Annotated in this window: 43 protein-coding genes and 2 tRNA genes; 14 read left to right on the forward strand and 31 right to left on the reverse strand. The window is 29.8% G+C overall.

The window, feature by feature from the left end; genetic code table 11:
• The first annotated feature begins 243 nt into the window (after window positions 1-243).
• Window positions 244-1,566: a DNA recombination protein RmuC gene (locus tag IEW75_RS09915; RefSeq protein ID WP_134246632.1), complete on the forward strand. Its 1,323-nt coding sequence runs from the start codon at window positions 244-246 to the stop codon at window positions 1,564-1,566.
• Window positions 1,567-1,687: 121 nt separating this feature from the next.
• Here IEW75_RS09915 and IEW75_RS09920 read toward each other — a convergent pair whose 3' ends face one another.
• Window positions 1,688-2,536 carry an FKBP-type peptidyl-prolyl cis-trans isomerase gene (locus tag IEW75_RS09920; RefSeq protein ID WP_134246631.1) on the reverse strand — a complete coding sequence of 283 codons (849 nt, stop codon included), beginning with the start codon at window positions 2,534-2,536 and terminating at the stop codon, window positions 1,688-1,690.
• Window positions 2,537-2,624: 88 nt separating this feature from the next.
• Here IEW75_RS09920 and IEW75_RS09925 point away from each other — a divergent pair, with 88 nt between their 5' ends.
• Genes IEW75_RS09925 through IEW75_RS09935 form a run of 3 tightly spaced genes read left to right on the forward strand, consistent with a single transcriptional unit; the run spans window position 2,625 to window position 4,076 of the window.
• Window positions 2,625-2,990, forward strand: a complete 366-nt coding sequence (locus tag IEW75_RS09925) for an RNA-binding S4 domain-containing protein (protein ID WP_134246630.1) — start codon at window positions 2,625-2,627, stop codon at window positions 2,988-2,990.
• Entirely contained in the window at window positions 2,971-3,573 is a 603-nt protein-coding gene (locus tag IEW75_RS09930) for a class I SAM-dependent methyltransferase (RefSeq protein ID WP_204744133.1), read from the forward strand. The genes IEW75_RS09925 and IEW75_RS09930 overlap by 20 nt, the downstream gene beginning before the upstream one ends.
• Window positions 3,574-3,578: 5 nt before the next feature.
• Entirely contained in the window at window positions 3,579-4,076 is a 498-nt protein-coding gene (locus IEW75_RS09935) for a phosphoribosyltransferase family protein (RefSeq protein WP_134246629.1), read from the forward strand.
• Here IEW75_RS09935 and IEW75_RS09940 read toward each other — a convergent pair.
• Window positions 4,068-4,577, reverse strand: coding sequence for a shikimate kinase (locus IEW75_RS09940; RefSeq protein ID WP_134246628.1), 510 nt, complete (start codon window positions 4,575-4,577; stop codon window positions 4,068-4,070). The genes IEW75_RS09935 and IEW75_RS09940 overlap by 9 nt on opposite strands.
• A 114-nt stretch (window positions 4,578-4,691) precedes the next feature.
• Between IEW75_RS09940 and IEW75_RS09945 the strand changes: the two genes are divergently transcribed.
• The 4 genes from IEW75_RS09945 to IEW75_RS09960 all read left to right on the forward strand — a co-directional run bounded on the left by IEW75_RS09945 (window position 4,692) and on the right by IEW75_RS09960 (window position 6,635).
• Window positions 4,692-4,764, forward strand: a tRNA-Lys gene (locus tag IEW75_RS09945).
• A gap of 48 nt (window positions 4,765-4,812) precedes the next feature.
• Window positions 4,813-4,897, forward strand: a tRNA-Leu gene (locus IEW75_RS09950).
• Between the two features lie 95 nt (window positions 4,898-4,992).
• Window positions 4,993-5,685: a fibronectin type III domain-containing protein gene (locus tag IEW75_RS09955; protein WP_134246627.1), complete on the forward strand. Its 693-nt coding sequence runs from the start codon at window positions 4,993-4,995 to the stop codon at window positions 5,683-5,685.
• Window positions 5,686-5,813: 128 nt separating this feature from the next.
• The gene (locus IEW75_RS09960; RefSeq protein ID WP_134246626.1) at window positions 5,814-6,635 is read left to right on the forward strand and encodes a carboxypeptidase-like regulatory domain-containing protein; all 822 of its coding nucleotides are present in this window, start codon (window positions 5,814-5,816) and stop codon (window positions 6,633-6,635) included.
• Window positions 6,636-6,792: 157 nt separating this feature from the next.
• Here IEW75_RS09960 and sucD read toward each other — a convergent pair whose 3' ends face one another.
• From sucD to IEW75_RS09995, 7 genes are all read right to left on the reverse strand, one after another.
• Window positions 6,793-7,665: a succinate--CoA ligase subunit alpha gene (sucD, locus tag IEW75_RS09965; protein WP_134246625.1), complete on the reverse strand. Its 873-nt coding sequence runs from the start codon at window positions 7,663-7,665 to the stop codon at window positions 6,793-6,795.
• A gap of 68 nt (window positions 7,666-7,733) precedes the next feature.
• Window positions 7,734-8,657 (reverse strand): UDP-3-O-(3-hydroxymyristoyl)glucosamine N-acyltransferase, encoded by a 924-nt coding sequence (locus IEW75_RS09970; protein WP_134246624.1) that lies wholly within the window; start codon window positions 8,655-8,657, stop codon window positions 7,734-7,736.
• A gap of 4 nt (window positions 8,658-8,661) precedes the next feature.
• Window positions 8,662-9,228 (reverse strand): elongation factor P, encoded by a 567-nt coding sequence (gene efp / locus IEW75_RS09975; protein WP_134246623.1) that lies wholly within the window; start codon window positions 9,226-9,228, stop codon window positions 8,662-8,664.
• Window positions 9,229-9,287: 59 nt separating this feature from the next.
• A complete protein-coding gene (gene lpxA, locus IEW75_RS09980) occupies window positions 9,288-10,070 on the reverse strand; it encodes an acyl-ACP--UDP-N-acetylglucosamine O-acyltransferase (protein ID WP_134246622.1) in 783 nt (260 codons plus the stop codon).
• Complete coding sequence (locus IEW75_RS09985) at window positions 10,070-11,467, reverse strand: bifunctional UDP-3-O-[3-hydroxymyristoyl] N-acetylglucosamine deacetylase/3-hydroxyacyl-ACP dehydratase (RefSeq protein WP_134246621.1); 1,398 nt, start codon at window positions 11,465-11,467, stop codon at window positions 10,070-10,072. The genes lpxA and IEW75_RS09985 overlap by 1 nt, the downstream gene beginning before the upstream one ends.
• Window positions 11,457-12,500: a UDP-3-O-(3-hydroxymyristoyl)glucosamine N-acyltransferase gene (gene lpxD, locus IEW75_RS09990; RefSeq protein WP_134246620.1), complete on the reverse strand. Its 1,044-nt coding sequence runs from the start codon at window positions 12,498-12,500 to the stop codon at window positions 11,457-11,459. Before lpxD ends, IEW75_RS09985 begins: the two co-directional genes overlap by 11 nt.
• A 34-nt stretch (window positions 12,501-12,534) precedes the next feature.
• Entirely contained in the window at window positions 12,535-13,764 is a 1,230-nt protein-coding gene (locus tag IEW75_RS09995) for an HD domain-containing protein (RefSeq protein WP_134246619.1), read from the reverse strand.
• A 42-nt stretch (window positions 13,765-13,806) separates the two neighbouring features.
• Between IEW75_RS09995 and porX the strand changes: the two genes are divergently transcribed.
• The 4 genes from porX to IEW75_RS10015 are packed head-to-tail and all read left to right on the forward strand — an operon-like array spanning window position 13,807 to window position 17,385.
• Window positions 13,807-15,357, forward strand: a complete 1,551-nt coding sequence (porX, locus tag IEW75_RS10000; protein ID WP_134246618.1) for a T9SS response regulator signal transducer PorX — start codon at window positions 13,807-13,809, stop codon at window positions 15,355-15,357.
• Between the two features lie 43 nt (window positions 15,358-15,400).
• Entirely contained in the window at window positions 15,401-15,817 is a 417-nt protein-coding gene (tsaE, locus tag IEW75_RS10005; RefSeq protein ID WP_134246617.1) for a tRNA (adenosine(37)-N6)-threonylcarbamoyltransferase complex ATPase subunit type 1 TsaE, read from the forward strand.
• The gene (locus IEW75_RS10010) at window positions 15,810-17,012 is read left to right on the forward strand and encodes an alanine dehydrogenase (protein ID WP_134246616.1); all 1,203 of its coding nucleotides are present in this window, start codon (window positions 15,810-15,812) and stop codon (window positions 17,010-17,012) included. Before tsaE ends, IEW75_RS10010 begins: the two co-directional genes overlap by 8 nt.
• Window position 17,013: 1 nt before the next feature.
• Window positions 17,014-17,385, forward strand: a complete 372-nt coding sequence (locus tag IEW75_RS10015) for a DUF4258 domain-containing protein (protein ID WP_134246615.1) — start codon at window positions 17,014-17,016, stop codon at window positions 17,383-17,385.
• Between the two features lie 286 nt (window positions 17,386-17,671).
• Here IEW75_RS10015 and IEW75_RS10020 read toward each other — a convergent pair whose 3' ends face one another.
• Complete coding sequence (locus IEW75_RS10020) at window positions 17,672-18,343, reverse strand: TrmH family RNA methyltransferase (protein ID WP_134246614.1); 672 nt, start codon at window positions 18,341-18,343, stop codon at window positions 17,672-17,674.
• A 54-nt stretch (window positions 18,344-18,397) separates the two neighbouring features.
• On the opposite strand from IEW75_RS10020, the gene IEW75_RS10025 reads away from it, so the two are divergent.
• Window positions 18,398-19,084: an SIR2 family NAD-dependent protein deacylase gene (locus IEW75_RS10025; RefSeq protein WP_134246613.1), complete on the forward strand. Its 687-nt coding sequence runs from the start codon at window positions 18,398-18,400 to the stop codon at window positions 19,082-19,084.
• Here the strand turns inward: IEW75_RS10025 and IEW75_RS10030 are convergent.
• From IEW75_RS10030 to priA, 5 genes are all read right to left on the reverse strand, one after another.
• On the reverse strand, window positions 19,062-19,532 hold the full coding sequence (locus IEW75_RS10030) for a DUF6495 family protein (RefSeq protein WP_134246612.1): 471 nt from the start codon (window positions 19,530-19,532) through the stop codon (window positions 19,062-19,064). The genes IEW75_RS10025 and IEW75_RS10030 overlap by 23 nt on opposite strands.
• Window positions 19,533-19,711: 179 nt before the next feature.
• Complete coding sequence (rplI, locus tag IEW75_RS10035; RefSeq protein ID WP_134246611.1) at window positions 19,712-20,164, reverse strand: 50S ribosomal protein L9; 453 nt, start codon at window positions 20,162-20,164, stop codon at window positions 19,712-19,714.
• A 14-nt stretch (window positions 20,165-20,178) separates the two neighbouring features.
• Complete coding sequence (rpsR, locus tag IEW75_RS10040; RefSeq protein ID WP_111708427.1) at window positions 20,179-20,472, reverse strand: 30S ribosomal protein S18; 294 nt, start codon at window positions 20,470-20,472, stop codon at window positions 20,179-20,181.
• 5 nt (window positions 20,473-20,477) lie between these two features.
• On the reverse strand, window positions 20,478-20,819 hold the full coding sequence (gene rpsF / locus IEW75_RS10045) for a 30S ribosomal protein S6 (protein ID WP_134246610.1): 342 nt from the start codon (window positions 20,817-20,819) through the stop codon (window positions 20,478-20,480).
• 243 nt (window positions 20,820-21,062) lie between these two features.
• Window positions 21,063-23,504, reverse strand: coding sequence for a replication restart helicase PriA (gene priA, locus IEW75_RS10050; protein ID WP_158283771.1), 2,442 nt, complete (start codon window positions 23,502-23,504; stop codon window positions 21,063-21,065).
• Between the two features lie 204 nt (window positions 23,505-23,708).
• Between priA and IEW75_RS10055 the strand changes: the two genes are divergently transcribed.
• Complete coding sequence (locus tag IEW75_RS10055) at window positions 23,709-24,890, forward strand: hypothetical protein (RefSeq protein WP_134246608.1); 1,182 nt, start codon at window positions 23,709-23,711, stop codon at window positions 24,888-24,890.
• Between the two features lie 272 nt (window positions 24,891-25,162).
• On the opposite strand, the gene IEW75_RS10060 is transcribed toward IEW75_RS10055, so the two are convergent.
• From IEW75_RS10060 to IEW75_RS10135, 16 genes are all read right to left on the reverse strand, one after another.
• Complete coding sequence (locus IEW75_RS10060; RefSeq protein WP_134246607.1) at window positions 25,163-26,551, reverse strand: exopolysaccharide biosynthesis polyprenyl glycosylphosphotransferase; 1,389 nt, start codon at window positions 26,549-26,551, stop codon at window positions 25,163-25,165.
• A 59-nt stretch (window positions 26,552-26,610) separates the two neighbouring features.
• Window positions 26,611-27,360 (reverse strand): glycosyltransferase family 2 protein, encoded by a 750-nt coding sequence (locus tag IEW75_RS10065; RefSeq protein WP_134246606.1) that lies wholly within the window; start codon window positions 27,358-27,360, stop codon window positions 26,611-26,613.
• Complete coding sequence (locus IEW75_RS10070; RefSeq protein ID WP_134246605.1) at window positions 27,361-28,644, reverse strand: phenylacetate--CoA ligase family protein; 1,284 nt, start codon at window positions 28,642-28,644, stop codon at window positions 27,361-27,363.
• Window positions 28,641-29,648 (reverse strand): glycosyltransferase family 4 protein, encoded by a 1,008-nt coding sequence (locus IEW75_RS10075; protein ID WP_229714432.1) that lies wholly within the window; start codon window positions 29,646-29,648, stop codon window positions 28,641-28,643. The genes IEW75_RS10070 and IEW75_RS10075 overlap by 4 nt, the downstream gene beginning before the upstream one ends.
• An 11-nt stretch (window positions 29,649-29,659) precedes the next feature.
• The gene (locus tag IEW75_RS10080) at window positions 29,660-31,015 is read right to left on the reverse strand and encodes an O-antigen ligase family protein (protein ID WP_134246604.1); all 1,356 of its coding nucleotides are present in this window, start codon (window positions 31,013-31,015) and stop codon (window positions 29,660-29,662) included.
• A gap of 79 nt (window positions 31,016-31,094) precedes the next feature.
• On the reverse strand, window positions 31,095-32,216 hold the full coding sequence (locus IEW75_RS10085; RefSeq protein ID WP_134246603.1) for a glycosyltransferase: 1,122 nt from the start codon (window positions 32,214-32,216) through the stop codon (window positions 31,095-31,097).
• The gene (locus tag IEW75_RS10090) at window positions 32,209-33,315 is read right to left on the reverse strand and encodes a glycosyltransferase family 4 protein (RefSeq protein ID WP_134246602.1); all 1,107 of its coding nucleotides are present in this window, start codon (window positions 33,313-33,315) and stop codon (window positions 32,209-32,211) included. The genes IEW75_RS10085 and IEW75_RS10090 overlap by 8 nt, the downstream gene beginning before the upstream one ends.
• Window positions 33,302-34,630 carry a glycosyltransferase family 2 protein gene (locus IEW75_RS10095; protein WP_134246601.1) on the reverse strand — a complete coding sequence of 443 codons (1,329 nt, stop codon included), beginning with the start codon at window positions 34,628-34,630 and terminating at the stop codon, window positions 33,302-33,304. The genes IEW75_RS10090 and IEW75_RS10095 overlap by 14 nt, the downstream gene beginning before the upstream one ends.
• Before the next feature lie 153 nt (window positions 34,631-34,783).
• On the reverse strand, window positions 34,784-35,074 hold the full coding sequence (locus tag IEW75_RS10100) for a GIY-YIG nuclease family protein (RefSeq protein WP_134246600.1): 291 nt from the start codon (window positions 35,072-35,074) through the stop codon (window positions 34,784-34,786).
• A gap of 234 nt (window positions 35,075-35,308) precedes the next feature.
• Window positions 35,309-36,373, reverse strand: coding sequence for a hypothetical protein (locus IEW75_RS10105; protein ID WP_134246599.1), 1,065 nt, complete (start codon window positions 36,371-36,373; stop codon window positions 35,309-35,311).
• Entirely contained in the window at window positions 36,374-37,303 is a 930-nt protein-coding gene (locus IEW75_RS10110; RefSeq protein ID WP_134246598.1) for a UDP-glucuronic acid decarboxylase family protein, read from the reverse strand. It lies immediately after the preceding gene.
• A 183-nt stretch (window positions 37,304-37,486) separates the two neighbouring features.
• Window positions 37,487-38,656, reverse strand: a complete 1,170-nt coding sequence (locus IEW75_RS10115) for a glycosyltransferase family 4 protein (protein ID WP_134246597.1) — start codon at window positions 38,654-38,656, stop codon at window positions 37,487-37,489.
• Window positions 38,656-39,549, reverse strand: a complete 894-nt coding sequence (locus IEW75_RS10120) for an FkbM family methyltransferase (protein ID WP_158283755.1) — start codon at window positions 39,547-39,549, stop codon at window positions 38,656-38,658. Before IEW75_RS10120 ends, IEW75_RS10115 begins: the two co-directional genes overlap by 1 nt.
• 49 nt (window positions 39,550-39,598) lie before the next feature.
• Window positions 39,599-40,606, reverse strand: a complete 1,008-nt coding sequence (locus IEW75_RS10125) for a glycosyltransferase family 2 protein (RefSeq protein WP_134246595.1) — start codon at window positions 40,604-40,606, stop codon at window positions 39,599-39,601.
• A gap of 48 nt (window positions 40,607-40,654) precedes the next feature.
• On the reverse strand, window positions 40,655-41,752 hold the full coding sequence (locus IEW75_RS10130; protein ID WP_158283754.1) for a glycosyltransferase: 1,098 nt from the start codon (window positions 41,750-41,752) through the stop codon (window positions 40,655-40,657).
• Window positions 41,752-44,070 (reverse strand): glycosyltransferase, encoded by a 2,319-nt coding sequence (locus IEW75_RS10135; protein WP_158283753.1) that lies wholly within the window; start codon window positions 44,068-44,070, stop codon window positions 41,752-41,754. Before IEW75_RS10135 ends, IEW75_RS10130 begins: the two co-directional genes overlap by 1 nt.
• Window positions 44,071-44,522: the final 452 nt, after the last annotated feature.

Genomic DNA, 44,522 nt, shown 5'->3' on the forward strand with positions numbered 1-44,522 from the left:
CGTAGCGTATTTTACACAAATACCTAAAGGAAAGTCAAGCCAATGTGTATGAGGAGCAGCAATAATTACATATTTTTTTAAATCTTTAGGAAAATTTCCAATAATTTTCCATCCTAATAACGTGTGTAAAATAAATTTTGCAATTGTTTTCATCTGATGTTAATAACTCAACTTTAATTTCTAATTAATGAGTTCTTGTCGCAAATATAAAAATCTTACTTTTATAAACTAATTTTTATTACTATGAATCCTTTTTTAATCTATAGTTTAATTGCTGCTTTATTTTTTATAATTGGCTATACAATTAGTTACTTAATTATTAAAAATAAATTACAAAAAATTACTTCAGAATTAGAAATTAAATATAAACTATTACTTGAAGAGAAGGAACGTAATATTATTTTAATCAACAAATTAAATGAAGATAAATCTGTTTTATCTAATGAGAAACATGAAATTGATTTACGTTATACTCAGAAGGTTTCTGAGTTAAAAAACTTAGACGAAAAATTAACGGAAAACAAACAAGAAATAGCTCAATTACAAGAAAAGTTTTCAAAAGATTTTGAATTGTTGGCTTCAAAAATATTGGAAGAAAAATCATCAAAATTTACAGAGCAGAACAAAGAAAATATTAAAAGCATTCTAAATCCATTACAAGAAAAAATTCACGATTTTGAAAAAAAAGTTGAAAATACACATAAAGAAAGTATAGATTACCATGCCGCTTTACGTCAGCAAATAGTTGGTTTAAAAGAGTTGAATTTACAAATGAGTAAAGAAACGTTGAACTTAACAAAAGCATTAAAAGGAGATAGTAAAACCCAAGGAAATTGGGGAGAATTAGTATTGGAACGTGTTTTAGAGAAATCTGGACTCGAAAAAAATAGAGAATATTTTGTACAGCAAAGTTTTACAAATGCTGATGGTAAACGAATTTTACCAGATATCGTAATTCATTTACCAGATAATAAAAAAATGATTATCGATTCTAAAGTGTCACTAACAGCTTATGAGCAATACGTAAACGCAGAATCAACTTTAGATAAAGAACAAGCAATTACAGCACATATAAACTCTTTAAAACGACATATTACACAATTAAGTGAAAAGAATTATCAAGATATTTACCAAATAGACTCTCCTAATTTTGTGTTACTATTTATACCTATTGAACCTGCTTTTGCTGTTGCTTTAAATAGCGATAATCAATTGTATAACAAAGCATTCGAAAAAAATATTGTAATTGTTACACCTACTACCTTGTTAGCAACTTTGCGCACCATTGATAGTATGTGGAATAACGAAAAACAACAACGTAACGCTATTGAAATTGCATTACAAGCCACACGGCTGTATGATCAATTTGTTAATTTAACAGACGATTTAATTAAAGTTGGCAACCAGCTTAAAACGGTCCAAGGAAGTTATGATACTTCTATGAAAAAATTAACTGGAAAAGGAAATCTTATTAGAAAAGTAGAAACCATTAAAAAATTAGGAGCAATCGGGTCTAAAAATTTTAACGATAAATTACTTGAAAGAGCTTTAGAAGATGAAGATTAATTTCAGTATTTAATGGTCAAACGTTAAAAAATGTATAAAAATAAAAAACTCAGAATTAAATTAATCCTGAGTTTTTTATTTAAATATTATCACAATTTATAAGTTCTATAACTTAAAACCGCTATTTCGTAGTATTGTCTAAATAATCTGGAATACCATTGCTATTAGAATCGTCATTTGTTGGATCTCCATCACCGTTTGCATCTTCATCTATCGTTAGCACACCATCTCCATCATCATCATCATCTAAATAGTTATAAATACCATCTTCGTCTGTATCATCATTGGTAAAATTATTATCACCATTTAAATCTTCAAATTTTGAATCTACACCATCTAAATCGTGATCAATTAAGTTTACATTTTTTAACTCAATTTCGAAAATTAACGGTGAATTTTTTTCAATCAAACCTTGACTAATATTACGATAGGCTAAACCAGAAGGTATAAATAAAATTCCTTTTCCATAATCTTCAAAATCAAAAGATTCATCCTCGTTTTGAACTACAGTTCCTCCTTTAAAATTTGAAAAACCATATTGCCACCCAGGAATTAATCCACTTAAAATAGCTGGACTAGAACCTATATTCCAAGAAAAAGTAGTCTTCGAATCAAAAACAGTACTATCTAATAACATTCCTGTATATGTTGCGTAAATTGAATCTACCGCTGAAGGAGCAATAGATGAACCCTCATTTTGTCTTAAATAATATAATTTATATGCAACATCATTATAGATTATATCTTGAGTATTTACTTGCCCTATTAGCGGAGTTTCACCATTAGTTATGGTCCAAATACCTCCGTCTTCTTCATTCAAATAATGTGTTTTCAAATAGTCAATTAACACACTATCGTCTATAATTGATTGTCCAGCAGCGTCATAGTTATCTGAATCATCATCATCCTTTTTACAAGAAAAAATAACCAACCCAATTACAAATAATACTAATATATTTTTAATTTTCATTTAATTTAATTTTAAGGTGCGCAAGATACTATTTTCATACCTTTGTTAAAAGAGAAAAGCTAAAATTTAACTTTATTATAGTATTTAAATGCGAATTGATAAATATTTATGGTGTATTAGGTTGTATAAAACTAGAAGTATAGCTACAGAAGCCTGTAAAAAAGGGCATATAAAAATAAATGATGCTAGTGTAAAAGCCTCTAAATTAATATTTAATGGAGAACATATTACAATTAGAAAAGATCAAATAAATTATAAAATTGAAGTTTTGGATATTCCTCCAAATAGAGTAAGTGCTAAATTGGTAGATTTATATAGAAAAGATATGACTCCCAAGGAAGAGTTTGAAAAATTTGAACTTTTAAAATATGCTAAAGACTACTACCGTAAAAAAGGAGCTGGAAGACCAACAAAAAAAGATCGACGAGATATAGATGAATTACAAGAAGAATAAAATAGATCTTGATAAAGAATATTGGGAACACAAATATGAAAACAATAAAACCGGTTGGGATATCGGATATGTCTCTACTCCTATTAAAGAATACATAGATCAACTTGAAAATAAGGAACTAAAAATTCTTATTCCGGGTGGAGGTAATAGTCACGAAGCTGAATACTTAATAGATAATGGTTTTAAAAATATAAGTGTTTTGGATATTGCACAACAACCATTAAAAAATATTGAAACCAGAATTCCGCATTTTCCAACTAAACATTTAATCAATCAAAACTTTTTTGAGCATACAACCACGTACGATTTAATAATTGAACAAACTTTTTTTTGCGCACTTTCTCCTTCTTTACGTACAAATTATGTTGATAAAATACACAGTTTATTAAACAAAAACGGAAAATTAGTAGGATTACTTTTTGATTTTGAATTAACCGAAGAAGGACCTCCATTTGGTGGAGATCTAATTGAATACATTCAATTATTTTACGCTAAATTTGAAATTAAGGTTTTTGAAAAATGTTATAATTCTATAAAACCAAGACAAGGAAAAGAATTCTTTTTTATCTTTGAAAAAAAATAACAACAATGGAAAGTTCAATTATTTTAACAAACGAGCAAATTAAAAACAAAACACGTCGTATTGCTTATCAGATTTATGAAACCAATTGTGATGAAAAAGAAATTATAATTGCTGGAATTAATGGTAATGGTTATGTATTTGCTCAAAATATTGCAGCTATTTTAAATGATATTACTGAACTTAATGTTGTTTTATGTGAAGTGAAAATTGACAAAAAAAATCCTAGGAAAGAAATTACAACTAGTATAAAATCAGAAGCATACAAGAATAAACCGTTGGTTTTAGTTGATGACGTTTTAAGTTCAGGTACAACTTTAATTTACGGAATTAAGCACTTTTTAGAAGTTCCTCTAAAAAGATTTAATACTGCTGTTTTAATCAATAGAAATCACAAAAAGTATCCTGTTAAAGCAGATTTTAAAGGAATTTCCTTATCAACTTCAATGCAAGAACATATAAATGTAATTTTCGATAAAAATAGTGCCCAAGCAGTTTTAGAGTAAAGCTGAAATTTCTTCAACAACAGTTGCTATAGATTTATCATTAACTGTAACTATTTCATCCGCTTCGGAATAAAAATGAGTACGTTCGAAAAGATGTTTACCTATATATTCCATTAAATTTTCTTCTCCAATTGTTGCTACTAGCGGTCTTTGCGAAGTTTCTCCCTTTATTCTATTAAATATTGTACTTATTGAGGCATTTAAGTAAAATGACTTAGATTTCTTTTTAATAAAATCGATATTAGTACCATAACAAGGGGTACCTCCACCCAATGAAATAATACAATCTTCAGGTAGATTTAAAAGTTGTTCTAAATATTTAGCTTCTATTTTTCTAAAATAAATTTCTCCTTTGGTTTTGAAAATTGATGTTATTGAAGCTTCCTCATAGGTTTCAATGTAAAAATCTAGATCTATAAACTTAATATTTAATTTTTCAGAAAGTTGTTTCCCAACCGCTGATTTCCCTGATGCCATATAGCCTAATAATACAATTTTCATATAATAAATTTGTCTAAAAAAATAAGATTACAAATATCGTTTAAAAAACTACAAAAAAAAACTTGTATTTTAAACATTAGATAGTATATTTGCACTCGCAATTGCAAAAGGAAAGACCTGGTAGCTCAGTTGGTAGAGCACCTCCCTTTTAAGGAGGTGGTCCTGGGTTCGAGCCCCAGCCAGGTCACAAAAAAAGTTAAGTTTTTACTTAACTTTTTTTGTATAAGATAGTTAAGCGCGTATGGCGGAATTGGTAGACGCGCCAGCTTGAGGGGCTGGTGTTCGCTTAGAACGTGCTGGTTCGAATCCAGTTATGCGCACACTTAAAAACACCTAACTTTTTTTATTATTTTTACATAGCTTTACTTTGTGGCTATTTTAAAAATGATTAATTTTATTGCTTAATCAAGAAAAAATGAAAAAATACATTTATACAATAGTTTTATCAACATTATTATGGTCGTGTGGTGGTTCAGGTGGAGATTCTCCAGACCCAGAACCAGAGAATAATGCTCCAAACATTCCAACGTTAGTATATCCGTCAGCCAACTTACTTTGTATTGATAATTCAATTGAGTTTAAATGGAACGCTGCAACAGATCCTGATGATGATCCTGTTACCTACCAAATTCAGATAGCTAAAGACAATCAATTTACTCAAATAGTACAATCTGTATCTAATACTTCTACAGTTAAATTATTTTCACTAGAAAAAGGTGTAGCCTATTATTGGAGAGTAAGTGCAAAGGATAACAAGAATTTAGCCAGTGCATATTCAACTGTAAATTCATTTTATACGGAAGGAGAAGGTGTTTCAAATTACTTGCCTTTTTCACCAGAGATTGTTGCCCCAACATTAAACGCAACAGTAACTGAAACAAGTACAATATTAGAATGGAATGCTTCTGACGTGGATAACGATCCGCTTTCTTTTGATGTTTATTTTGGAACAGCTAAAACACCAACAACAATTGTTGCCTCAAACCAAACTGCTAAAACATTTAATGTAAATGTTACAGGAGGAACTTCTTATTATTGGAAAATTGTTGTAAAAGATGATAAAGGTGGCGAAACAATTGGCCAGGTATGGAATTTTAAAACCGATTAATTAAACAACCAATTTTTAAAAATTAAAGCCTTTATTTAGTACTAAATAAAGGCTTTTTAATTTCTAAGATGATTAAAATTTCTCAAATCTTTAACTTAATTAATAACTAATAATTACTATTATTGCATATGCAAAAAAGAATTATTTATTTAGTACTGCTTTTAGTTTCTGTAAAAATATTTTCACAAGAACCAACTAAAATTGATTCTCTCAGAAACAGTATTACAAATGTTACTCTAAAAGGACAAATTGTAGATCAGCTGGATAAAACACCTTTAAAAGGTGCCCATATTTTTAACCTAAATGATGTTTTTGGAACTATTACAAATGAAAACGGTGATTTTGAAATCGCTATTGCCGTAAGTGATACTATTTATGTTTCTTACTTAGGATATCAATCTATTAAATTAAAAATAACGAACGATTTATTAAAAGGAAACGAATTGGTTATAGAACTCTATGAAAAAGCCGAAGAAATTAGTGAGGTTGTAGTAAAGTCTCATAAATTAATTGGTGTTTTAGAAATAGATGCTAAAAATGTTCCAAAAGATAAATATTCACGAATTCATATTAATGGTTTACCACAAACTTATGAAGTTGGCACAAGACAACGAAAAGAGTTTAATTCGCCCGTGGATGCCTTATTTAGACCCATTGACTTTGTATATAATATGTTTGGAAAAAAACCAAAACAATTAAAGAAGCTTAAAAAAATGCGTGATAATGATGAATTACGTCAACTTTTAGAAGCAAAATTTAATAGAGAGTTAATGATGGAATATCTTGAAATGGATGCAGCAGAATTAACCGAACTATTGAATGAGTGTAATTATTCTGATTACTTTATTAAACAAGCTAGCGATTTACAGTTAATTGAAGCGGTTTTATTATGCTATGAAAACTACAAAGCAATAAAAAAAGGAAGTACCATAAAAGTTATTGATAAATAATTGACTTACAATTTTGATTTTCAAATTGTAAATTAAGAATTATCAAAAAAAGTCTGATGATAAATTTTTTGTAAGAAGTTACATTTGAATTCACAATAAAAACAAAAAAACCTTTGAAAATCAAAGGTTTTTTATATTATTTTAATAACGATTAAATCTAACCTAATACTTCTGCTACTTTAGCTCCAATTTTTGCAGGAGAATCCACAACGTGAATACCATTTTCTCTTAAAATTTTCATTTTAGCCTGTGCTGTATCATCTTTACCACCTACAATTGCTCCAGCGTGCCCCATGGTTCTACCTTTTGGTGCTGTTTGTCCAGCAATAAAACCAACAACTGGCTTTTTGTTTCCAGTAGCTTTTATCCATTGCGCGGCTTCTGCTTCTAATTGACCTCCAATTTCACCAATCATTACAATACATTTTGTCTCGTCATCATTCATAAGCAATTCCACAGCGTCTTTAGTAGTAGTTCCTATAATTGGATCTCCACCAATACCAATAGCAGTTGTAATTCCATAGCCTTGTTTTACAACTTGATCAGCAGCCTCATATGTTAGTGTACCCGATTTTGAAACAATACCAACTGAACCTTTTCTAAAAATAAACCCTGGCATAATACCTACCTTAGCTTCTTCTGGAGTTATTACTCCTGGACAGTTAGGTCCAACCAATCTACAATCTTTAGTTGCTATATATGCTTTAACTTTAACCATATCGGCAACTGGAATTCCTTCTGTAATACAAATAATAACTTTTATTCCTGCGGCAGCAGCTTCCATAATTGCATCTGCTGCAAAAGCTGGTGGTACAAATATAATTGACGTATCGGCAGCAACTTTATCTACAGCATCTTGTACTGTATTAAAAACAGGTTTTTCAAGATGCAATTGACCTCCTTTTCCTGGAGTTACACCACCTACAACATTAGTTCCATACTCAATCATTTGGGTAGCGTGAAATGTTCCTTCACCTCCTGTAAAACCCTGTACAATTATATTTGAATTTTTATTTACTAAAACGCTCATTTGTATGTATTTTATTTTTAAACTATTACAAAAGTAATTTATTTTATAACTTTAACTTAAAATAAAGTTTACTTTTTTTGATTTTTTATAATTTGTTTAATCGCAACAATTTCTTTCAATTTTTTTCTTGACTCTTCAATGGGTGTGCCGAAATAAGTTAAATTCCCTTTAATAGATTTTGTAACACCTGTTTGTCCTAAAACAACTGCATTTTCTCCTATAGTAATTCCGCTATTTGTCCCAACTTGTCCCCATAAAGTTACGTTATCTTCAACAATAACGCAGCCTGCAATACCTGTTTGGGCAGCTATCAAACAATTCTCACCTATAATTGTATCATGACCTATTTGAACTTGATTGTCAATCTTGGTTCCTTTGCCAATTGTAGTATTTCCTGAAACACCTCTATCTATGGTGCACAATGCACCTATATCTACATTATCTTTAATAATAATACTTCCACCAGAAATTAATTTATCATAACCGGTTTTACGTTTTTTATAATAAAATGCATCGGCTCCTAATATTGAACCTGAATGAATTGTAACATTATTACCAATAGTACAATTATCATAAATTGTAACGTTTGGATAAATTATACAGTTTTTTCCAATAGTAACATTACTTCCAATAAAAACATTCGGCTGAACAATTGTTCCTTTTCCTATAACAGCTGAATCAGCTATTACTTTATTAGCTGGTTTAAAAGCATTAAAATACTTGGTAAGTTTATTAAAATCTGAAAAAGGATCTTTGGATATTAATAATGCTTTTCCTTCTGGACAAGCTACTTTTTTATTAATTAAAACAACAGAAGCTTTTGATTTCAAAGCTTTATCGTAATACTTCGGATGGTCAACAAAAACGATATCACCATCTTCTACAACATGAATTTCGTTGCACCCATAAATTGGAAAATCATCTGGACCAATGTATGGAACCTCTAATAATTTTGCAATTTCCAACAAACTATATTTTTGGGGAAATTTCATAGTTTTACTCTTTAACCCTTTCTAAATATGAGCTTTTTGAAGTGTCTATTTTAATTTTATCACCTTCATTTATAAATAAAGGTACATTAATTTGAGCACCTGTTTCTACAGTTGCTGGTTTTGTAGCGTTAGTAGCTGTATTTCCTTTAACACCAGGTTCTGTATGCGTTATTTCTAATATTACACTAGAAGGCATTTCTACTGATAAAGGCATACTATCTTCAGTATTAAAAATAACCGTAACTACCTCTCCTTCTTTTAAAAGTTCTGGAGTATCAAGTGTTTCTTTGCCTAAAGTAATTTGATTGTAGTCCTCTGTATTCATAAAGTGAAATATATCACCTTCTGGATATAAAAATTGATACTTTCTAGTTTCTACTCTAATATCTTCAATTTTTCTTCCTGCTGGGAATGTATTGTCTAATAATTTTCCTGTAGATAAACTTTTAAGTTTGGTTCTAACAAATGCAGGTCCTTTACCTGGCTTTACATGTAAAAATTCTACTACTTTAAAAATATCATTATTATATTTTATACATAAACCGTTTCTAATATCTGATGTTGTTGCCATTTGTTTTATTTAAGTTCTAAGTTTTAATTTTAAGTTTATTATAAATTTGTAGATTATAATTAACTCCCTGTATATCCTTTCATAATACCTCTTTGTGAGTTTTTTATAAAAAGTAATATTTGATCCCTTTCTTTTGTAGCTTCCATTTCGGCTTCAATTATTTCTACCGCTTGTGAAGTATTGTAATTTTTTTGATATAAAAGCCTAAATACATTCTGTATTTCTCTAATTTTTTCAGTGTCAAATCCCCTTCTTCTTAATCCAATTGAATTAATTCCTACGTATGAAAGTGGCTCTTTACCAGCTTTGGTATATGGAGGAACATCTTTTCTAACTAAAGACCCACCTGAAACCATTGCATGTTCTCCTATATGAATAAATTGATGTACCGCTACCAATCCGCTTAATATTGCAAAATCACCAATTGTAACATGTCCAGCAATTACAGAACCGTTGGCCAAAATACAATTATTTCCTATTACACAATCGTGTGCAATGTGTGACGTTGCCATGATTAAACAATTATCTCCAATTTGTGTTTTCCCTAAGGCTTTAGTTCCCCTATTAATGGTGCAACATTCTCTAATGGTTGTATTATCACCAATAATTGCTAAAGAATCTTCACCATCAAATTTTAAATCTTGTGGAATTGCAGAAATTACTGCTCCTGGAAAAATTCTACAATTTTTCCCAATTCTTGCACCTTCCATTATGGTAACATTAGACCCAATCCAAGTTCCGGAACCAATAATAACATTATTATGAATTGTTGTAAAAGGCTCTACTACTACGTTGGTAGCAATTTTGGCACCTGGGTGTATATATGCTAAAGGTTGATTCATTATTCTTTAGGTTTTTTTGCAATTTGTGCCATTAATTCGGCTTCCACAACTAATTTTCCATTTGCATAACCGTAAGATTGCATATGACAAATACCACGTCTAATAGGAGATATTAATTCGGCTTTAAATATTAAGGTATCACCTGGTAATACTTTTTGTTTAAATTTAACATTATCCATTTTCATAAAATATGTTAAATAGTTTTCTGGATCTGGTACCGTACTCAATACTAAAACCCCTCCACATTGTGCCATAGCTTCAACTTGTAATACACCGGGCATTACAGGTGCTCCAGGAAAATGTCCAACAAAAAAATCTTCATTCATTGTAACATTTTTCATACCAACAACATGAGTATCTGAAAGTTCAATAATTCTATCTATTAATAAAAATGGAGGCCTATGTGGTAAAATATTCATTATTTCATGAATATCCATAAGTGGTGGCTGATTTAAATCAAAAGTAGGAACTTTATTTCTTTTTTCTTGTTTAATAATTTTTTGAAGTTTTTTAGCAAATATAGTATTTATTAAATGTCCTGGTTTATTTGCTATAACTTTTCCTTTAATTCTGGTACCTGCCAAAGCTAAATCTCCAATTACATCTAACAATTTATGTCTTGCTGCCTCATTGGCCCAACGTAACGTTAAATTATCTAATATTCCATTAGGTTTTACAGTTAGCGTATCTTTGTTAAAGGCTTTCTTTAATTTGGTCATAGTTGCTTCTGAGATTTCTTTATCTACATAAACTATGGCATTGTTTAAATCTCCACCTTTAATTAAATCGTTGTCTAGCAGCATTTCAAGTTCATGTAAAAAACTAAAAGTACGTGCATCTGAAATTTCCTTTTTAAAATCTTTTAACGAATTTAAAGTGGCATTTTGTGTGCCAAGAACTTTTGTTCCAAAATCTACCATTGCTGTAATTTGGTACTCATCAGAAGGCATTAAAATAATTTCGCTGCCAGTTTCTTCATCTTTGTAAGAAATTATTTCTTTAACTACATATTCTTCTCTTTCTGCTTTTTGTTCTTGAATTCCAGCTTTTTCAAGTGCTTCAATAAACTGCCTAGAAGAACCGTCCATTATTGGAGGTTCCGCACTATTTATTTCAATACAAATATTATCAATATCCAAGGCAACAACTGCCGCCAAAACATGCTCAGATGTATTTACAAAAACACCTCTCTTTTCTAAATTTGTACCACGTTGTGTATTAACAACATATTCTGCACTTGCTTCAATTACAGGTTCTCCTTCCAAATCAATTCTAACAAAAGCATACCCATAATTAACTGGTGCAGGTTTAAATGTCATAGTAACTTTATTACCTGTATGCAAACCAACTCCAGAGAGCGTTACCTCATTTTTAATTGTTTTTTGTTTAGTACTCATATTTTTCTTTTAAAGCTTTTACTTTTTTCTCTAAACTATTAATTGTTGCTACAATACTTGGTAATTTTCTAAAATAAACATACGATTTATTAAAATCTGAATATCCAAAGGCAGGTGTGCCCTGAATAATTTCATCATCTTTTATGTTTTTACCAATTCCTGATTGTGCTTGTATCCTAACATTATTCCCAATTGTTAAATGTCCCGCAATACCTACTTGTCCACCAATCATACAGTTTTCTCCTATTTTTGAGGAACCTGCAATACCTGTTTGTGCAGCGATTACAGTGTTTTTACCAATTTCAACATTATGCGCTACTTGAATTTGGTTGTCTAACTTTACGCCTTCCCTTATAATTGTTGAACCTAAGGTTGCCCTATCAATTGTTGTTACCGCACCAATATCTACATAATCTTCAATTATTACATTTCCAATTTGAGGAATTTTATCATAAACACCATCCTTACTCGGTGCAAAGCCAAATCCATCTGCGCCAATAATTGCTCCTGAATTTATAACACAGTTATTGCCAATTTCAGTTTCAGAATATATTTTAGCTCCAGAAAATAAAACAACATTATCTCCAATTTTTACATTATCTCCAATATAGACATTCGGATAAATTTTTGCATTCTTCCCAATACTAACATTATTGCCAATATATGCGAATGCTCCAATATAAATATCTTCTAAAACTTTGGCACTTTTTGCTATAAAGGAAGGTTCTTCTATACCTGATTTTTGAGATTTAGCTTGATTATAATATTCTAATAATAAGGCAAAAGATTGATAGGCATCATCAACTTTTATAAGTGTTGTGTTATACTCCTTTTCTGGAATAAAATGTTTCCCAACTATTGCAATAGATGCTTTTGTTGAATAAATATACGGTGTATATTTTGGATTGGACAAAAAAGTTAACGAACCTTTTTCTCCTTCTTCAATTTTAGAAAGTTTATAAACTTCCACGTCTGCGTCCCCCTCAATATCTCCTCCTAAAATTTCTGCTATTTGGCTTGCTGTAAATTTCATTTGATGCAAAAGTAAAAAAAAAGTATCACTATACCTATTTCTTTGGATAACACAAGTAATACTTATTTACTGGTTTAGATAGTGCTTGAATATTTAAATGATCTGATGCTTCAATAACATCTTTAACGTCTCCATTTTTAAAAACTAATTTTATAGTGCTCTTTGTTGAATCATAAGCTTGGTTGCTAATTTTACCACTATAAACTAAATAATTTACTTCGTCATCATTTAAATTAAATGTCTTTTTTAAGTGTTTTTTTACGCTCTCAATTTCTTCTTTAGTGAATGGATGATTTTGCAATTCAACTTTTGGTAACTTTCTATTAATTAAATTCTCCGATAATTTTGAAAGAATTAAATCCTTATTAGAAATCCATTCTTTAATGGAAGCCAACACATCATAATCATCTAATTTTGCAAATATTTTAAGTGTTGCTGAATTAAAATTTTCTTCGCTTATCTGATTGATTAAAAAATAATTAAACGCCTTACTAGCAGGTAATTTAGCTCCTTCAAACACTAATTCTTTAGCTCGTAAAAGCACTTTTTCTAATAATTTCTCTGCCCCCAAGCCAGTTTTGTGTAAATAAACTTGCCAATACATTAAACGCCTTGCAACAATAAATTTTTCTACTGAATAAATCCCTTTTTCTTCAACAACTAAATCATCATTTTTCACATTTAACATAGTAATTAAACGTTCCGAATTTATATTCCCTTCAGAAACTCCTGTATAAAAACTATCTCTTTTTAAATAATCTAATCGATCCATATCTAGCTGACTAGCAATTAATTGATAAAAGAATTTACGATTGTAATCTCCTCTAAAAATTGTGATTGCCAAAGTCAATTTTCCTTTAAACTCTTCGTTTAAAGCTTCCATAAACTTTAAAGAAATTGTTTCATGATGTATTCCTGTAGCAATACTTTGCTCTAGCGCATGTGAAAATGGCCCGTGACCAATGTCATGCAATAAAATGGCTATATAAAGTGCATTTGCCTCTTCGTCTGAAATTTCAACACCTTTAAATTTTAAGATGCGTACAGTTTTCTGCATTAAATGCATACAACCCAAGGCGTGATGAAATCTTGTATGATGCGCTCCAGGATATACCAAATGCGATAAACCCATTTGAGATATTCTTCTTAAACGCTGAAAGTAAGGATGTTCTATTAAATCGTATATTAAAGCATTCGGAATGGTAATAAAACCGTAAATTGGATCGTTTAATATTTTAAGTTTGTTCGTGTTTTTTTCGTTCAAAACAATTATTTTATTAATAATGCTACAAAGATAACAAACAATATGAGTGAAATAAGTATTTTATGGGTTGATGATGAAATTGATTTATTAAAACCACACATTCTATTTTTAGAAAAAAAAGGATATGCTGTTACAAAATGTAATAATGGTGCTGATGCCATTGATTTATGTGAAGAAAACAATTACGATATTGTTTTTTTAGATGAAAATATGCCAGGATTAAGCGGATTAGAAACCTTGTCCGAAATTAAAAGCAAACGCGCAAATCTTCCAATTGTAATGATTACTAAGAGCGAAGAGGAATATATTATGGAAGATGCTATTGGAAATAAAATTGCCGATTATTTAATAAAACCTGTAAACCCGCATCAAATTTTATTAAGCCTTAAAAAGAATTTAGACCATTCTCGCCTAGTTTCAGAAAAAACCACTTCTAATTACCAACAAGAATTTAGAAAAATAGCAATGGATTTAGCTATGGTCAATTCTTATAAAGAATGGATTACAGTTTATAAAAAGTTGGTTTACTGGGAGTTGGAGCTTGAAAACATTAGCGACTCTGGAATGGTAGAAATTCTAGAGAGTCAGAAACAAGAAGCGAATTCGTTATTCTTTAAATTTATTAAAAGGAATTACCAAGATTGGATTCAAAATCCTGAAGAAGCTCCAATTTTATCAAACACTTTGTTTAAAAAAATTATAATTCCCGAGGTTAAAACTTCAAAAGGAACGCTTTTAGTAGTAATTGATAATTTACGATACGACCAATTTAATATCATTGAAAAAACAATTACTGAATACTATAAAAAACAATTTGAAGTTCCTTATTTAAGTATTCTACCAACAGCGACACAGTATGCTAGAAATTCCATTTTTTCGGGCTTAATGCCTTTAGAAATGGAACAACAACATCCAGATTTTTGGAAAAACGATACCGATGAGGGTGGTAAAAACTTATATGAAAAAGAATTTTTAGAAGCACAGCTACAACGACTTAGAGAAGACTTAAAATTTGAATATTATAAGATTACCAATTTAAAATCTGGTAAACAATTAGCTGATAGCTTTAATAGTGTAAAAGAAAATGACTTAACCGTTATTGTGTACAATTTTGTTGATATGATTTCACATGCAAAAACCGAAATGGAGGTTATTAAAGAATTAGCAAGAGACGACAAAGCCTATAGGTCTTTAACAAACAGCTGGTTTTTAAATTCGCCTTTATTAGAAATAATTCAAAAAGCACAAAAACTTGGATTAAAATTAATTGTTACAACTGACCACGGAACTATAAATTCAAAAGCTCCTTCAAAGGTTATTGGCGACAAAAATATCAGCTCAAATTTAAGATACAAAACCGGTAAAAGCCTTTCGTATGAAGATAAAGAAGTTTTTGCAATTAAAAATCCAAAAGATATTTTATTACCTTCTTTATCCATGAATAGTTCTTTTATTTTTGCAAAAGAAGATTATTTCTTCGCATATCCTAATAATTACAATCATTTTGTAAAATATTATAGAAATACATACCAACACGGAGGTATTTCTTTAGAGGAAATGATAATTCCATGTGCTATATTTGTAGCGAAATAATTCGGCTATTAGCTTTTTGCTTATGGCCTTTAGCCTTTAAAATATGATTAAAAACTACACACTACAACAACTTCCAGAAATTGCTAAAGAAGTTATTGATTTTTCAAAACATAAGGTACTACTTTTTTATGGAGAAATGGGTGTCGGAAAAACAACACTTATAAAAGAAATTGTTAAACAATTAGGTGTTTTAGATACAGTAAGCTCCCCTACTTTTTCATTAGTTAACGAATACCATTGTTCAAAAAATGAAAAAGTTTATCATTTCGATTTTTATAGAATTAATAAAGAAGAGGAAGCTATGGATATGGGAATTGAAGAATATTTTTACAGTAACAACTGGTGTTTAGTAGAATGGCCAAATAAAGTAGAAAATTTATTACCTTTAAACTCAGTAATTATTACAATTACAGCATTAGAAAATCAGCTACGAACAATAGAAGTTAGAAATAATGAGTAAAAAAATTACTTCACCATTTAGCAAACAAGAGCTAATTCCGCAAGAGGAAACTTTGGAAGTTAGCAAACAAAAAGGCTCCCTTGTTATTGGAATTCCTAAAGAAACACATTATCAAGAGAAGCGTGTTTGCCTAACACCAGATGCTGTTGCAGCGTTAACAAATCAAGGTCATAAATTTATTATTGAAACAGGTGCAGGTGAAGGTGCTAATTTTTCTGACAACGAATATTCTGAAGCTGGTGCAAAAATATCATATGATGTTAAAGAAGTTTTTGGTTGTCATATTATTTTAAAAGTAGAACCACCTTCGTTAGATGAAATACAGTTAATACATCCGCAAAGTATTTTATTCTCTGCGTTACAACTTAAAACACAAACTAAAAAATATTTTGAAGCATTAGCAAGGAAGCATATTACAGCTGTAGCATTTGACTTTATTAGAGACGAACAAGGAATATATTCAGTAGTAAAATCTTTAAGTGAAATTGCAGGTACTGCCTCTATTTTAATTGCAGCTGAAATGATGAGTAAAGATAAAGAAGGTAATGGATTGCTATTAGGAAATATTAGTGGTGTACCTCCTACCGAAGTTGTAATTTTAGGTGCAGGAACCGTTGCAGAATTTGCAGCTAGATCCGCTATTGGTTTAGGTGCAAATGTAAAAGTTTTTGATAATTCTTTAACTAAATTAAGAAGTTTACAACACAATTTAGGAAGACCTATCTATACTTCAACCATACAACCAAAAACACTTCAAAAGGCTTTAATGCGTTGCGATATAGCTATTGGAGCAGTTAGAGGAAATTCTCGTTCACCTGTACTAGTTACTGAAGCCATGGTGCAACAAATGAAAACGGGTGCCGTAATTGTTGATGTTAGTATAGATCGTGGTGGATGTTTTGAAACTTCTGAAGTTACAACGCATAAAAATCCTATTGTAGAAAAATTTGGGGTTATTCATTATTGCGTGCCAAATATCCCATCTAGATATTCTAGAACGGCCTCATTATCAATAAGTAACATATTTACACCCTACCTTTCAAATATTTCAGAAGAAGGTGGATTTGAAAATGCTGTGAGATTTGATAAAAGTTTACAAAAAGGAATGTATTTTTACCACGGAATTTTAACTAACAAATCTGTAGGAGATTGGTTTAACATTCCTTTTAGAGATATAAACTTATTATTTTTGTAGTATGACTTTTAAACAACGCTTGCCTTATTTTTTAGGTGGATTAACCATAGGAATTATTATTGTAGTATTTGTATTTGAAAAAAAGAATACCACTTTTGATTATGGTCCAAATGCACGCGTATTAAAAAATATACGCTTAAAAGAACGTGTGTTTTCTGAAAAAGCTTTAGCTATTCTAAATACTTATGAAATTGATACTGCTAAAATATCTCAAGTCCTTAAAAAAGGTGATGTTGATTTAAGAAATAAAATTAAATTAGATAGTTGTTTGTATACATACACTATTCAAGGAAAACAAGAATTAAAAAACATAACCTTAACGGTTACCAATTGCGAATCTATGGCAATAATTGAAGATATTAAGATTGAGTAATTTTTTATTGGTTTAAATCTGCTATTTCTTCGATTGGAATCTAAATATTAATGATTTAAATTTTACGGATTGCAGCAAATCCTCTATATATAACAATTTATTTAAACTCTACTGTCATTCCTGAGTAGGCAAGAATCTAAACTATTCTGTTTAAATACAAAACACAATTTTGGAGTATAATCAACTTAATTTTTTAGGTGTATAACTTTTTAAGTCTCTGGTCATCAACCTACCAATTATGGATTCCTTCCTACGCAGGAATGATAAAATAAAATCTTAATTAAATTCAGTTTTCAGCATAATAATTTTCCTTAATTTTTATAATGCTTTTTATCGTTTTTTCTAACCAATCCTGGTATTTTTCCGATTTTTCTAGTTCCGATAATTGCCAATTAACAGTAGATGCTTTTAATTTTTCATTCATATTTTGAAGAATAATTGCTGCAGCCACAGAAATATTTAAACTCTCAGTAAAACCAACCATTGGTATCTTTAAAAAACCATCTGCATTATCCATTACATCTTTTGAAAGTCCTTCTTTTTCAACTCCAAAAAAGAATGCCGATTTTTGAGTAATATCAAAATCTTGTAATAAACAGGATTCATTATGAGGTGTTGTAGCAATTATCTTATAACCTTTTTCTCTTAAAGCAGCAATACAATTTAGTGTATTATTGGTATCCTTTTGATTGTACATAGAAAAATCCACCCATTTTTGGGCTCCTTTTGCAACCAATCTAGATGCGTAAAATTTATATTTACTCTCAATCACATGCATGTCCTGAACTCCAAAAATATCACACGTTCTCACCATCGCACTTGCATTATGTGGTTGAAAAATATCTTCAATCGCCACTGTAAAATGCCTTGTACGTTCGTTTAGCACTTTTTTAAATAATGCTTTTCTTTTTTCAGTGACAAACTGTTCTAAATATACTGTATACTTTTTATCTACCATTCAAAAATTACCTTTTTTCAAAGATAAATTTTTACTTTTGAATAAATTACTGATATGAAAAAAATAGTTGTTCTTACGGGTGCTGGGATGAGTGCTGAAAGTGGAATTAGCACATTTAGAGATACTGATGGACTTTGGGAAGGGCATGATGTTATGGAGGTTGCCTCTCCTATTGGCTGGAATAAAAACAAAGCACTTGTTTTAGATTTTTACAATAAACGAAGACAACAATTGTTAACAGTTGTTCCAAATCTAGCACATAAAGCATTGGTTGCCTTAGAAGAAAAATATCGAGTAACTATTATTACGCAAAATATAGATGATTTACACGAACGCGCTGGAAGTAAAAACGTATTGCATTTGCACGGAGAACTGTTAAAAGTTAGAAGTATCAAAAACCCTAATTTAATCTATTCCTGGAATAAAGATGTTTTATTAGGTGATACGTGTGAAGAAAGGTCGCAATTAAGACCTCATATTGTTTGGTTCGGAGAAGAAGTTCCAATGTTAGAAAAAGCTATTGAAATAACTTCTAAAGCCGACATATTAATGATTATAGGGACATCTATGCAAGTATATCCTGCTGCAAATTTGATACATTATATCACACCCCAAATTCCAGTATATTTTATTGATCCAAAACCAGCAATACAGAAAAACTACTTTCCAAATTTAAAAGTATTTGCTGAAAAGGCCTCTACAGGAGTTGTAAAGGTTGTTACTGAATTAATTGACCAATAGCATTAAATAAATCGCCTTTTGAAATAACACTTCCCATTTCAATCAACTTAAAAAGCTCTACATTTCGTTCTTGAGTATATTTTTTTGATGCTTTAAAATAGTCTATATCATCATTCACAGGATTTTTTAAAAACCAGTTGAAGTCGTTTTTATCTAAAAAACTTTTAGAAGTATCGTTTAACTTAATGTAAATTCTAATTATTTCTTTTGAAGAACATTTAAATAAATTAATATCGTTTTTAGAAATATGTTCTAAATACTCTGTTTTAGTAAGCACATCTTCCCAAACAACATCACTAAAAATATTCAATTCTTCTTCAGCCATTGTTGGCTTTTCTTTTTTTATGGTTTCCCACTCTTTTACATCAATTTGCTGTGTTGCTAAAAATTTAGCAAACTCCGTATTCAGTTCAGAGAACTGTTCTTTTGTAAGTTGTCTGTATTTCATTAAATGATAAAAATTTAAACAAGTTCGATTTATAAAAATATTAAATTATATCTTTTTTATATTTTGCTGATTAAGTGCTGTAAAGATGAAACTATTAGTACTTCTATGCTACTTTTAAACAAAAAAACCGCCCAAGTTGGGCGGTTTCATTAAATATATAAAAATCTTATGATTTTATTTTATTGTGCTTCTGCAATTACATCAACAGGTATATCTACAATTACCGCTCTATGTAATCTTATAGTTGCATTATACTTTCCTAGTCTTTTAATGTTTCCACCTTCAACTTTAATGTATTTTTTATCAACTTTGTGACCTTCAGCAGCTAAAGCTTCTGATACGTTTCCGTTATTAACAGAACCAAATAATTTAGTTCCATCACCAGTTTTAGCTGTAATTTTAATTTCTAATTCTTTAATTGCATCTGCAATCTTAGTTGCATCTTTTATTAGTTTTTCTTCTTTATAAGCACGTTGCTTTAAAGTTTCAGCTAATACTTTTTTCGCTGATGTAGTTGCTAATACTGCAAATCCATGAGGAATTAAAAAGTTACGACCGTAACCATTCTTTACAGTTACAATATCATCTATAAAACCTAAGTTTTCAACGTCTTGTTTTAATATAATTTCCATGATTCCTTTCAGTTTTATTTTAACATATCGCCAACGTATGGCATTAAAGCTAAGTGACGTGCTCTTTTAATAGCTACAGAAACTTTACGTTGATATTTTAATGAAGTACCCGTTAAACGACGTGGTAAAATTTTACCTTGTTCGTTTACTAAGTATAATAAAAAGTCAGCATCTTTATAATCAATATACTTGATACCGTTCTTTTTAAAACGACAGTATTTTTTTACTTGTTTTGTGTCAATATCTAATGGAGTTAGGTAACGAACATCACCTTGTTTTCCTCCTTTTGCTTGTTGTTCTATAGACATAACTCTTATTTTTTAGTTGCTTTAACTCTTTCTCTTCTTTTTTCAGCCCAAGCAGCAGCATGTTTGTCTAACTTTACAGTTAAATAACGCATAATACTATCGTCTCTTCTAAATTCAAGTTCAAAAGCGGCAATTTCTTGTCCGTCTAGCTTGTATTCAAATAAGTGATAAAAACCACTTTTTTTGTTTTGGATTGGATACGCTAACTTTTTTAGCCCCCAGTCTTCTTTTGAGATCATTTCGGCACCTTTAGAAACAAGATAGTCCTCGAACTTCTTTACTGTTTCCTTTATCTGGATATCAGATAAAACGGGATTCAAAATGAAAACAGTTTCGTAATGATTCATAATTAAAAATTTTAAGTTTTACTTTTAAGGGTGCAAATATACTCTTTTATTATTATTTGGCAAGGGGAAATTTAATAAAAAATGAAGTCTTTATATTACTTTCCTAATATTAAATATTTAGCCGATGTAACCTTTACCCTCTTCAAATATAAATCCGTAAGGGAGCTTCGACTCCGCTTATCCGCCATAAACTTTAATTCTTTATCCCTTTTCCATCTTCAACCTTTCAACTATTAATCTAACTTAATAACTATCAACATCTATATTAAATTTAATAGAACGAAATTGCTTAACCGCTTGAAATGAGTTTTTAACACGTAAAATGTTTGCTTTAGTGGCGCTTAACGATTGTTTTTGTGGAATTTTAATAATAATATGACGAATAAAATAGTTGCGAATTTTTGAAATTGCGGGTGTTGTAGGCCCTAAAATTTGGTTCTTAAAAATAGTTGTTAGTGATTTCCCTAACCAATTCGCACCTTCATCTACTCTAATAAAATCTTTATGACGTAACGTAATTTTAATAATTCTATAAAATGGCGGATAGTGGTATTGCCAACGCTCATCCAATTGTTCTTTAAACATTTCATTATAAGAATTGGTAGAGACCTGTTGTAAAATCTGATGGTAAGGATTAAATGTTTGTATGGCTACTTTACCTCTTTTTTTAGACCTTCCTGCTCTTCCTGCAACCTGAACCATTAATTGATAACTACGTTCATGGGCTCTAAAATCTGGAAAATTAAGCATACTATCTGCACTCATAATTCCAACTAATGATACATTTGCAAAATCCAATCCCTTTGAAAGCATTTGTGTACCAACCAAAATATCTATTTCTTGAGCTTCAAATTTTCCGATAATTTTTTGATACCCATATTTTCCTCGTGTTGTATCTAAGTCCATTCTGCCAATTGAAGTATCTGGAAATAATTGTTCTAATTCCGCCTCAATTTGCTCTGTTCCAAAACCTTTAGTATTTAATTTTTCACTTCCACAAGCGCCACAATTATGAGGCATCGCTTGTCTGTAACCACAATAATGGCAACGTAATTCTTTTCTAAAACTATGAAAAGTTAAACTCACATCGCATTGGGGGCATTGAGGTGAAACTCCACAAGTTTCACATTCTACAACAGGAGCAAAACCTCTCCTATTCTGAAATAAAATAACTTGTTCTTTTTCGTCTAGAGCGTCTTGAATCATTTCTAGCAACCTATCAGAAAAATGGCCTTTCATTCTTTTTTTACGATGTTTTTCTTTAACATCAACCAACTCTATTTCTGGCAATAACACATCTCCAAAACGTCTGTTTAATTCCACCAAACCATATTTACCTTGCTGTGCATTGTAAAAAGTTTCAACACTTGGAGTTGCAGAACCTAACAATACTTTTGCATTGTGTAAGTTGGCTAAAACAATTGCTGCATCTCTAGCGTGGTAACGTGGCGCAGGATCGAATTGTTTAAAAGAAGGCTCGTGTTCTTCATCTACAATAACAAATCCTAAATTTGAAAATGGTAAAAATAATGAGGACCGTGCTCCTAAAATAAGCTGTGCTTTTTGTTTGTTTTCCAATACATTATTCCAAACTTCAACGCGTTCATTCATAGAATATTTTGAATGAAAAACAGATAAATATTCCCCAAAATAATGTTGCAATCTTTCAATTAATTGGGTTGTTAAGGCAATTTCAGGCAGTAAATAAAGCACTTGCTCTCCATCATCAAGTAATTGTTTAATCAATTTAACGTAAACCTCTGTTTTACCGCTACTTGTAACTCCCTTTAAGAGCGTTACTTGTTTGGTGTTAAAAGTATCCTTTATGGCACTGTAAGCTTCTTGTTGATGTGCTGTTAATTCTTTTATTTCTGAAGTTTTTCCGCTAAAACTTATTCGATCTTTTTGAATAAAATATAATTCGAAAATATCTTTATCTAGCAAGGCTTTTATTACTGCACTAGAAGCCGATGCTTTCTCTTGAAGCTGTGCAACTTTAATAGGTTTTTTTAAACTTTGTAGCTGAAAATAAGTTAAAATAAGTTCACGTTGCTTTTTTGCCCTGCTTAAAGTTTCTAATAATTCCGATAACCTCTCGCTTGCACTCCAAGGTTCTTTTAATCGAATGTATTTAACAAGTTTAGGTTTGTATTGCTCGTAAATTTGCTCTTTAACTACAATAACATTTTTTTCAATTAAAGTTTTAATAATTGGAAACACATTCTTCTTTCCTAATATTTCAATAATTTTAGAAATTGACAATTGCGATTGATGTTGTAAGGCTTCAAAAATTAAAAACTCTTCACCAGATAGTAGTTCTTCATTCTTAAAACCAGCAACTAACTGTATTTCTGTTTCACTTTCTAATAAAAATGCACTTGGCAAGGCTGCTCTAAAAACTTCACCTAAAGAACACATATAATAACTGGCAATCCACTCCCAATGTTTTAATTGCAATTCGTTCACAATGGGTACTTCATCTAAAATCTGGTAAATTTCTTTTGCTTCATATCCAACAGGCGCTGTATTATGAATATTATAGACCAACGCGGTAAATATTTTTGATTTTCCAAATTCTACTGCAACCCGCATCCCAGGCTTTAAAAAGTTAGCTTCGGCTGCTGTTATTTTATAAGTAAATAACTTTTGCAATGGAATTGGTAATATTACGTTGGTATAATTAATAGCTATAATTTTAATATTCTTGAACTACAAAAATAATTAATTGAATATTTTAAAGATACTAATTTTGAATTTTTAATACTATTATTTTAGTACCCTACATTACAGTAGGTTACATATAAAAAAGGGTTTTGGCACGTTGTTTGTAATTAGAACAATGAAAATGCTAGCCAGTAATTTTAGTAATAACCTTAAAAACCCAATATTATGAAAAACAAATTATTCTTATTCGCAACCTTTATATTTGTGAGCTTAGGAGCTTTTGCTGCTAACACAACAAATTCAACTACAACAAACAATTATTACTATAATGATGGAAATTCATTCACATTTGTTGAAAGAGGCGTTACGTTTTCTGTTTTTCAGAATGGAGAATTTGATTTTTACATTAATCCTCGCAAAAGCTTTAATGCCAGTTATCAAGGAAATGGTATAAATATTAGTTACAATTCTGGCTATAATTACGATGCTTACGTGCAATATGATGATTTTGGGGCTGTTATTCAAGTTGAAGATATTCCTATTTATTATGATTATTATGGGCGTGTTACTAGAGTTGGTAATATTGACATCAATTACAATCGCGATCGATTGGTAAGATTAGGTGGATTGAGAGTATATTATAACCATTATGGATCTTACACCCATTTTTCAGGATATATAAATAGTTACAATAGAAATTATGTGTATCATCCTTATCACAATTATTTTTCTAGACCTTTATTTGATTTTAGAATTGTAAGTTACAAACCTTATAGAAATCATTATAAAGTAAATAGGTATAAATATCACAGAGATCATTCAAGAAACAAGTATTATAGTAAAAACAACTATTATAGTAAAAACCGTAATGACCGTAGCTACAACAGACATAATTCTAAAAATCGTTATGCTACAAATAAAGTACCTAAAAGGAGGACTAATAATGTAACACAAAGAAATGATATCCGTTATAAATCAAATACTCAAATAAAAAGGAATAAAACGGCAACAACTAGAAATAACAGCAGTACTAATAGAAATACTACTGTTCAAAGAAGAAATTCTAATGCAGCTAATGAGCGTAGTAAAAATGCAACAACTAGAAATTCATCTGTAAATAACCGTTCTAATAGTAACAATCGTTCTATTGGAAACCGTAATGCAACCGCTCAAAAAAGAAATTATAATATTACAAATGAGCGTAGCAAAAAGGTAACAAACGGCACTCCTGTTAGATCTTCACAAAACAGAAAAACAACTGTAACAAAAAAAAGGACAAAAAATAGTGCAGCTTATAAGCCAGCTAGAACTCAGCAAAAAAGAAATGTTGTTAAAATGACAACTAGAAGTTCAAAAAACAATGCACGTACCACTTCAGAAAATACAAGAAAAAGAAGAAGTTTATAATTTGTTAGTTAGTTACTTACAATGGTTAGCTAACAAAATATCGGGGTTTCACTACTCCGATATTTTTTTTGTCAAAATTTTAAGATAATAGAAATAATTCCACGTTCAAATATAAAATCAACGTCATTGCGATGGAGGTACGACTGAAGCAATCTCATGTAAAGAACTTACAATTATGTATTTAGTTCCAAATTAACAGATTGCCACACTTCGCAAAAGCTACGTTCGCAATGACGTTTTCAAAACTTTTCAAATTGAGACTTTAGACTAAACTAAGTTCCTCGATAAAATAACACTGTACTTATTGTTTTAATTATAATTTTAAAATCTAATAATAAGTTACGCTCTTTAATATAGTATAAATCGTATCGAAGTTTAGTATACTGCTCTTCTTTAGAACTCGCATACGGATATTCTACTTGTGCCCAACCAGTTAAGCCCGGTTTAATTACATTTCTAATTTTATAAAAAGGGTAGTTTACACTCAATTCAGTTACAAATTCTGGTCGTTCAGGTCGTGGTCCAATAATACTCATTTCACCTTTTAAAATATTAATAAACTGAGGTACTTCATCTAACCTGGTACTTCTTAAAAATCTACCAAATTTTGTAATTCTACTATCATTCTTTGTAGCCCATTCAGCTCCATTTTTTTCTGCATTGGGAACCATTGTTCTAAATTTAATAATTTTAAACAACGCACCTCCTTTTCCAACTCTTTCTTGAAAATAAAATAATGAGCCTCTATTGAAAAATAGATTTCCGATAACAATAAACGGAATAATAAAAATTAAAAAAAAGATTCCTAAAATTGATACAACAATATCAAATACTCTATGAAAAATTAGATAAATTCTATTTTGATGACTTTTACTAAAGTTTAAGTGATTGTAAAAATTTTGGTTTAAATGGACCTCTGGAATGCGTTTAGTGATTGATTCAGTAAATTTTTCTGAACTAGTAATTATAGCTCCACTTTTAAAAAGTGAAATCAGTTGCGGCGTAAATGCATTTATAAATTCACTTTTATGAAAATTCTCAACTACAATTTCTGTAATTTTATTTGTTGTAACAAGCTCTTTAAGTACTATTTTTTTTGCATTCAGGTACTTTGCTGACTGATTTTTAATTTCTGTAGGACATATATATCCCACAATATAATTATGAGGTGCTTTGGCCTTTATTATTTTAATTAAGTTATTTACAGCATCTTTATCAGAACCAATAATTAAAATTCGATTAAAAAATAAGGGTGAAAATATAAATTGAATATAAGCAAATCTCCAACTATAAATTGATACCGTAATTGCTAAAAAAAGATACATAATTTGTAACCTGTTCTCAGGTAATATTGGCGTAACAAGTGGTGTAAACACATAAAATAGTGTGGTTAAAAAACCCGTTAATACAGTACTTCTTAAAATTTGATACTTATCATTGGCAACTTTTAAATTATACATTTCAAATATTTCTCCGAACAACAATAAATAAGTACTTAAAACTAGCATATATTTAATAATACCTACTTTTTGGATATTAAAATAATGGAAATTAAACAAATAAGACAACAACATCAATCCCGCAATTACAATTACTACATCAAAAATTCGTAATAAAAGTTTGCGTTCTGAAATTGAAAAATTTATGTTTTTTTGGGGCATATAACTATCTAATTAAATATTTTATAAAGATACGTACTTAGAGTTACTGTTGTCATTTTTTAAAAATAATATTTACGAATACCAAAAAATATCCAACTACAAAAATAATACAATGAATTAAAAATAGAGAGTTTTGCAACATTTCTATAAAATTCCCATTGGTGTTTTAATAAGTTTAATTTATTTCTGGAATGCGATTTTTTTCGAATTCTATATATTGCCAGGGGCTGTTTAATGCCAATAGCAACATCTATAGTTTTTAAATACTGCAGCCACAAACCCATATCTTGTCTGTACAAAATTTCTGGCATATATAATTTTCCTAATTTGTCAATATCTATAAAAGCGGTTAAACAACTTATGGAATTCGATTTTAAAATGTCAGAATAATTTACTTTATCAGGTACTATAAAATCTTTATAACAGGGTTTTAAATCCTCGTCTAATCTATGATAAGATGCAAAAACAAACCCTTTAGTATTTATTACCTTATTTAAGGATGTTTCAATAAAATTAGGCAACCAAATATCATCTGAATCTATAAATGTTAAAAAACTACCTTGAGCTTGTTTTATACCTTTATTTCTAACAATAGCCGGACCAACATTTTGTGGTAACTCTAATAATTTTATTCGTTCATCTTTTTGTTGAAATGTTTTAATAATTTCTACAGAATTATCTGTAGAGCAATCATCAACAATTAATAACTCCCAATTTTCATAACCCTGATTTTGAACACTTTCTATGGTAGCCGCAATGTATCTTGAAGCGTTGTAATTTGGAGTTATAATTGATACTAAGGGGTTCATTTAATCAATATTTGAAATAAAACTTTTTTGTTTGTGTTTACCTTTAATGAAGGTTGCATTCTCTTTGATTTCAGTAACCATATCTTCTTTAAAATACAATTTTACCTCATTCATTAATACCTCTTTTTCTGTACTTTTTAAATTTTGTTCAATTAAAAACAACAGTTTCCCTTTTTTCTCTTGTAATACTTGATACGTTAAAAGTAGCCCTTTTTTAGCTAAATTTTTAAAAATATAGTAAAAATACAAACTTGGATAACTTTCTGTATTACCATAAACCACTGCCCCAACTCTTCCTGTTACTTCTTCTAAAATTAAATGAGGCATTCCACATGCACATACCTTAGATCTAGGAGCCAGTCTAATAATATCTCCTAATTTATAACGAATAATCGGAAAAGAGTACTGTTGCAAATTGGTAACAATTATTTCATTATCAACCTCTTCAACAAGCACACCTTCCATATTGATATGCATGGATCCTTTTGGGCATTCAAACGCAATTATGCCCGTTTCAGCAGCACCATACTCACTAATCATTTTTTGTCCAAACGCTTGTGTAACCTCACTTTGATAGCTTTCGAATATTTTTTCTGAAGTACCTTTTACCATTTTTAAACGCAATGGTTTCTTAAAATGTTTCCTATTTATTTTTTTAGCAGTTTCATAAATAGCAGAAGAATATCCATGTATATACCCTGAGTTATGTAACTTTCTTGCAAAGTTTTTTAATTGTTTATCGTCAAAATTAAAAAGTCTGAACCTATTTTGTAAAAAGTCTAAAAATTTGATTTTTAATTTTGCTTTTTTTGAAAAATTAAATCCCCAGAAATAACCATTCCTTTCCCAAGGCTTCACATTGTACCAAGAATACCCTCTAAACAACGAAGCTCTGTTAAAAGAATCTGTAATTTCTGCTCTCTTAAAAATTAGAGATGCGCCTGTTGTACCCGAAGTGCTCGCTTTAAAAAATCTTGTGGAATTTGTTTTTTGTTGAATATTCTGATTTTCAGAAATTAAATTCTCCTTCGTAATTATGGGTAATTTTTTTAGATCATTCAAGCATATAATAGCTGAAGGGGTTATGCCTGCTTTTTGAAATGCCGTTCTATAAAATTCGGAATTTGTATACGCATTAACAATCAATCCTTTCAACTTTTCTAATTGATAGGCTTCCAGTTCTTCCAACGTCCAATTTTCAGAACTTTTCAAAAATAAATACCATTTATTTAATGATGGATTTCTTAATTTCTGACCGAGTTTAAAAATTGCTTTAGCTATCATTCACTTAATAATTTATACCATTGTTGTTTCACCATTGCAACATCAAAACCTTCAACCAAAGTTCGTGCATTTTGAGTCATTTTTTGGGTTTCAATGGGGTTTTCAATAAGTTTTAAAATAGCTTGTGCCATGGCTTGTTCGTTATTATTTTCAACTAAAAGCCCTTCAACACCATTGTTTATTAAATATGAAATTCCACCAACATTAGTAGAAACCACTGGCAAGCCCAATGCCATAGCCTCTAGTACACTCACAGGAGTATTATCAATTGTAGCTGTATTTATAAAAATATCAAATGCTTCAGATTTTTTAATCCAATTTTCTTTCTTTAAAAACCCTGTAAATTCAATTGAACTTAAAAGATCTTTTTCTTGAGCTATTCGTCTCGCTTTTTTTAAAGTACCATCTTTATCTGAACCTACCATGCATAACACAGCTTCTGGATACTTTTCTTTTAATATTTCCAAAACCTTTATGGCCATTAACGGATTGTATATTTCTTGAAAAGCCCTAACCCATAATAATTTCGGTTGCAAGTTATTTCGCAATTTAAAATTATACTTTTTTATTTCTATCGCATTTGAAATAAAATTCGATTTAAAACCATGTTCTTTAAATTTCTCTAATAAATAATTTGAAGGTGCAACATTTACTTTTGAATGCTTAAACAGTAAGTTCGATAAAAAAGGACTACTATTTAAACGCTTTGGTAAATTTCCGCCGTGCAATATAGGAATGTATTTCAAATTAAACATACGGGCTAATTGTGAAGTTATCACTGCATAATAAAAATTTGAAGTACTATAAGTATCTATTAATAAATAATCAGAATTTCTATGTTCGATAACTCCATAGCACATATTTAACAAACGGACTAATTTATTCTTTTTGTTTGAATACATATTAACTTTAAAGCCCATTTGTACAAACAACTTTGAAAGTAGAACAATAGTAGTAGGATTCTTTGAATCTAAATTATTCCCTATGTAAACAAGTTTTTTCAACTTTTTGCTGCTTAAGTTATTTTAGTAATTTCTTCCTCTTCTTCAGTATTAAAAGTAATAATCATAACACTCATGCCATAAATAAATGCAGGAAACGCAACCCTCATGGCTGAATGGTTAATGGTTAAAAACCAAAATATTAAAAAAGCACTTAAAAAAGCCCTTGCCAAATAAGGCTGGTTTAAAATATGATTTGCTGGAATAAGTAGCAATAAAATTAAAACAATCAAACCAATCATTCCATGTTCACTTAGTAAACGACTCACTTCATTATGTGAAGCCGCTAAAACGTCCGTTTCTTCAAAACGCTCATATTTAGAACCACCAACTCCAATTCCAAAAAAAGGATGTTCAAAAAAATTTTCCAATTCACTCTTAAATAAATCAATTCTACCAGTAGTAAAATCACTCTTAGTAATTCCCGCAGCATTTTTATTCGTATATCTATTAATTAACATTCCTCCTGTTAGATTAGCTGTATATACAAATAGTGCTATCCCAAAAAGCATAATAAGCCCCGTATATTTAAATAATTGCTGTATTTTATCTTTTCTAGCAAGTATATAAAAAAATAGAAATGCACTTATAGCCAACATAGCGGTTATCATTCCTCCTCTCGAAAAGGTTATAAGCCCTCTATAGATTATATAAACAAACAAAAACATGTCAATAAATAATAGCGGAAAAATTCTTTTTTTAAATAACAAATGTGCCACCACAATAAAACTACCCAAACCAATAATAGTTGCTACCTGATTGGGACCATACCCTCCAGATGTAGTAAAATTGGCGTTACTACTAAACCTAATATTATCAATTTCTGGAGTTTTAAGGTATAAGAGAATTACCATTGAAATTATTGGTAATAACATGTAAAACAACACATTAAGCAACGTTGAAATGGCTATTTTCCTTTTATAAAAATACAACGCAGAAACACATAACAATATAGGACCACTTAAATTAAATGCGATGGCTTTCCGAATAGATTCGTTAAAAGGTATGTCTACAAAAGCAATACCAATTAATAAAAGTAAAATGATTGTTAAATATGATATTGAAACATGGTGTCGTTTTTTTTCAACATACAAGCCCAAAAATAAAAACAATAAGACTGAATACTTAGGTAATTCATATAAAAAAGTGCCTCCAGTCATTCTAAACATAACTTCTGAACCAACTACATAAGCACTCCAAAAAATTGCTTGATTGTTCCTGTTTTTTGTTTTAATAATATATATGAGACCGGCAAAAAAAATTAACAACGATAAGATTTTGGATACAAATCCAACTAAAAGCAATGCTCCAAGCATCAGATGAAGTAACACTAATATAAATTCAGTTTTATAACTTTTATTGTATTCCAAGAGATTGTTATATTAATTCTATATCTTTAATTATGACATCACAAATTCAAATTTAATGAAATAAGTTTTTATGAACCATTTAGCCAACTATTTCTTTTTGAATCCTTTCTAAATAGTGGTTAAACGTGAAGTTTTCAGCCTTTTTATAATTATGCTCAATGTAATTTTTGAAATCAATTTTTGAAATTGATAAACTTTGCTGTAAGGCATTCATTATATTTTCTTCACTTAGAGGTTTAATTAAAAATCCATTCTTTTCATTTTGAATATACTGCCCAATACAAGAAACATTAGAAACAATGGGAATACAACCAAAATTCATGGCCTCACCTATTACCTTTGGAAAACCTTCACTTTTAGAAGGTAATAGTATAAAATGACAGGCTTTATAAATTTCAACAATCGCTGCTTTGTTTAAAAAACCATGAAAAATAATTGGGGTCTGTATTTTTGTTGCTTTTAATTCTAATTGAGTTCTTAAGATACCATCACCAACTATATGTAACGTACCTATATTGGAATGTTTTATTTTACAAAAGGCATCAATTATTAATGCTACTCCTTTATTGTTATTTAATCCTCCAACAAAACAATAATTATAAGGTTTAGTAGGCTTTTTACTAGTTATTAGCTGTTTCCCTAGCGCTCTATCATCTTCCGTTAAGCAAGGATTTTCAAATGAAATTATATTTCTTTTATTGCTTGCCCAAAAACCATTAACAGTAACTTTTGTATTTAAACTAAGCATGTTTTTTAACCACCAACGCTGTAAACGATTACCTAAAGGTAGTGCTTTAGCCCCCCAGTTTCCAGCATATTTCACCCAATAGTCCGTATTATTTATAAATTTTAACCAAGGTAACAAATACACTCCAATACCAGTTGGCGCTCTAAACTGAATAATAGTTGCTTGAGGCGCATACTTGCTAATCTGATTTAAATTATATGGAATTTGACGAATAATAGACATCTTTTGAATTCCTTTCCCGCCAGATGGTTTTAAAGGAACATATTCAATTCCAGCGACATAAGGCTTCGAACTTTTTGGAGCAGTATTTTGATGTAAGGGTGCTGCGTGCCATATTTTATCGAAAATTTGTGATAAATAGTTGATTTCAGTAACCGTTGGTCCCCAACCAACAATTACTCCATTTGCATTTTTATAATGCTCGGTATGCGATATAATTAATAATTTATTCAAAAACTTTTAAATATTTTTTTATGATGAGCTCCCATTTAAATTGGGTTGACCAGACTATTGCATTTTGCGAATAGTTGTTATAATTATTACTAATTTCAGCTACAGCATTTAAAATTGCCTCTTTATTTTTAGAACCCACTAATTTACCTGAAACATTATTATTAATTGCGTCAACAATACCACTAGTATTAGATCCAATTGCAGGAAGCCCAAAAGCATTTGCTTCAATTATAGCAATTCCAAAGCCCTCAACATCTCCAGTTGTCGTTTTATTACTCAACATTACAAATATAGTACTCTCTTGTAATAATTGATGTTTTTTTTGTTCTGTAACCAAGCCATGAAAAGTAATATGTTCTGCTACATTTAGTTTTTTAGCAACCACTTCAAAATCTTGCTGCCTTGTTGGAATTCCTACAATATGATAGTGGATCTTAGGATACTTTTCTTTTAATAATGGCAATGCTTTAATTACATTTAACTGACCTTTTCTTTCTGTAACATTTCCAACCGTAAGTAAAATTGGATTTTCTTTTTCCCGTAAAGTTTTGATTGTAGGTTGCTCATTTGTACTATTCTCTAAATTAAATCCATTTGGTATAACTTCAACACAACTATGTTTTAAATGCGATACTAATGACTTTGTAAAATTAGAAACTGCAATAATTTTATTAAAATTCAACAATGCATTGTTTGTTAGCTTTTTATTGAACCCTTTTAGGTTTAATTCACTACCATGAATTACTGCATATTTCTTTTTATTGTTTAATAAAGGATCTAAACCTACCATCCACAAAGGGAACTTTCCAGAAGCAAGTACCAAATCATAATTACTTACTGCTTTCCAATACATTAAAATGCGCTTTAAATATGTAAACAAAATAAAGCCATAACGTTTAATTCTAATCACTTTAAATGGTAATGTAGCGTCAAATTGTTCTTCCTCAATACCTATTTTAGAACGGACATCGGTTAAAACAGTCACAATGTATCCGTGCAATTGCAGCTGTTTTGCTAAATTATAGGCATGATTTCCTATGCCTCCCGGTTGTGGAGGGAATTCTGAAGTTATGATTAGTGTGCTTTTAGAGTATTTCAATTTTAGCTCCTCTCTTTAGTTTTATTGTTGCCAACTTCCATGATTTTAATACTTGAAATAATACCAACGGAAATAAAAGTACAGAAAGCATATAACCCAACAACATCATTTTTACATTTCCTTTGTATTTATAAGAAATTAAAGAAGGTGGTACCGCTTTAAGTAAAGCATACCGGGTTAATGTATTCCCAAAATAGGTTCTAAATAAATATACTACACTAGGAATTGGTCGTGGAGCAAACCATCTTTTAGGTCTAAAACCATCCCAGCTTCCCATTTGTCGTAAACCACCGGTTGCCACTTTTAAATGCAAGCGTTCTGCGGTTGGATTGGAAATATTTAAAAAACCTGCTAAAAAAGCACGTAATCCAAATTCGCCATCACCCATACGTTGTTTTTCAAATTGCCGATCAAACAATCCTATTGTTTTAAAAACTTGTCTTTTTATAAGAACATTTCCAGTATCTAGCTGTTCAGATACTTTAAAATAACGATACGATTCTGGAACTTTTGCACCTACAACTGAAATTGAAGTTCCTGAAGAAATTTCCGCATTAAAAAAATCAATACATTTTAAATGGTTTGCAATCCAATCAGGCGCTACCCTACTATCGTCATCAAAAAGTAATAAAAATTCTGCATTTGAGATTTTTATTGCTGTATTCCGAGCCAACCATAGTGCTTTCTCTTTTTGGTGGATTATATTTAAACTCAATTTAAACTGCTTGTAAAAAGACTCGTTAAATGGTTCCGATTGATCAACTACAATAACTTCAAAATTTGTATAGTCTTGTTTTTCCAAATCATACAACACATCTTTTAAGTATGCATACCTGTTTAAGGTAGGAATAATCACACTTACTTTGGGCTGTTGTTTTAACAATTCACCTTTAAAGTTATTCCATTCAAAATAGCTTATATACTCTTTAAATACATTTACTTGTCTTACGTTTTTAGTCTTTAAAAAAGCCTGCAACTCCTTAAAGGGATTATGCAAGGTTATTAAACGCCAGAGTAACGTATAATACACCCATAATTTATTAAAATACGTTCGTATAAAACGGTATTCATCCTCAATTGGAATTTGTACTTTAAAATTAATCGTTTTTGTAGTTCCAATATACCCTTTCTGGACTGCTTGATACCCTGCATCCAATTTACTTATTTCTATATTACTATAAGCTTTGTTTAATTTTATTTGTGCTTGTATATTTTTAGGCAAAGCATCCCAATCTGGAAAAACAATAGTGTTGTTATTTCTCTTTAAATTGAAATAATTTGTAGGTGAAACGTATTTTAGAAATTTGAAGAGCATTTAGTTTGATAATATATTTTATACAAATATAAAAGAACCTGTTATGTGGATTACTTTTTTAGAACATTTTTCTTAACTTAAGTGACGTACTTGGATCTTCGTCAGTTCGAGTGACCGAGTACGCGAGGTTGTATCGAGAACCTACACCAGATACTACTCGAATTTCTTCTTTGCTAAATTGACCAAATCATCATAATCACCATTAATTAAGGCCTCTTTTTTAACTCTTGACCATTTTTTAATTTGTTTCTCTTTTTCAATTGCTAAATTTATATCTATAAATTCTGTATAAAAAACCATTGTTACGGGTCTCCTTTTATAAGTATAAGAATTTTTATAAAAACCTGATGAATGCTGAAATAGTCTATTTTCTAAATTACTTGTAATTCCTGTATAGTAGGTATTATCTATACATTTTAATATATAAACAAAACTCTTTTTCATAGTTGTTTAATTTCTTATTATTTAATTATACTTCTCGATACATTTTTTGTTTCGTTTCACTCCACAAAAAACACTCGAAGTGACGGAATTCTCTACACCGTCAGTTCGAGTGGTTTTGATAAGAACCTTAGTTCTTTTTAAAATTGTATCGAGAACCCTCTCGCAATACTTCTCGACACACTATTGCTCCATTCCATTGCAAAATAGCACTTGAAGTGACGATATTATTTTAAATTATTCCTTGTTACTTTCAAACAATGTTTTAAAATACCCATCAAAAGATAGTTTTTTTTCCCAAAGTAACCTATTTTGCTTCATACGTAATTCTTTTTCTCTAAAGGAATACTTTCTATGAAACTCAACTATTTTTTCTGGCAATGTATTTAATTCGTTCTCTTCAACCCAAACTAGGTGGTTTTTCCAATTTGTTACATGAGATAAAGGCATAAGACAATCTGTATTTACAAAAATAGGAATGCGCCCCATAGCCAAGGTTTCATACAAACGAACAGAAAAATTTCCACCACCACGAACACACACAGTGTACATAGCGTTGTATATATTCTCGTAAAAATCTTGCGTAGTTTTTGCTCTTTCTTCTGAAGTTCTTACACCAGCCCTGTATTTTTTTCGTTCTATAAAATTATTGTTTAATAAACTGCTTTTTTTAATTATTTTTAATGTTTGCCCTCTAAAATAAGAAGATGACATTATTTTTTGAGGACTGTTAATAGACAGTTTTAAATAGAACTTTAAATTTCGTGCACACACGCGCCCTATTTCTTTCAAAGCATTTAATAAGGATGCATTTGTTTGTCCACAAAAACCAATTAAAGGTGTATCTATATTTGTTTCAAATAGCGGTTTCGTTTCAAATTTATTATTTTTTAAAGGGTCTTCAATAAAAATAGGAATTCCAACATGATTGCTTGGTAATTTAGACACATAACCATTTGGACGCAACACAATACAATATTTAAAATAGGGAATTGTTACTCCAAAATCTCCTGTGGTATGTGTGAACACTTTTTTATGAAATTTTTCGGCTTCTTTTATAAAGTCTTCGGCTAAAAAAAGTTGTTTTGTACGTTGGTAATAATTCCAAGACATTGTTAAAATTGCGATATCGCTTTGTGCAATGTTATCTACAAATTGATAGTCTTTTTCAGTAACCCCATACATCGCAATTCTATCCAAATCTGTAAAAGAAGTTCCTTTAATAAATGCTTTTAACAAAGGAAATAATTCACCTCGGTGTTTTTTAATATAATGATCTTTGGGATAATAAATACGAATCACTTAAATGGATTTAAAATATTGAATGGTTTTTAGCAAGCCTTCTTCTAACTGAATTGTAGGATTCCAACCAAGTGTTTTTTTAGCAAAGTCGATATCTGGTTTACGTTGCATCGGATCGTCTTGAGGCATCGATTCAAAGCGAATTTTTGATTGACTATTTGTCAATCTAATGACTGCTTGCGCTAATTCTAAAATGGTAAACTCTGTTGGGTTACCCATATTCATAGGGCCAGTAATTTCTTTTGGGGAATTCATAAAGGCAATCATACCATCAATTAAATCATCTACATAACAGAAACTACGTGTTTGTTTGCCTGTTCCATAAATAGTAATGTCTTTATTTTTTAAAGCTTGCACTATAAAATTACTCACTACTCTGCCATCATCTGGATGCATATTAGGACCGTAGGTATTAAAAATACGCATTACCTTAATTTCTAAATGATGTTGTCTATAATAATCAAAAAACAAAGTTTCTGCAGCTCGTTTCCCTTCATCGTAACAAGCTCTTGGTCCAATAGGATTTACATTGCCCCAATAATCTTCCTTTTGAGGATGTACTACAGGATCTCCATACACTTCACTGGTAGATGCTTGTAAAATTCTAATTTTTAAACGTTTTGCTAACCCTAGCATATTAATAGCTCCATGCACACTTGTTTTGGTAGTTTGTACAGGATCGTTCTGATAATGAACAGGACTTGCCGGACAAGCTAAATTATATATTTCATCTACTTCAATATACAATGGAAATGTAACATCGTGCCGGATCAACTCAAAATATGGATTACTTAATAAATGTATGATATTGGATTTTCCACCTGTATAAAAATTATCGACACATATAACTTCATTTCCTTCTTTTAACAAGCGTTCACACAAATGTGAACCTAAAAAACCTGCACCTCCTGTTACTAAAATTTTTTTCATTTGATTCTTATTATATTTTATTATAACCTATCGGCCTATTAACAATAGCTTTTCGTCAGTTCGCGTGACCGAGTGCGCAAGGTTGTATCAAGAACTGGTACGCAATACTTCTCGATACGCTATTTCTCCATTGCATTTCGAAAATACCACTCGAAGTGACATTTTAATAATTTCATAAAGCAACTAACTATAAAAACTCTTAAACGCCTCTTTTTGTTTTTCTAAACTAAAATAATTTAGTACCCTTTCTCTTGCATTAGAACGAATCATTTCTTTTTCCTGTTCATTTAAATTTAAAACTTCTATAATTTTTAACGCTAATGTAGGGGCTTCTAAACTATTTACCAACCAACCTGTTTTATTATTTTCAATATTTTCAGTTAAACCTTCAGCATTAGATACTATACATAGAGGCCCCATTGCTTGTGCCTCAATTACTGAATTACAAAAACCTTCAGAAATACTATATTGAATATAAATATCTGATTTTTTATAAATTTGTATCAATTCATTTCTACTTTTTTTTCCAAATAATTTCACATGATTAGTTAACTTCAAATCTACAATTGCATAAGCTATTCTTTCATAATCTTCTCCCATACCAACTATTGAATAGGTAAAATCAATGTTTTCATCTTTTAATTTTGCTAAAGCTTCTAATGTAGCAACAATTCCTTTTTTCCAATGCAATCTCCCAACTGTTAAAATTTGTAATTTATGTTGGTTTGGTTTGATATTTTTATCCTCATTCTTAAAAAACTCAATGTCGATTGCGGGGGTGATTTTCTCAACATTCATATTTTTTGATAATCCCAAAGAATAAGCAATATTTAATAAATCATTTGAAATTGTATGCACTTTATCTAAACGTTTCCAAAGTAGATTATAACAATTAGGATGTTTTAACGGATAAATTGCCAAATCAAAACCTCTAAAACTTACCCCCATTTTAGCATCTATACTTTTAGCTACATTTTCTTTGCCCAATGCCATCGTAGCAAAACCAAAATGCAACCAATTTAATTTTTGACTTAAAATATGAGCATTTAAATAGATTTTTTTTACTATTTGAAACCAAGAATTGTTATCTCGTCTTTCTAAACGCATATACCTTATAATTGTTTTTGAATTCGGTACTAATTTTAAAAAAACAACTAGCATTGAAAAAAACTGAAGCATCGGATTTTTAAAAACTTTGGGCGATTTATAAACTGGACACAATTTAAAACTAGGAGATTTATGTTGTACAAATAAGACTACCTCAAAGTCATTTTCCTGCAAACCTTTAATTTTTGAATTAAAAAAGGTTTCTGAATAGGATGGTGTAGCGGAAAGTACGAGACCGATTTTCATTATATTTTTTTATTCCAAATGTTTATTGATTTACTTTTTAATATTCTTTCTTTAACAAACTCATAATCTCTAATAAAAATCGTGTTAAACTGCTCCTTATTATAACTATTTAAATTTATCAACTTACGATTTATTGGATCATATTTAAATGGTATAAACCCATGAGCAAATAAAATATTTTCAATTTCTTCATTTTTAATATTATAAATATTACCACTTTCATTAATTTCAATAATGATAGCCTTCAGACTGCTCTTTTGTAATGTTTCTTTACAACCTAAAAGTACAAATTTTTCATACCCTTCAACATCAATTTTAATCAAATTAATATCTTCATTAATTATACTATCAACTGTTTTAACTGGAATTTTAATAGAATTATTATAGCCTTTAGTAACAATTCTATTCATAGTTCCTCTATTTGTAGAAAAATACATTTCTAAATTTTCACTACTTACTCCTATATTAAGAGCTTTTATATAACCCGCTAAATTATTTAAATTAATTTGCCTTAGAAGTTGTTTGTATGTTTTAGGAATTGGTTCAATCGCAATCGACTTACATTTATGTATACCTGATGCCAGTAAAGAGTAATGCCCTAAATTTGAACCTATATCCAGAAACACATCATCTTCTCTTAAAAAGTGGAGTAAAAACATCGATTCATTAAATTCATACAATCCAAAATATAAATTTCCAACAATACCTGCATCTCCTTTTCTAATATAAATTTTCAATCCACCAAGCCAATTATAAATTATTTCATTTTTAAATAAAACTACTATATTAAAAAAAATATAACTCATTAAAGCCCTTGCTCTATTCCTTTTTGTAATAGGATGCTTCTTAAATTGTTTAGCCCTCTTTCTAATCTTTCTAAATGCTCTTTTCATTTTAAATTTCCTCATATTGAAAAACAAATCAAATTATAAAAAATATTATTTAATTTTTATTAAATTGCTTAATATAAAAATCTAAAATATAATACACATAAAGCTTATATAACCAATAACTCTTTGTTAAAACTAGAAGTTGTAAAAACATATTTATAAATACAGGTACCTTTAACGGAGTAATTTCTTGAATAAATTTATTTTTGAGTTTTACTCTATTTCTAAAACCATTTGTTAACAAAATCATTTTCCCCATTGAACCATATATTTGTTTTAAAACTTCCAATTTAAATTCTTCCGATACTTTAGTTGTTTTACTATAGGGCAAATAAGCTTTTATTGTTTGTGGCCAATAGGTAAATATTTTTTCACTTTCTCTTTTATTTTCTCTTGCTATTGTTGATGATGCATGCCTATAATAATGAAAAATATGCCTATTAATTGAAGCTATACAAAATTCATTTCCTAATTGAACATGAAAAAAAGCATCTTCCCCTATTAACAAGTCTTCTTGAAATCCTTTTATCTTCTTAAATACTTTTCTTCTATGCAAAAAAGAAGGTGTTCCTGCTAATTTACTCTTATGTTTCAACCATAAAATACCTAATTCACCATTATTGTATACTCTTAATTCATTTGAATCTTGTTTACCAATTGATAAATCTATATTTTTATGGTTTGTTCTAATTGACTTTCCAAAAACACTCATAACTTTTGGATATTCAGCTAAAACTTTTTTTAATACATTAATTGCTCCATCAAAAAGCTTGTCATCCACATCAAAGAAATGAATAAACTCACCTTTAGCTTCTTTAATTCCTTTATTTCTCGCTGCTGCTGCTCCTTGTCTTTTTTCTGTTAAAAAATGAACTCTGTCATCTTTTAATCTTAAAGCTAAAATTTTAGAAACCGAATTATCAGTTGAATTATTATCAATAAAAATTATCTCAAAGTTTAAAATTTTTTGATTAATTATATTAGTATATGCATCTTCAATAAAAGAAGCACCATTAAAAACGGGTATAATAAAACTAATATTATTATTTTTTTCAATCATATACTTTTTAAAAATAATTCTTCACTTTTACTAAGATGCAAATGAGCCTTATATCATTAAATTAGTGTAAAATTTTTCATGGTTATAAATAAACTTATCTATAGATAAATTATCAACTACATACTTTCTCGTTTTTGCTTCCAATAATTTTCTAGTATTATTGTCCATACTTTTAATTTCAACAATTTTACGTTCTAATTCTATTATATTTCCAGCTTCGAATAAGTTTTCTGGAAATTCTTTTAATATATCCTTAATACCAGATATTTTTGATCCAAGAACTATTTTTCCCATAGCCATAGCTTCTAGTGGAGCAATTGGCATCCCTTCCTTTCTTCCTTCATCTTTTGTTGGTATTATAAATAAATCTGCCAGTGCTAAATACGGTCTTACATCCATCTTTTTTCCTAAAAAATAAATGTTTTTATGAGTAAATTGCTTACTTAAATTTTGACCGTATTCACTACTATCATCTCCAATAATTAATATTTTAATTGTTGCATCATCCAAATTTTTAATTGCAGTCAAAAGCAATTCGATTCCTTTAACGGCTACTAAATTAGCAACCGAAACTATAATAAAATCTTCTTTCTTAAACTCTATAATTTCGGGTGACTTATAGCTTTTAGGAATAGGTTTAAAATAATTAACGTCAACACCTAATGGGATTTGAACAATTTTATGTTGCATCGCATTAAAAAATTGCAGCAACATATCATTATTAATAGTTATAATTTCACTACTTAATTTAGAACGCCATACCCAGGCCTTATTTCCCCAACTCATGGCTTTTTTAGTATATACGTATTTAATACCAGCCAATTTTGCTGCCAATGGTTCTGAAAAATCCGAACTCCAATGCCAAGAATGAATAATATCGAATTTGTTCCTTTTAAGAAATCGACTTATTTTTAAAACTCGCATTGGAAATGTTGCATAAGGTTTATAAGAGGTAGTAAAAGGAACTATATGAATTTTTACACCTAACTTTTCAACCTCCTTAAAAAAGCCTCCTTTATTATGAAAGCAACAAATTTCAGGTTTAAATTTATTTTTATCTAAATTTTTAACTAAATCATACACTACTTTTCCACTTCCTGCGGTATCGAAATTTGGAATGGTATATAATATTTTAATTTTTTTCATTAACTGCTGATTTTTTTCAAAACCCTTTTCTTTAAACTTAAATAATAACGAGATTCGAAGGGACACATAATTACATTCTTCATAAACAGACATAGATAACCTATAAAGGCTTTGGTATTCATTTCCATCAAATATTGAGTTCTTAATGCAAACTTATAATCCTTTTCAGTTATTATTTTCGGATATTCATACTTAAAAGATCTAATTAATTCCCTTGTTGCTAAAAAACTTTGTTCCCTATGAGTAGTTACAGAATTACGTTCAGGTCTTCTATCTAACCTAACAAGAATTTCATTAATGCCATAAATTTTAGAAATTAAAGAAAAACGTAAAATATAAGTCCAATCAACACTAATACTTGGATAATGCTTTGTAAAATACAGTCCTTTTTTAATATGAACACTCTTTCTAATCATCATACAACTATTTACTACTTTGATTTGATTTCTGTAATTTAATAGAAATAGTTCTTCACCTTCTGGATATTGTTTTCCATGTACTAACAAACCCGGGAATTTCCCAGTAACTTTTTCTCCATCCCAAAATTCAGCTATTCCTGAAACCAAACCTACATCCTTTTTAGAATCTAATAAGTTCACTTGTAACTCTAAACGTTTTGGATAATAGAAATCGTCTTGTTCGGCAATTGCAATATATTCACCAGAAGTATTTGCTACTAAACGATTCATTGTTGGGCCAAGTCCTAGATTTATAGAATTCTTAAGAATTACTAATTTCTTAAACTTACTATTATAGGTGTTTAAAATAGCTTCAGAAGCATCATTTGTACCATAAATACAAGCAATTAACTCGAAATCTTTAAATGTTTGAACCTCTAAACTATCTAAAGTATCCGCAAGTGTTTTTTCCCCATTAAAAATAGGCAATACTACAGACACTTTTAATTGCTGTTTATCCATTACCTTTATTGTTTTTTTATTCCATAAAGCCAAGGTTAATAACATACTAACAGGATGTGAATATACCACTTTATCGCCCTTTTTAAAAGCCTTATAAAACTGATTTGTAACTGCTGTTGGAATTAACTTTTGAAATGAGGGAGCTTCTAAATAGTTTTTTAAATGCTTTTCATTTTCTAATCCCAAAAATTGTAACTCCCAATTACGTTGTATAAAAGGTTTTCCAATTGCTGAACTTAAAACTCTTTGTAGCTTTCCAATAACTCTATAAGGCAGGTTATATGGAACTTTATTATAGCTATACGTATTTAAATTAAAAGGTTTTTGAGCTTGCCATTGTACGGCTGCTAATTTTTTATTTCTTGATTTAATATATTCAATTTGTAATTTTCTATCTGCTAAAAAACTTTCTGGGATGGTACAAATAAATTCACACATGTTATCATCAAAATAGGGCAGTGTGATAGGATGCTTTTTTTGAAATACGTTTAAATTTATTGCAGTCCAACGAGGTGCCCAATACAAGGATTTAAATGCCCTTATTTTTGCACTCGAATTTGTAATATTAATTTCATTGAGTAGTTTTTGAATGCGTTGTTTTAAATACGTTTCAAAGGTATTGGGTAATTCCCAAGCATTCCATAATGCAGTTGCTAATTCCAATCCTCCTTTTTTGATGATCTTTTTATAAATAACTGCTAGTTCTTCATGTTCATTTAAATGTTCATTTAAATGTTCATTGCACATTTTATCAAACAATACATCTCCCCAATGACCTAGTGAAAAAATTTCCCCCATAGTTTCAAACTCATCTACAATGGCCATTTGACGTGGATGTGTAAATTCTGAATAACACTGGTTTAGTTCTGCCAATTCCTCGATACAGTTCCATAAATATCCTTTTTCTATTTGGTACTCATTAAAATCAAAATCACAAGCTTTTGCAATTCTTTTTGCGATTTTTGTTTCTGGATAACCCCCTTTAAACTCGTAACTATAACTTTTTACATCTTTTTGTAAGTGTTTTAAAGCAACAGCTTGCGTTCTGCTATCTAATCCTCCAGATAAAGGCAAAATCACTTTCTTATCTCCCACTTGCTCATTAACAATCGTTTCAAAAAGCGACGTAAATTGTTGCAATGCTTCTGAAAATTCGCATTGCTGTGGTGTATAATGCCATTGAAACCAAGGGGTACTTTCTATTAAAAAACCATTTTCATCTAAGGTGTTTATAGTGGCTGGTCTTAAAACCACTTCATCTTTCCAATAGGTATCTTGATCTAGAAAAAAACCTGTTGCTACAAATATACATATTGCTTCTTTATGTAATTCGTGAGGTGCTTTTATCTTTGCAAAAGTCTGATTTATTGGAATTATAGGGGTTTTAATTGTTTTCAAATGTAATTGTGCTATTTTATTCAAATATATGGAATATCGAGGGCTTTCTCAATATATTTTAACTTCTATATTTGAGATTCCCCATCAAGTTGGAAATGACGTTTGTTTAAAACTATACGCATCAAAAAAATTAACATTACGTCACCCTCAGCTTGACTGGGGTCTCTTGTTTACTTATCTTATTCATCAGATTCCCAGTCAAGTTGGAAATGACGGTAGTATTGAGAAAACCTATCTTTTTAGTTTGTCATATCGCACTTGATGCGATATCTCTAGATTATTACTTTTAACTTTGGAATTACTAAGCATGAGATTCCCAGTCAAGCTGGGAATGACGCTCGTTTAAAATTCAACGCAACCAATTGATTAATAAATCGTCACCCTCAGCTTGACTGGGGGTCTCTTGTTTATTTATCTTATTCATCAGATTCCCAGTCAAGTTGGAAATGACG

The sequence above is a fragment of the Lutibacter litoralis genome, assembly GCF_014646675.1.
GTDB classification, from domain to species: domain Bacteria; phylum Bacteroidota; class Bacteroidia; order Flavobacteriales; family Flavobacteriaceae; genus Lutibacter; species Lutibacter litoralis.

What these genes read in the sequence shown, in the direction of transcription:
- IEW75_RS10125 (WP_134246595.1), bottom strand. Translation starts at nt 40,606, where the DNA reads ATGATTGAAAAAAATAATAATATTAGTTTTATTATACCCGTTTTTAAT.
- IEW75_RS09940 (WP_134246628.1), bottom strand. Translation starts at nt 4,577, where the DNA reads ATGAAAATTGTATTATTAGGCTATATGGCATCAGGGAAATCAGCGGTT.
- IEW75_RS10055 (WP_134246608.1), top strand. Translation starts at nt 23,709, where the DNA reads ATGAAAAACAAATTATTCTTATTCGCAACCTTTATATTTGTGAGCTTA.
- tsaE (WP_134246617.1), top strand. Translation starts at nt 15,401, where the DNA reads ATGATTAAAAACTACACACTACAACAACTTCCAGAAATTGCTAAAGAA.
- IEW75_RS10010 (WP_134246616.1), top strand. Translation starts at nt 15,810, where the DNA reads ATGAGTAAAAAAATTACTTCACCATTTAGCAAACAAGAGCTAATTCCG.
- IEW75_RS10065 (WP_134246606.1), bottom strand. Translation starts at nt 27,360, where the DNA reads ATGAACCCCTTAGTATCAATTATAACTCCAAATTACAACGCTTCAAGA.
- efp (WP_134246623.1), bottom strand. Translation starts at nt 9,228, where the DNA reads ATGGCAACAACATCAGATATTAGAAACGGTTTATGTATAAAATATAAT.
- IEW75_RS10060 (WP_134246607.1), bottom strand. Translation starts at nt 26,551, where the DNA reads ATGCCCCAAAAAAACATAAATTTTTCAATTTCAGAACGCAAACTTTTA.
- rpsF (WP_134246610.1), bottom strand. Translation starts at nt 20,819, where the DNA reads ATGAATCATTACGAAACTGTTTTCATTTTGAATCCCGTTTTATCTGAT.
- IEW75_RS10130 (WP_158283754.1), bottom strand. Translation starts at nt 41,752, where the DNA reads ATGAAAAAAATTAAAATATTATATACCATTCCAAATTTCGATACCGCA.
- porX (WP_134246618.1), top strand. Translation starts at nt 13,807, where the DNA reads ATGAGTGAAATAAGTATTTTATGGGTTGATGATGAAATTGATTTATTA.
- IEW75_RS09920 (WP_134246631.1), bottom strand. Translation starts at nt 2,536, where the DNA reads ATGAAAATTAAAAATATATTAGTATTATTTGTAATTGGGTTGGTTATT.
- IEW75_RS10095 (WP_134246601.1), bottom strand. Translation starts at nt 34,630, where the DNA reads ATGCTCTTCAAATTTCTAAAATACGTTTCACCTACAAATTATTTCAAT.
- IEW75_RS09925 (WP_134246630.1), top strand. Translation starts at nt 2,625, where the DNA reads ATGCGAATTGATAAATATTTATGGTGTATTAGGTTGTATAAAACTAGA.
- IEW75_RS10030 (WP_134246612.1), bottom strand. Translation starts at nt 19,532, where the DNA reads ATGAAATACAGACAACTTACAAAAGAACAGTTCTCTGAACTGAATACG.
- sucD (WP_134246625.1), bottom strand. Translation starts at nt 7,665, where the DNA reads ATGAGCGTTTTAGTAAATAAAAATTCAAATATAATTGTACAGGGTTTT.
- IEW75_RS10110 (WP_134246598.1), bottom strand. Translation starts at nt 37,303, where the DNA reads ATGAAAAAAATTTTAGTAACAGGAGGTGCAGGTTTTTTAGGTTCACAT.
- IEW75_RS10025 (WP_134246613.1), top strand. Translation starts at nt 18,398, where the DNA reads ATGAAAAAAATAGTTGTTCTTACGGGTGCTGGGATGAGTGCTGAAAGT.
- IEW75_RS09915 (WP_134246632.1), top strand. Translation starts at nt 244, where the DNA reads ATGAATCCTTTTTTAATCTATAGTTTAATTGCTGCTTTATTTTTTATA.
- rpsR (WP_111708427.1), bottom strand. Translation starts at nt 20,472, where the DNA reads ATGTCTATAGAACAACAAGCAAAAGGAGGAAAACAAGGTGATGTTCGT.
- IEW75_RS10120 (WP_158283755.1), bottom strand. Translation starts at nt 39,549, where the DNA reads ATGAAAAGAGCATTTAGAAAGATTAGAAAGAGGGCTAAACAATTTAAG.
- IEW75_RS09970 (WP_134246624.1), bottom strand. Translation starts at nt 8,657, where the DNA reads ATGAAATTTCCCCAAAAATATAGTTTGTTGGAAATTGCAAAATTATTA.
- IEW75_RS09985 (WP_134246621.1), bottom strand. Translation starts at nt 11,467, where the DNA reads ATGAGTACTAAACAAAAAACAATTAAAAATGAGGTAACGCTCTCTGGA.
- IEW75_RS10015 (WP_134246615.1), top strand. Translation starts at nt 17,014, where the DNA reads ATGACTTTTAAACAACGCTTGCCTTATTTTTTAGGTGGATTAACCATA.
- IEW75_RS10020 (WP_134246614.1), bottom strand. Translation starts at nt 18,343, where the DNA reads ATGGTAGATAAAAAGTATACAGTATATTTAGAACAGTTTGTCACTGAA.
- IEW75_RS10070 (WP_134246605.1), bottom strand. Translation starts at nt 28,644, where the DNA reads ATGATAGCTAAAGCAATTTTTAAACTCGGTCAGAAATTAAGAAATCCA.
- IEW75_RS09960 (WP_134246626.1), top strand. Translation starts at nt 5,814, where the DNA reads ATGCAAAAAAGAATTATTTATTTAGTACTGCTTTTAGTTTCTGTAAAA.
- IEW75_RS09955 (WP_134246627.1), top strand. Translation starts at nt 4,993, where the DNA reads ATGAAAAAATACATTTATACAATAGTTTTATCAACATTATTATGGTCG.
- IEW75_RS09930 (WP_204744133.1), top strand. Translation starts at nt 2,971, where the DNA reads ATGAATTACAAGAAGAATAAAATAGATCTTGATAAAGAATATTGGGAA.
- IEW75_RS09935 (WP_134246629.1), top strand. Translation starts at nt 3,579, where the DNA reads ATGGAAAGTTCAATTATTTTAACAAACGAGCAAATTAAAAACAAAACA.
- IEW75_RS10100 (WP_134246600.1), bottom strand. Translation starts at nt 35,074, where the DNA reads ATGAAAAAGAGTTTTGTTTATATATTAAAATGTATAGATAATACCTAC.
- IEW75_RS10115 (WP_134246597.1), bottom strand. Translation starts at nt 38,656, where the DNA reads ATGAAAATCGGTCTCGTACTTTCCGCTACACCATCCTATTCAGAAACC.
- lpxA (WP_134246622.1), bottom strand. Translation starts at nt 10,070, where the DNA reads ATGAATCAACCTTTAGCATATATACACCCAGGTGCCAAAATTGCTACC.
- lpxD (WP_134246620.1), bottom strand. Translation starts at nt 12,500, where the DNA reads ATGAAATTTACAGCAAGCCAAATAGCAGAAATTTTAGGAGGAGATATT.
- rplI (WP_134246611.1), bottom strand. Translation starts at nt 20,164, where the DNA reads ATGGAAATTATATTAAAACAAGACGTTGAAAACTTAGGTTTTATAGAT.